Here is a 43,780-nt window from a genome sequence, read left to right on the forward strand (position 1 = left end):
GGCGAACCTTTCTAAGAATCAGAAACAACCACGGCCACAAAATAGCGGAGCTAAGTACAGGCCAGAAATACTGACCAAAGAACTGCGCGTCGTTGAGGTAATATTCAATTAGGAAAACAATAATTCGCTCAACCGCAACTAAAGCAGCCATTAATAAAGACTGCTGTAATAGCGAGAAGTTTCGTATTCTTTGGTAATGACGGGCTGCGCTGTAGCTAACTAGAGCATACGCGCCGGCGTGAATCCCAAAGCTTGAACCGATAAGAATGTCGACACTGATACCCAGTATAAACGCGATGCCAATGCTCACGCGATGAGGAAGCGCAATCACCCAATAAAGCAAAACCAATAACGGCCAGTCGGGTCGAATGGCTGCCGCCCAAAACGACATGGGCATGGTGGCTAGAACGAGCGCCACCACAAAGGTCATAAAAATCACAAAGCGCTGGCCCATAGAGCTGCTAGTTTCTATCATTCGCCTGCAGTCTCCTCTGTTTCTGGGTTGGTCCCTTCAGACTCAGGCGCACCCTCTAAGCGCTCACGATACTCTTGTATCGGATTAAATACCGGTTGTTGCTCACCGCCGGCTTGCCATACAAGTAATAACATCCGGATACGGTCTAAGTGTGCAATAGGCCTTGCGGAAACGCGTGCAAAAGGTAAAGAGTCGTCTCGGTCGATGGTAACAATTCGAGCTACTGGATAACCTTCCGGGAATACCCCACCAAGACCAGATGACAGCAACAAATCACCTTCAGCCAAGTCGCTTGAATGCGGCACGTGCATAACATCAAGCTCGCTGGTTTCACCGATACCCTGTACCACAACACGTATACCGCTGCGCGCGCTTCGGGTAGGTAGCGCGTGGTTTTGATCGGAAATCAGTAAAATACGTGCGGTAGACACGCCGACGCTAATCACTTGCCCCACTACACCTTGATCGTCGAGTACGGGCTGTCCGATAAACACTCCGTGCGCACTACCTTTGTTCACCACAACTTGATGAGAAAAGTTATTCGAGTCGACCGCGATAACTTCCGCCACCATGCGTAAACTGTCTTCTCGAGCTTCCGAGGCTAATAAATTGCGTAGTCGTTCATTTTCGCGCACTAAAAATTGATAGCGTTGCATTTGCCCTTGCATCTCGAGCATATCCAGCTTCAACGTTTCATTTTCTTGACGCAGATTTTTGCGGCTTTGTAGGTTTTGGTCGAGGCGTGAGAGCAGCTGTTCAGGTACAACCGCCAAATACTGAATGGGGCTAATAATCGAGTTTAAAACAGCCCGTGTTGGCTCCATTACGGAAAGACGGTGGTCTAAAACTAAAAGCAAAAACGCTAGCAACAGGGCTAGCGTTAATCTGAACCTTAGGGAAACCGTTCGAATAAATAAAGGAGTCACAGGTCGCTCTTTTAATCTTCGCTAAACAGGTCACCGCCGTGTTGGTCGATAAGTTCTAGAGCTTTACCACCACCGCGAGCCACACAGGTTAATGGGTCGTCTGCAACGATGACCGGAATACCTGTTTTTTCCATGAGTAAGCGGTCTAGGTCACGCAATAACGCGCCACCACCGGTAAGTACCATACCGCGCTCTGAAATGTCTGAAGCCAATTCAGGAGGTGATTGCTCGAGAGCAACACGAACTGCACTTACGATACCAGCCAGTGGTTCTTTAAGTGCTTCTAAAATTTCATTGCTGGTGAGTGTGAACGAGCGAGGTACACCTTCAGCAAGGTTACGGCCGCGCACTTCAATTTCACGTAATTCGTCGCTGGCATACGCAGTACCAATTTCTTGCTTAATGCGTTCTGCTGTAGCGTCACCAATAAGTGAGCCGAACTTACGACGAACATAACTAATAATTGCTTCGTCAAACTTGTCGCCACCAATGCGAACTGAAGAAGAGTAAACCACGCCGTTCAAAGAGATAATAGCGACTTCAGTTGTACCACCACCGATGTCGACAACCATTGAACCTGTTGGCTCAGAAACCGGCAAGTCGGCACCAATAGCTGCTGCCATTGGCTCTTCGATAAGTACTACGCGACGAGCGCCAGCACCCAACGCAGACTCACGAATAGCACGGCGTTCAACCTGAGTAGCACCATAAGGTACACATACAAGTACCATTGGGCTTGGTCTTAAGAAGTTGTTGTCATGAACCTTTTTAATGAAGGTTTGGAGCATTTTTTCGGTAACGTGGAAATCTGCAATTACACCGTCTTTCATTGGACGAATTGCTTTAATGTTACCTGGCGTACGACCTAGCATCAGCTTCGCTTCATGGCCGACAGCCGCAACACTCTTGGTTCCCCCAGTGCGATCTTGACGAATCGCTACTACTGACGGCTCGTTCAACACGATGCCTTTATCTTTAACGTAGATAAGGGTGTTGGCTGTACCTAAATCGATAGATAGGTCATTTGAAAACAAGCCGCGCAACTTCTTGAACATACTGAAGGGATCCCATAATTATTCTGATCGGAAAAACCCGCTAACTTTAGCAAGGTGCGGGTTTGTGAGCAAGCGCGTTTACGGAGTTCTTATAACTCTCATACCCACGTAGTTACCGCGAAAATCAGCTGGCATTTCCAACCTTGCCGCAGCTCTCGCTAAACTTGCTGCAAAATTGAACGCTCCGCCTTTCAATACAGGCGCTCCTGAACGTTCGTCAGCAGTCCATTCCCAAACATTACCTACGGTATCGTAAATACCCCAGCTGTTTGCAGGAAATGAGCCCACCGGAGACGGTTTAACATTGGCAAACTGGCCACCACAGGTACGGCAATTTGCACGGCCTACGCCAATGCTGTTACCCCACCAATAGTTAGTATCGGTGCTTGCTTTTGCTGAATATTCCCATTGCGCTTCAGTTGGCAAACGATATTCATTACCGGTAGTGCTGCTTAACCACGCTACATACTCAAGCGCGTCGTTGTAACTTACACACACAACAGGTGCGTTACCGTTTTGTTCGAACCCTGGATTACGCCAATTACGATCTGCGCTCCATTCGCTGCGGCCTTCGCCATTAATTGCTGCACAACCGCGAGCCATTTCAGCTTCGGTGACATATTCTGTTGCCGCAACGAAATCACGGAACTGTTCAACAGTGACTGGGAAAACACCCATACCGAACATTTCGCCAATCAGTACAGAGCGCACAGGCTGTTCGTTGGCACGGCCTTCACCGGTTTGGTCGCCTACCTGAGCACGGCCTGCTGGCACGATAACTAGGTCTGGACCTTTAGCTTCACCATAAAGCGCATCTTGGATGCGCTCGCCGGTAGTAAACACGTTGTTAGAGCGTGCTAATTCAAATCTTAATGTTTTGGCTTCCCGTAAGCTTACGCGTTGAGAGTCTCCCTCAAAACCATGCTTGCTTACTACGATGTCATGTTCCCCCGCTGGTAGCATGAGTTGCAGCGGAGTGGAGCCGTAACTGACACCATTAATAAAAACCTCGTCGTCGTACACATTTGAACGTACGGTTAACTGGTACAACACGCCATCATCACCAGCGGCTGCTTCAGCATTTTCAGCGGTGCGGTTAGTACCGTCGCTGCAATAACGAGAATCGATTTGTAAAAGTGTGCATGCTTGGTTGCCGTTTAGCTGACCTTCAAGCTCTACGCGTAGGTTAACGCTGTATTCGCCCTGACCGCTAAAGCCAGAGTTCACCACGCGAGCACCTAAAACACGCACGCTTGCGCCACTAGCTTCACGGTTTTGTACCGCAATTTCAGACTCTGAAAGGCTAGCAAACAAGTTGTTGGTAAACTCACGAGAAGCGCGTTGTCTAGCTAATTGCTTGCCACGCTCTTCACATGCTTGAATGGTGTCGGTACGAGCACACGTTAACGACTGCTGCGCGTCGATGCTTCCAACGCGGTTAAATTCGTTACGGATTCTTTCAACACGAGCGAACTCTAATTGCTCTTCATAGCTTTCCAAGCGGTTCACTAAAGCGTGACGGCTCATGCTGTTCTGTTGAATTTCTTCCTGCTTCTGAGACAAGCTTGTCACCTGCTCGCGAATACGATTCAGGTTTTGTTGATGTGCATCAACAGCTTCTTGATAAGCCGCAACAGCGCTAGAGATGTCTGTATTTGGGTCGGTTACCACGAGCTGATAGCGCTCGTTCATTTCCGCTAAAGCGACGCGTCGCGCTTGCTCTAACTCTTCACTCCGCGTACGCAGGGCTTCAAGTTGAGTTCGCATTTCACGCTCTTCATTGCGCAAAGCTTGTTCTTGTTGTTCTGAGCTCTGATATTGCGCTTGTAAGCGTTCTATCTGAGACTGAATTTCGTTCACTGAGGCTTCGTCTGCGTTCGCCGCCGAAACCCAGGCTAGTGTTGTTACCACTGCCAGTGCCAATCGAGCCATTCGCATCATCATTATTTTCCGGTCATTTTCTGAATTAATTCAGTACAGTGTATGCCTATGCTATTTGTTGAAGGCAAAAAGCGCAAGCATGATAAACACGCAACATGAATATAACGCCTATTCTACGTCAACACACCCCTGAACGTATATAGCCTTGTGACTGTATACATACGTACCGTGTACTGCCTCCAGACGCAAATTCCCATTGTATCGAGCTAGAGCCACACGCCTCTATTGAACTTTCGTGTGCCAAAGACACCGGACATCCAAGCCCGTTAAATAAGAAGCCGCTGGTCGGCCCCGAAGTTACAGTAAAAGACACAGCACTTAGGTCAATTGCACCTTCGGATACTGCTACAACGTCGCAAATACTCGTATTCGAAGACGCTGTGCGTTGAATACTAGCTCCAGTTAAAACACCATAGCACCGAAACGCCGTGTCTTGCATAGCTCGCTGTTGTTGCAGGCGCAGCATGCTTAAAGCTTGGGCATGCACCGTTGCAACATTGGTTGAGCCGTCTCCGGTAAAAAAGCGAGGCGCAACAGAAACCGTCAGTATTCCAATAATGACGACCACAATAATAAGTTCTATTAATGTAAATCCGCTGCTTATTCGGCGTTTCATACGCTTCTTATTTAATGTAAAAGTTCATTAGGAATAATGACAATAAACCTGCCAATGTACAAGGGCGTTCAACTTGCTTGTAAATATTGCACAATTCATAGCTATAAATATGAAAAATCGCACAAAAAATGTATGCTTAGAAGTACATTAGCGCTTTCTCTAGAGGGTTTATGGTTCCGCGCCAGCAACAAGGATTTACGCTTGTCGAAATTATTGTGGGCATTGTTACACTTGGAATTGCATTAACAATTCTAAGCACGTTGCTATTTCCGCAGGCAAAACGAGGTGCCGAACCCATTCTGCAGATGCGAGCGTCGGAATTAGGCATCGCATTAATGAGCGAAATTCGCAGCCAAAGCTTTGACGAAAATAGTGACCGCTCTGGCGGTGGTTTACGTTGCGGTGAAACGGGTGCGCCAGCATGTACACTACCCGCCAACTTAGGCGACGACGGCGAGGACCGCGCAAGCTTTAACGATGTAGACGACTACCATCAGCTGCAAGTGGTTATTCCTAATATAACCAATACACTGAATGAAGACTTAAGCTCTCGCTATCCGGGTTTTAGTTATGCCATTGATGTCTGTTACAGCAATAATGTAGGCGTTTGCCAGGCAGGAGTTACCAATTTCAAGCGCACCCAAGTCACCATTACTACGCCATTAGGCCAAGATTTCGACTTTACCGGTATACGAGGTAACTTTTAATGCGCAGCGGTAAAGGCTTTACCTTAATCGAACTGATCGTCGTTATTGTTCTATTGGGAATAGTCGGCACTTTTACCTTTAGTTATTTAGGTTTTGGAGCACGTATTTTTTCCGACAGTGTTGAGCGCGAGCAATTACTGAGTCAAAGCCGGTTTGCGGTTGAAAGGCTAAGCCGTGAATTAAAAAACGCACTACCTCGTAGCATCCGAGTAAGTGCTACCGACAACCAACGCTGTATTGAATTCGTTCCTATATTAGCCGCAAGCAGCTATGTTCAAATTCCACTTCCGGGCCCAACAAGTAGTGACGACTTCGTAGGTGTAACTCCTTCCGTGCCCTCGAACGTTAGTTTAGTTGGCGGCAGCTTGTATGTTTATGCCACTACGTTAAACCACATCTACGGCAATTCTTCTCGTAAGAAAAACATAGATACGCTTTCTGCAGACACGCCAAACGCAGGGCTAACCACATTTAACTATTCGGACAGCCCAACACATTTTCCTACAGAAAGTCCTGCGCGACGTTATTTCGTCACCAGTACGCCAGTAAGTTGGTGCATGCAAGGTACGCGTCCTAACCAGCAACTTGTTCGCTTTAGTGGTTATGGTTTCAATATTAACCAACCGTCGTTAGCAACGTTACTGGGTTCTGTTTCTGGGGAAGTTATGGCTGCGCAGCTCGACAACGACCTGAGCCAAAGTGCGCAGTACCCTTTCCAAGTTTTCGAAGCGACTTTGCAACGCAACAGTTTGGTACAGTTCGACTTTCGGTTCGCTCGTGACAGTGGCAACGAACCTTTAAGAATTCAACACGAGGTGCATGTTCCTAATGTTCCATAGCAATCATGGCAAACAACAAGGCAGCGCATTGGTCGTCGCAATATTTATTATTGTGGTGCTTTCTGTTGTGGGCATTGCATTAACACGCGTTATCAACGATGCGGCTCAAGGGGTTGTAGCAGAAGTTTATGGAGCTCGGGCTTACCATGCAGCAGCAAGCGGTATAGAGGTTTTTATGGCAGACGAGTTGTTTCCGCCCAACGACGACACACCAAACTGCGTCGCGCAAAGCTATACTTTCAACATAGACGGACTGGACAACTGCGAAGCCAATGTAACTTGCTCTGAATTTCCTCTGCCTGGTGACTTTTCAGGAACACACTTCCAAGTAGAAAGCGTCGGAGTATGTGATATCGGTGACAGCAGGTATTCCAGACAGTTAGCAATAGAAGCAAACATTAATGACTGAATTTAAACGCTCACGTTCATATCAAAAATGGCTCCATTTAGCCCTTGTGGTTATGGCGCTGTGTGCGTTTAAAGTAAATGCGGCAACATACACCTTACCTGGAATACCTAGCAGCTCTCCGTGGAACAATTGTTCGGTTGCTGGCACAGTGATTACCTGCACAGGAAATTTGATTTTTGGCAACAACGACACTTTATTAGTATCGCAAGAAACAACCTTAAACATATCTGGCGACTTAAGTTTTGGAAATAATTTCGAAGTTAACCCTGGCGGCAATGCCGAAAACCTTCATATTTTCGTAAGTGGGAATTTGAATCCGACCAATAACGCTATTATAAACGCTGACTTAACCATTGCGGGCTCCGTGAATGCAGGAAACAATGGAGCCTTAACCGGTAACTTAGTGATTTCGGGGAACCTAAATCTTGGGAACAACAGTTCGATTGAGGGTAATGTAACCGTAAGTGGCACATTGCAAACGGGAGAGAACGTAACCTTTTGCTCAGAGACCACACAAGATTCATGCTCAATCACAGCGACCAATATCAATTTCGGTCAAAATAATGAGATTTATGCCGACGGTATTGAAGCGGAAAACATCAATATAAACGGCAACAATACAGTCATTAATAGTGATATTGAAGCTACTGGTACAATAAACAACAACGGTACAATTAATGGCAATGTTAACGCTGATGGCACGGTAAATAACAACGGCGAAATTAACGGCTATGTTAACGCACCCGAAGTCAATGGCGGGGACGACGTTAACGGACCTGTTTGCGATATTAACGACAACGACGGCCCCTGCGGTGGCGGAGGTGGAGGTATTGACCATTTCCGTATTATTCAATCTGGTTCCGCAAGTGCCTGCGTAGCCGAGAGCGTCACCATCCAAGCGTGTACCAATGCTAACTGCACCAACCTATACAGTGACGCGGTCAGTGGAGAGTTAGAAGCCGACGGACAAACCGCCAATAATATTATTGCCTGGTCTATCGCAGCAGGTGCAGGCCAAACCTCCGTATCTATTTTTATGCCGTTTAACGGCAACCTGGGTAGCAGCAACCAAACCGCTATTCTACGTACCCGAAACGAAACAGAGGCTCCTGGCGCGATCAACCAGTGTGATGTCGCGGGTACGGTGAATAGCACAACATCTTGTGAAGTGAGCGTGAGTCGAGCTGGCTTCGTAGTAAACCTTGCCGACGGAGTCGCAGGCGCCAGCGAGACCACCAACACGATTCAAGCCGTTGGCGTGAATACAAGTAACCAATGCACGCCTTTATTTGAAAACGTAAGCCGCAATGTCACGTTAACGCAGAGCTACAGTAACCCAAGCTCTGGAACTCAATTCATTAATGTTGGAGGAACCGATTTAAGCACGCCTCAGGCTTTTAATTTAAGTTTCAATGCTTCGGGTATCGCCACACTTCCGACTATGACCTATCCAGACGCGGGGCTTATGTCTTTGAATGCGAGCTACACGGGTAATTCGACTAACGGAGACGCAGGAACTGTAGTCGTTGGGGATGGGGAGTTTATATCTCGCCCCGCTAGCTACGCATTTACTAATTTAAGTTGTGAAAACACATATACTGGAACTGATTCGGTTGGCGGCTTTGAGGTTTTCTGCGCTGCCGGTCAATCGTTTGATTATCAAATAGAGGCGCGCAATAGTCTAGGCAACCTAACACCTAATTTTGGTAACGAAGTTACACCTACAACCGCATTACTTACTGCGAATTTAGTTGCTCCTACAGGTGCAGGAACTATTACCGGCAATCTCAGTGAAACTAACGCCACATTCTCAAACGGCATAGCATCCGTTACATCAAGCTATAGCGAAGTTGGTGTGATGTCGATCTCCGCCAGCACGGCAAGCTACCTAACGGGTTCTGGAGTTGCTTCCACATCGAATGATATCGGTCGCTTCATTCCATCATATTTCAGTCACACCATTAGCACCGCCGAGCTTGCAGGCTCCATGACCGACGTAGCGACGTCAGTACACTACTTAGGCCAACCTATGATCTTTAGTACGGCGCCAGAAGCTATTTTGGTGCCTCGCGCCGAAGACGGGCAGCAGATATTTAATTATTTCTTCAGCCCCTTTATGCGCTATGTGGCACCGACCGATGAAATAGCAGATAGCGACCTTGCTGTGAATGTGCTGGATGCAAATTACGCAACGCAAACAGCAAGTGTCGACACGGCTGGAACCTTTAACACCGATGCCGTGCCGGCCAACAGTGAATTGAGAGTCTTCTTAGAAAATACAGAGTTGTTGTTCGACAAAACGCCTGAGCTAACGTCGCCAATAACTGACACCGAGCTTGAGTTAAACCTTACCTTTCAGGCTGCGTGGTTAACCGACGCAGACAACGTATGTGTGAAAACGGCTCCTGCGGACAGCTGCCAAAACGTGGAATTTAACAACATTCTATATCCAGAGCAGCGTTACGCACGCCTTCGTCTTGAAAACCTTTCTGGTCCAGAAAGCGAACCATTAGATATTCTAGCGTACGTGGAGTACTACAATGGCACTAGCTTTGTAGCGCACAACCCTGACGATCAAACCATATTAGGGATAGCGGATTTCTCAGTATTTAACGTTGATCCGGCTATCACGGTTTCAGCGACCGCTTCACCGATGACCGAAAGCTTTATCAACGGTGAGTTGCCTAGTGGAAATTTCGCTTGGATAAATGACGCACCCAGTGCCAGCGGAAGCTTCGAATTCACGTACGAATTGCTTGCACTACCTTGGTTACGTTACGACTGGAATAATGACGACACACTTGTAGACCCAACAGCTCAAGCTGGTTTTGGGCAATACCGCGGTAATGACCGTGTTATTTATTGGTTAGAAAGGGGCTGGTAAAGCTCCTGAATAAAAAAACGGGCCTTTTGGGCCCGTTTTTTATTAAGCACTTTATTCAGTTAAGCTGAAAAGCGTCGTACCAACGAATTAAGCTGGTTAATCGTTTCTTCCAAACGTTTCGCACTATCTAGGGTTGCACTCACGTTTTCAGAAGCTGCTCGAGAGTCGTCCGAAATATCAGTCACTTGCTGGTTAATATGCTCGGCAACATTAGACTGCTCTTCAACTGCCGCAGCCATATTTTGGTTACCTTCCGCAATTCCATGCACTGCAACTCGAATCTCTGAAAGAGCTTTCTCCGTGTCAGTCACCATGGCCACACCTTCCTCGGCAACTCTTCTGCCTTCCTCAGAAATATGCACGGCGTCTTCCGCTTTAGTTCTAAATTCACCGATAATTTTGTGAATTTTGTCGGTGCTGTCACGAGTCTTCGAAGCTAGAGCTCGAACCTCGTCAGCCACCACGCTAAACCCGCGACCATGCTCTCCTGCTCGCGCTGCTTCAATAGCTGCATTCAGTGCAAGCAAGTTCGTTTGATCTGCAATCTGAGTAATGATGTCTGCCGCTTGGCCGATCGTGTCAGTCGACTCGGCAAGCTCATTCACGGTGTGCGCAATTGATCCCACCGTGTCACTTAAGCGATTAATCGCTTCCAAAGCTTTTTGCGCGGTGTCTGCACTGGTATTTACGTTCGATGAAGCTTCATTTGAACGCTGCGCGTTTATCTCGACGTTATCCGCAACTTCTTGGATAGACGTGGTCATTTCATTAATGGCAGATGCCGCTGTTTGCGTAGCCTGCGACTGACGTTCAATAAGCTGATTGCTTGCTTCTGCTTGCTCTCGCGACTCAGTGACACGCGCATATAACGTCTCCGTCGCATCTTGAATACGCGTAAGCGCCGTTCGCCCGCGCGACGACTCACTACGAATCATGAGTTCAACAACCGCTTTTGCACCCACAGCTTCAGAGTATGTACGAGCCACATACGGGTTATTGAAACCCTCTGGCATGAGCTTCTCGATATCACTCCAAGTTTGCTCATTTTTGATGATACTCGCAATCAGTGCCAGTATACCCAAACCTCCAATAAGACCTGCTGCACCAGCACCCCAGACAAAACCACCAATCACCGTACCTACCAAAGTAGGAACCCAAACATGCATGAGCTCCTTCGCGTAATAGGTAATCTCTTGAGTGCGGCTTAACGGGCGCTTTCCTTCACGTATACGTTTATAAATCTTATCGGCTAATCGCTTTTGATACTCTTCAGGCACTACACGTACGGACTCGTAGCCGACAATTTTATCTTGCTCGAAAATAGGCGTTACATAGGCGCTAACCCAATAATGATCGCCGTTCTTTCTGCGGTTTTTAACGATACCCATCCATGGCTTGCCCGACTTCAACGTTGCCCACATGTTTTCATAAACCGCGGGTGGCATATCTGGATGGCGCACTAAATTGTGGGGAGAGTCCATCAATTCATCGTCAGTGAAACCACTCACCTGCTGAAACGCGCTATTGAAATACTTAATTGCACCGCGCGTGTCGGTAGACGAAATTAAACGCTGATGGGACGGAAACTTATATTCCTTTTGAGTAACCGGTTGGTTGTTTCTCATGCGCTAGCCTTCTTAAAATTAATATCTATGTATGTTTACAAGGTGCTTGAGCTTATAGTTATTATAGTAGCGCCTTTTCTTCACAAGCTTAGTCTAGTTATCGGTAATGTTTAAAATTCCTCTATAATTATTTCAATGAATAATTTTATGTTCATCTGGCTCCATCGATATTCACTTCACCTTGCACGTCACTTACGGAAACATCTCCACTTCCTTTTTCCATTACGGTCACCGACCCAGCCACAGAGTATGCAGAGACATCTCCAGATCCCAAGCTTTCTACGAGCAAATTACCCATCAAGTTACGAATGGTAAAATCACCTGAACCTATGTCCTCAATTAACACATCGCCCCCTGCCTCACGAACGATCATATCTCCCGAGCCAATGTCGGACATCGTAATAGCACCTACACTTCTAAGTTCTACATCTCCTGACCCTAATTCGCCGGTAATCATTCCGTTGATGTAGTTTGCCTCTAGGTTCCCACTCCCAACCTCAAACCGAAGCGCTCGAACATGTTCAAACCTGGCAAACCCAGACCCTAAGTCAATTTCAACACCCCACGACTTGGGTATGCTGCCCTCGATTCTAAAATAGCTATATTGATTACCCTGACCTATCAACCAACGAAAAAAGCCGCCGCGCTGAATGGAACTGTCGGTCATACTCACTCGTAACCTGTCGCCTCGTTTGTCGGTATCGAATACCATTTGATCAAGCACATCAGGATTGGAGGCGCATTTGCGAACGGTAAGGGTAGCAATGTCATCATTTGTGCCCGTCAGGTTAACTTCATCAGCACCCACGTTTAAAACTAGCCAAGCTATTTCCGAGTCTGAAAACTCAATTTCCTCAACATCGGAGTGTAAGCAAGTGCTTATTGCGTATGCTTGGTGACTCCAAGAGAAAACAAATATCAATGATAAAACCCCGATCAAATGCTTCACGCTGAGTACTCCGTTTCAAATGCTCACTAAAGTTAAATCTTGCAACAATTTGTTCTGTCGCATAGATAGTACTTTTCAGTTAACTTCTATTATGATGATGAGTAATTAATAAAATTAGTTAGTATTCAGCAAAATACAAGGACAAAACATGCGTCTACTCGGAAATATACTTTGGCTCCTTCTCGGTGGTTGGGCTTTATTCTTAGCTTATACCTTAGCTGCTATTATCTTTTTCCCGATTTTTCTACCCATTTTTAGAATCGCTCTATTTGCACTATGGCCTTTTGGTCAGAACGTGATCAGTAAAAGTGAATTAGAAGCCTACAAGCGGTTAACGGACACGGAACATGTTTCGAGCAAAGTGCATACGTTCGGCCGAGGCGTGGGTACTGTTCTAAATATTCTTTGGATTCCGGTGGGCTTAATTCTGGCGATCTTGCACTTCTTTGCATCGATTATGAACTTGGTGTTTTTCTGGCTTATTGTCACGATTCCGAATATTCCCGCGCATTGGAAACTGATGGGCGTGGCTATTTTCCCATTCAACAAGGTTATAGTTCCAAGTGAAATTGCAGAGGAAGTGCGGATTAAGCTGAAAAAAGGAAAGCTTGGGATTAAATGATAGTTTGGGCTTAATGGGTTTGTTCTTGTTGGGTGGTTACGTATCAATGGCTATCCGATGACCGTTGCGAGAATCTGTTTGTACGGACCGCCGTGCGGTCTCCAAGATGATGACTAAGAATACATCCATGTAGCATCCCTCCGGTTCGGCATCCATGCCTCACGTAAAAACCTGAGCGAGCAATGCTCGCTCCGCGCGGTTTTCACCCTCCAACACTTTGTGATCAGGGACATCAAAATCCGCTTTCATGAACCACGCTTTGGGGTAGTGTAGCCATTAATCCACATGTAGAGAGTCACTGCATTAGAAGAACACATCGAGTGCTCTTCTAATGCCTAAAGCCAAGCCTCTGGTTTGAAATTGGATTGAATCACCCTACCTTCGTCCGCAAACTTTCCTTATAAATTTGAGTCTCTCAGGTTTCAAGCTTTCGGCCCAAGGAGTAGCCATAAAATAAAGCCTGCGAAAGGTAGCAAGATAATCAACACAATCCATAACACTTTAGAACCAGTTCCAGCTCCACTCTGTGCCGTTTTCACAATCGCGTAAACATCTAGAATTAGCAGTATTAATCCAAATAAACCTGTAAGTTCAAACATACGCTTGTTCCTTGAGTTAATTGAAGATTTTTCAAATTAAGCATAGAACAAATTCAGCAGAACGCATGGTTGAAGATTTTAGCTTGTTAGATTTGTGCGTGCTGGGTGGTTACGTATCAATGACTATCCGATGAGTGTTATTGCTACGTGACTAGCGACAAGTACAAAACGCCAAAATCCAGGACCACGGTGCAGACCGCACAGCGATCCTTACGAAAACTATTTCAGCTTTGATTTTCAGGCAATAAAAAAGGGGCCGAAGCCCCTCTTTTTATTTCTAATCACTTAACAACCAGTGCTGACAACTTCAACCGAAGGTGGCGTCGAAGCATCGGCAGCTTCTGTATAAATTAAATAGCATTCAGTGTCTGGAGATACCGTTGCTGTGACAGAAACGTCTGATGGATATATTAACAAATCATCAGTTGTTACAGCACCAACATCCGCAGTTGCAACTACTGAACCCCAGTCTGAATCATCAGCTAACGCTTCCATAATTCCCGTAGCAGTAGCTGCCGGATATCCAAACACGATATCTACCGCTGGATTAGATAAAGAGACCGACGCAGTTTCTGATTCTCCAGCAACCAAAGCTCGCGCATATGTAATCTCCATTGCTCCCTTAACACTCGATTCTAACCCACCAAGAGTCGCAGCACGCGCATCTGAACCAAAATCAAAAAACCTAGGAGCTGCTGTTACTGCCAGGATACCCAAAATCACAATTACGATGATCAATTCGATCAAAGTAAAACCTTTTTGCTGTGTCATATTACTCACCTTTTACAAGCGTTTTAGTATTTAAAGCCCCTGGCTAGCCGTCCTGGCTGAGTCTCCCCTAAAAAACCCGGGTCCATTCGAGAAATCGAAATTAATTACGATTCAAATTTACGTTTACACTACCCGTACGCGGGTTATACACAAAGTTATTACCCACAGTTAAGTAGTCGTCACCCGACGGTGCTGCTGTCAGGCCTTTTACAGTACTAGCTTGATAATAAACACAAATGTCGTTTGTGCCGTTATTCTCAGCCGTTACATAAAATCTTACTCGCTCTACTTCTGAAAAGTCAGAAGCAGCTGTTGGTGCGCCTTGTAAAATAGCGCCAAACAATGTTCTACAGTCATCAGCAGTCATGTTTTCGTCGTGAGCAGCTGGGTTACCATTACCACTCACAGGGTAACCACGGTTACCGTCTACATTCACTTCAACCAAGTCCATGACTACAACAGCGCCAGCGCCTGTAGTTGCATTCGTGCCGCTAGGTCTGCCGTCCAATTCCCACTGGCCGCGTACAATACCCACAGCACTGACTAAGCCACCCGCAACACCTTCAATAGAGGCGTCTTCTGCGTCAGGAGCAATGTTAATAAAACGAGGAAGCGCCGAAGCGGCTAATAGTCCTAAGATCACTACAACAATAATAAGCTCTATAAGCGTGAAACCCGCTTGTTTATTTGCTCGGCTCGTTTGTTTTTGTTGCTCTAATTCCGAGGCCATTGTAGCTTCTCCATTATGTTTAAATCCTATCATAACTTGAACTCGATCAAGCTATATAGATTGTTATATTACGCGCTTCTCTTTTATTGCGCAAACCCTTTTATTACGAGGGTTTTGTTACATTTTGATGCTTCTCAACGCGACCACAAACCAGTCAACATTTGATTATGCTTTAACCACCCGACCATTCTCGGGATAAAACGTAAATTTAAGAACATCGCGAAAATAAAATTCGCACACATCGAGTTCACGGTCGCCGTCGTAGTGATAGCGAATATCGAGTTCTTCTTCGAGCGGTTCGGTACGTGCCAACAAGTACCACAACTCAGCACATCCTTCTGCTCGCGAGGCTCTCGCTAGCGGCCAGCCATCTTTCGACATCAGCACTCTTACCGAGCCGCTAATGGGTTCAACGGGTCGTCCATGCCTATCCCAGTCAGCGTACAACAACCCAACTTCAGCGGGTCTCCCCGTGCGCATCCATTCTACTCGCGCCAGCATTAAATGCTCTTCAAAACGCTTGGTGGCCATTTCAAACTCTGCGGCTTTCCAGTCAACGTCGTCTTTAAACAGGTTATATAAAAAAACGCTGGCGAAAATAGCAACTAAAATTCCGGACACTATCCAAACTAACAGCGTGCGTTGACTAGCACGACCACTCGAAGCTTGATCAAACTTGGGTATACGCATCGACTACAATCCTCCCGCTGCTTCCATCATTCCCCACATAGGTAGGAAAATACCCATCGCTAGCACACCTACAATAATGGCCACAAAGCCCACAAGCATTGGTTCGATCTTCGCTAGTAAGTTCTTCAAGTCGTAATCGACCTCACGCTCATAATACTCGGCGGCTTCTAATAGCAAATCGTCTAAGTTACCGGTTTCTTCACCCACCGATATCATTTGCAGAACCAACAAGCTAAACAAACCACTGCTTTTACTCACTCGCGACAATGCTTCACCGCGCTCTACACCTTTTCGCATGTCTACAATTCGTTCTGCCATATATTGGTTGTCGACCGCGTCGGCTACTAAATTCAAGGCTTGCGTAAGTGGAACACCTGCGTTCAGCATTACACTGAAACTTCTACAAAAACGTGCTAACAAAGAACGTTCCAACACGTTGCCAATAGCTGGGACTTTCAATTTCCACTTGTCCCAACGTCGTTGAAACTGTTTTGATTGAAGCTGATAACGCAAGCCAAACCAACCCGCTATACCGGCAAGAATAATGAGCCACCAATACTGCTGAAACACACTCGAACTACCCAGCAGTATTTTTGTGATTAACGGCAACTCTGCATTCATACTTTGGAACATGCGTGCAAATTGCGGAATAACAAACAAGTTAAGCAAGAATATGGCTACCACCAACGTAGCTAATACAAAGCTAGGGTAGCGCGTTGCTTGTTTCAGGCGCTTCCTGGTTTCTTGCTCATTTTCTAAATAATAAGATAACTGAGAAAAGCTCTCTTCTAGCTGTCCCGTGTTTTCTCCCACATGAACAACAGCAATGACCAATCGAGGAAAACACTCTGGATGGTCGGCCATAGAAGCAGAAAGGCTTCGACCTTTCTCTAGCTGCGTAGCGATATCTTTTAACGCACTTTGTAGTTTCTTGTTACTGGCGTTTTCAGCAAGCCCCTCAATAGCGCGCAACATAGAAATACCCGCTTTGGTCAGCGAGTACATCTGGCGAATAAACATAACTAAGTCAGGAAGCGGTAGAGGTCGGGAAAAAATAACTTTCACAATACGCTTAAAGTCAAACCCGTCCGAAACCTTACCTTCTGAAATAGAAAGAGGAACAATACCTTTGCGAATCAATTGGTCGGCAACCGTACTTGCGCTCGAGGCGTTGACTACGCCTTTCACGGTTTTACCTTGTCGGTCGCGACCTTGATAAGCAAAATCAGGCATCGTGCTCACCATTATTATTTTCTAATTGCTGCTCTAACAATGCTTCTGCCGCAGCCATCTCAGATTCATCTAAATATGGAAGCCCGGCAATCAGAGTCATCACTTCCTCTAGCGTGGTTATACCTTGTGCAGCAAATTCGAGCGCCGTATCCACCAGCGACTTAAACGATTCATTCGCTTTAACCGCTTCCGAAAATGCGTACGTGTCGCTTTGTCTTAACGCCTGAACCATCGGGTCATCAATTTCTAATAACTCGAAAACACCCACACGACCACGGTATCCGGTGTAATTACAACGCTGACACCCTTTTCCTTTTTTCCATTGTGGATTTTCTGGAATACGTTTGACACTCGCACGCATAAGCGCCTGTTCATGTGCATCTGGCTCATAGTCTTGAACACAATGGGGACACACTCTACGCAATAGCCGCTGCGCTAACACCGCGCGTAATGCACTAGCTACTAAGTAAGGTGCTGCGCCCATATCAATTAAACGCATGGCACTGGTTACGGCGTCGTTAGTGTGCAACGTAGACAACACTAGGTGACCAGTAATAGAGCCCCGCAGACCAATTTCTACGGTTTCTTGGTCACGCATCTCCCCCACCATGATAATGTCGGGGTCTTGCCGAAGAGTGGTACGCAACACGCGCCCAAAACTGAGGCCAATTTTAGAATTCACCTGCACCTGGGAGATTCGCGGCAGCCTGTATTCAACGGGGTCTTCTACCGTAATGATTTTCTTCGCAGGTTGGTTGAGCTCACTTAGTGCAGCGTAAAGCGTGGTGGTTTTACCCGAACCTGTAGGCCCGGTAACCAGGATCATGCCGTATGGTCTACTCAGGTGATAGCGCACTTTCTTGATAATATCCGCCGGCATACCCGTTTCTTCAAGCTTCAATAACCCTGAAGACTGGTCGAGCAAACGCATGACACACGCTTCGCCATATTGAACTGGCATGGTCGACAAACGCACATCAATACGGTGATTCTTCACCTGCATTTGAAAGCGACCATCTTGCGGAAGTCGCTTTTCGGAAATGTCCAAGCCCGCCATAAGCTTCAACTTCAACACCAAAGCACCCGCGATATTCTTCTCATCAAGAATGTTTTCTTGTAATTGCCCGTCGACGCGCTGTCTTATTCTTAACCCATGCTCGTCTGGTTCAAGGTGAATATCGGAAGCTCTAATTTGAACCGCATCGGCAAAAATCGACTGCAATAATCTTGCTACGGTGACATCGCCCTCGTCAGAAGAGTCAGAGAGCGCACCTAAGTCGAATTCTTCAACTTCACCGCTTTCTTCTTGTAGTTGCTGCGCAAACTGCTCAATCTCTTGAGTTCTGCGGTATAAATTATCGAAACTTTCAAGCAACTGTTCTTCTTTCACTACCGCAAGATTCACATTTCTCGGCGCTAAAATAGCGCTAATAGCATCAATAGCGGTTAAATCGGCAGGATCGCTCATACCAATAAGCGCTGTATTGTCGTCTGCCTCAATAACTAGTGCCCGATGCCTCCGCGCCTGAACTTCTGGCAGCAAGCGGGCCACATTCGGGTCTAGTCTACGCTCTGTTACGTCTACCAGAGGTACATTCAACTGATGCGCAAGAAACTGAAGTAATCTGTCGTCGGTGACAAAGTTTAAGTCTGTGAGTACATACCCTAGCTTACGCCCCGAAGACTTCTGCTCATTCAACGCTTGTTCAAGTTGTGCTTCAGTGATTACGTTTTCATGAACCAGTAAGTCACCGAGTCGCATTTTTAAACGTGGACGTGCCATTATTGAAGCGCCTCCAGTCGTTGTTGAATGTAATCTCGGCTTACTTGCGCCAAGGTTGGGTCGGAAAGTGCAGAACGGTAGGCTTGTTTCGCTTGTTCTATTTGATCTAAAGCATCATAAGACAACGCCAAGCCTAGCCACCAAGTTCCTTGATCGGTGCGCCAATTCAGCAAAGTTTCGTACGTACCTATAGCTAACTCGTAATCTTGTAGTTGCTCGGCGAGTACGCCACGTAAACTTAATAGATCGGCATGTTGCGGAAAACGAGCAGGCACGTCTCGCAATAATTCTAACGCCACTTGTTCCTGCCCGGAGCGCTCTAAAATTCGAGCTTGCAGCAGTAACAGGCGAGGTTGATTCGGAAAGCGTTCTAAACCTCGCTCTAACACTAATAATGCGTCGCTCAGAAACCCACGACTGAAGTAATAAATGGCCAGCTCTTCACGCGCGTCGTGAAACTCTGGAGCAAGCAACAATGCGTCTTGCAATCGTGCTGCACCTTGTCTCTGCTGCCCTTCGGACAACAACTGTAAACCCTGGTTGTAATAACGTTGAGCTATTTCACGCGGCGATGCTGTGCTGTTAGATATTTGCATATCACCTTGCGGCTTTTCTGAAGCTTCTTGCTCAGAAGCAGGCGATTCCTGAACTTCAACATCGGCGATATCGATTTGCGGTTGAGTCTCCGCTTGCGGACTATTCTGCGAAGCTGTTTCAGGCTCGCTTTGAGCCGCTTCTTGGTTGATTGCCATTGGCACTGGCTGCGCGTGGTTTGCAGAGGTTGTTCTAGCCGGCGTAACCGCCGCAGGTTGCGCTTGTCGCTCTGATTGTTGCGGCTGGCTTTCGGTCATTTGCGGCTGTTCAGAGGTTGTCTGCTCTGGCTTAAACATCCACAAAACAAGCAAAACAATAACCACACTTGAAGCAACACCTACCAGCGCGTAAAACCAAGATGAACGTGGCCTATTACTGGGCACATATTTTGACGACACATGCCCCGCTTGCTTGTGTTCACTGCCACGTTGGTCGATATCTTTGAGCATCTGATTGATAAGGCTCATAGCGCAAACCACCCTAACAACCATGCTGCGCCAAGCACAACACTACTTCCCAGTACCGCACCTACTACGCCCCAGATCCATGGCGCCATGCCAATCGCTGCTGCGTCTTCGGTATCTGTAATTGCGGCTTTTACATCTTTAGCAATCAGGTGATGACGACCAGCACCAAAAGCTGACAAGAGCGCCTTATGAGCAAGCACATTAGCCAACCGCGGTACCCCTCGGCTCGCTTTATAAATCCAATGTGCCGTTTTATTCGTGAACATCGGTGGGCCTTTGTAACCCGCTATTTGCAGTCTATGGTGCAGGTAAGTCGCAAGCTCTGTTTCGTCTAGTGTTCTTAGCGTATACGAGAAAGTAATGCGTTGTCTTAACTGGCGAAGCTCGCGAGTAGCTAGACGCTCGTCTAATTCGGGCTGCCCCATTAAAACCAAGTGCACTAATTTTCTCGACTCGGTTTCTAAATTGGAAAATAAACGTAGTGCTTCTAAACTTTCTTGCGGTAAGGCTTGTGCTTCGTCGAGCAAAATAACTACGCTGCGGCCCGACTGATTAATTCGTAATAGCTCACGCTCAATAGCCTGCGTAAGTTTGTGCTGATCTAAGTTGTCTGCGTTTTCAATATTAAGCTCTGAAGCAATAGCTTGCCGAAGCTCAGCAGGACTCAAGTACGGGTTCGGAATATAGGCAGTAACGAAGTGATCGGGAATGTCGTTCAATAATTTACGACACAACAGTGTTTTACCGGTACCTACTTCACCGGTAACTTTAATAAAACCTTCCCCTGTTTTCAGTGCTGTAGAAAGCACCTCCAAAGCTTCATGGTGAACTTGTAAGTCACAATAGAAACTTGTGTTAGGGGTGAGCGTAAAAGGTAGCTCTCTGAGTCCAAAGTGGTACAAATACATCTTTTATTCCGCGTCGTACCAACGGCGCAGCAATTCACGCGAGCGCTCTAATTCGGTGTCCCATGTTTCCGCACCAACGATGGTAGGGCGAAGCATAATCACTAGTTCTTTTTTCACTTCACGCTGACGACGGTTACTAAATAGCTCTCCCACTAAAGGAATACTCCCTAACACCGGCACACTAGAAACATCTTCGGTATAACTGGTTTGCATTAAACCACCAATGACAACCACCTCACCGTCGCGAGCTCTGATAATTGTGTCTGATTCCCGAATATTGCTGCGCGCTAGCGGTAGGACGAAACTCTCGTCGTTCAGGGAAATAATTTTTTCTTGTTCAGTGGTTTCCGTGACTGAAGGGTGAACATGCAGCGTAATGTCACCGTTGTCTCCTATTTGCGGTGTTACGTCGAGCGCAATACCCGAGAAAAATGGAGTTAGCTGAATGTTTGGCGACGACGTTGTGGCGTTACCCGTAATGGTTGTCGTGGAAACGTCAGTCACAAAGTACTCGTCTTCACCGACTTTAATAATCGACTTTTGGTTATTCGTTGCGGTAACTCTAGGACTAGAGAGCACTTGAACTTGACCTTGGTTCGACAACAATTGCACCATGCCGGCAAAGTCACTGTTGCTAAACGTAATACCTAACACGCCGCCTAAGCTGCCACTTTCAATGCTTGAGCCGCTGAATGAAGCGCCAAAACCTGAGCTTGCTGAAGTAATCCGAGACCAGTCTACGCCTTGTTGATACTGGTCATTCAACGTAACCTCTACAATACGCGCTTCGAGAACAACCTGGCGCTGTAAGCTTTGTTCTGCAGACTGTAAAAAGTCTTTCGCGGCACGAATTTCAGCAGGGTACGCGCGAATTGTCGCAAGTCCGGCTTGAGGAGAAACCACAACAGAACGGCCGCCACCGTCGCCAACGATTCCCGTAAGAATGTCTTCTAATTCGCTCCAAAAATCAGTTTCGTTAGACGTTGAAATAGAACTTCCACTCTGCCCCGTGCCAATTTGGCTCGAATTACTGCGATTGCTTTGACTTCCTTGATTCCCCAACAAGTCCGACCCAGTATAATTACTATTCGACTGACTATTACTGTTCTGGTTTAAGCGATTATTACCCGCTTGATCTGCCACTCCACCAGAAGTAATTTGTGTTTGGCTTAAGCCTAAGCGACGCAAAGACAGGTAATTCAGCGCCACGGTTTCTGTTCTTAATCCCGCAGGAAAAACTCTATAAATACGGCCTTGTTGGCGAATGTCGTAACCGAAAATGTCTTGAACAACGTCTAACGTTTCTTGCATGGTCACGTCGCGCAAGTTCAGCGTAATACCGCCGCGGACATCGGGGTGAACCACTACGCTGTATGGTGACTCAGCGGTAAGCTGGGCGAAAAAGTCGCGCGCTGCCATGTCTCGCGCTTGAATAGAAAAGCGCGGCTCTTCTAGCAACTGACGTACAGAATTAGACTGTAAATCACCACCCTGACGTAACTGAGCACGCACCTCGTCGGGTACGTTTCGTTGCTCTGCTCTTTGCGCCGTTGTAGGGTTGTTCGACAGGGCTTCATTAGCTTGCTCAGACAATTCTTCTGGCGGCGTCCCCATGCAACCAGACAGAGCCATTACAAGACCTCCTAACAATAAGGTCTTGCCCATATAGAACTGCATCAGGCTCACTGTCTTTTTCATGACGATTCCTTGCTTATACTCAACTGCCCTTGCTCAAAAACGGTCAAGCGCATAATTTCTTCTTCTCGCTGTAGCGTAACTTCATTGGCACCGATGTCTGTAACAGCCCACTCGCCTACGCGATCACCTACTCGGTAAATCTCATTATTAATGGTCGCTGTTGCCGCACTCTCAACATACCAGATGCTTTGCAAAGTTAAACGCAGGCTTCTCATACTCTCTACGAGAGAGCCCTGCTCGATCGTTGTCCCCTGGAGGAACGCATCGGGTGGACGAGTTGGATCAACCATTTTCTCTTCCGCCATGGCATGCGCATTAAAAAGCCCGACCAAAGACAACAAAAACACCATGCTACTGCGCATTTTCGCCTCCCTCGTCACTTTCTGCCGCCACTGTGCCATAACTCAGCGTATATAAATTAAGAGTTACCCTAGCTTGTGGGTACTGTATTACTTGATAATCTAAAGACTTCCAATAAAAACTTAAAGGCAATTCATTCAAGTTCGTTAGGTAATTATGAATTCCTTCAAAATCACCCTCGAGAACAACTTCTACAGGGTGACGATACACTTCCATAGCCGCCTGCTCAGTTGCTTGTTCCGAATCTTGAGTCGTTGTTAACGGTGCCGCCGGCTTTGCGTCGAAGTAGGTCAGCTCTAACGACTCTGTTGATATTAAAAGCGACTGAATCCAAGTTAACAGTTCACTAGGCTGCACAAATTCGGCCTGCGCCTCAAGACTTTGTGTTAGACGAGCATTCTGTCGTTGTAATTGCTCAATACGCTGCTCGGCACTTCGATTCAAATCAACATTCGCACGCGCCGTAAGCTCTGGTATTCCAGCTTCAAGGGCGGTGGTAGTAGTACGAACATTGTCTAGCTCGGTTTTAACTTGCGCCCGCTTTTCTAATGCTGGTTCTATCATAACCAAAAAGCCTATCCAGCCAATGATCCCGATCAATAAAACACCAAGAATCCACTGTTCTCTGATTGAGCGGCTGTCAAAACCATCTTTTAACCGTGCCCAAATTCTCATTGCTGTGAACCTCGAGCTTGTCTGGTTCCAGAACTTGCAACTTCTCTAGGGCTAGAGACTATGGCGAAATTCAATGCACGTTCACTGTCTCGCTGTAATTCAACAACTGAGAATCGATATGGACTAAGCGTATCTACTTCCTTAAATCGCTCCATCCAATTTGGAATTGCTGCCGGTTGCACGGTTTTTCCGTATATTTCTAATCCACTTTGGTCAGCATAGATTCGCGTTAACCAAATGCCTTCAATATGCACTCGAGACAGATCACCCAATACTTGGCTAAAGTCGATATTGCTCAACCTGTTCGTTGTGTCAAAACGTTGTAGCAACCTTGTTTTCGCAGTTACTTCTCGCTCTAACACACGTTCGCTTCTCACTAACTCAGGTGCTACCCGGGCGTTACTTACGCGCGCGTTTAATGTAGCTACTTCATTTTGTAACTCGGTTAGCTCAGCCTGTTGTTTGTTCACTTTGCTCTGCAACGATGCAGTCGACACTTTAATCATAATCAGCGCTGTGACCAAAAACACTACAACCAAACTTGCGGCAATACTTACTTTGTTTGCCGATATAAGCTTTATTTCAGGTTTTAAAGACGCTTGGTAGAGGTTAACGCGATACTTCATGCCGCTGCCTCCGCGTCAGAGTCTGCTGCTATGAGCCACAGTAAGCCACTTAATACTGCGAGGTCACTAAAGTCACCCGCGCGAAGCTCTTTCGCCCAGTCCGGGTATTGCAAGACACTACTCTGCATACCCAGTTGCGCGCCCACCATATCGACAATTTGCGGGGCTTGCGGATGATTGGTGGCTAAAACCACTTGCGTGAGCGGCGCTTGCCTAAGTTGGCTTGTATAGAAGTCGAGTGAGCGCTGTATTTCCAAGGCCAGCTGTTCGACCTCGTCCATGTTTTCGGGAGACATTTTCCCGATCTGGGTAATACGCGTTAACTCTCTGTTCAACACTAACCTTTGCTGCGCAATAATATGTAGTTCGTTACTTTCATGCTGGGTTTGAGAAAGTGCCAAAATACGCTCATCAGGGGCAAACCAATACGTAAAGGCGACGTCTGCATTTACAATACCCTGAACATCAAACTTCTGTTCGTGAATAATGTCGAGTAGAGGCTGTAAAAACGAACGGCTAGCCGCGATAGCCACAATTTTGTTTTCGCTACCGGCCTGAATAGGCAAGTCGCAGTAGTCGACAACCATGTCTGCGGCGTCGATATTCACCAAATCTTTCAAGGTCCATTGTAATGCGGCGGGAATGTCATCTTCAGCAACATCGGGCTTGTCGACACTCACTTGCTCAACGTATGCAGAGCTTAAAACGATCTGCAACGGCTGTTGTTTGAAGTCGAATTTGTCGTAACGCTTGAGTAATTTAGCTAATGCTTTGGCATGGTTGTCGTTAGCAACTTCAATTTCGTCATTAACAACAAGCTCCCACGCTTTACTATTCCAGGAAAGAACTGACGAAGAGGCTATGCCATCCTTTTTCTTAGATTTCAGGATAGCTAAATGAAGTGCTTTTTTCTGCACGCTAACAGCATATACATATTGCTGCTGATTTCTTTGCGGCCATTTAAACACGTTAAAACTCATGCTCCCTTCGGCGAATTACTGGCGTCCTACCAGTACTTCAATTTTATTATAATTATGCTCGCGAAAGATATCCCCCGCGAATTCTACAACACCGTGTGTTTGCGCTTATTTCACATGACCTTCGCCAGGGTAAAATAATAATTGACCATAGGAATTTTATCCATTTGTCTATTTTAACGGCAATCGTGTTAAAAGTCTTGTAATTTCGATATAACAAAGAGGGTATTTTAAGGGGTGAAAAAAGTGCACGCCCCGGCGTGAAATTCACAGCGCGGAGCGTGGCAGGGGTTCCTGCGGGGGCAGGAATTCTTTTCAAATGGTTTAACTAGCTATCGGATGTTACCAGCAGAGCTTGAACTTAATTTTCACATTTCCATTGCAGCTGCTCGTTTGCCCAATAAGGAACAAAAGGTTCGCTACCGATTTGAACGCTTGCAGGTACTGTCCAAGTGCTACGTTTCAATGTGATCTTGTCTTCATTCACGGGTAAACCATAAAACTCTGCACCAAAACGGCTCGCGAAGTTTTCTAACTTATCTAATGCGTCCATACGGCTAAAGAACTCAGCGTATAACTCAATAGCAGCAGGAGCCGAATAACAACCTGCACAACCACATGCGGCTTCCTTTTTATGACGAGCATGTGGTGCAGAGTCTGTACCTAAAAAGAATTTCGGACTACCGCTAACTGCAACAGCTTGTAAGGCTTCTTGGTGTGTTCTGCGCTTCAATACCGGTAAGCAAAAGTTATGCGGCCTTACGCCACCCACTAATAAGTCGTTACGGTTCATTAATAGGTGCTGCGGAGTAATCGTTGCACCCACGCCAGCGTGAGACTCTTTCACAAAGTCGGCTGCATCTTTTGTAGTAATGTGCTCAAGTACCAGTTTTAAACGTGGGTGCTTGTTTACAATCCCAACTAAGTGGCGATCAATAAATTCTTTTTCACGATCAAAGATATCGATTTCAGACTCCGTGACTTCGCCGTGGACGAGCAATGGAACGCCCTCTTCTTCCATGGCCTCAAAAACAGGTCCCATGTCTGCTACCGAAGTTACACCTGCGTCTGAATTTGTAGTTGCTCCTGCTGGGTAGAGCTTAAAGCCAATAACATCAGGATTCGCCGCTGCTTGGCGAATATCATTCACTGACGTCGTTTGCGTGAGGTAAAGTGCCATCAACGGCTGGAATGTATGGCCCTGAGGAAGAGCGGCCATAATGCGCTGCCGATATTCCATAGCCGCAGCAACCGTAGTTACCGGCGGAACCAGATTAGGCATAATGACAGCACGATTGAACACCTTCGCAGAAGCTGGAACTGTACCGGCTAATAGGTCATCGTCTCGTAAATGAAGGTGCCAGTCGTCGGGGCGAATAATACTCAAAGTATCCATGTACAGTCCTCAGTCGATAAATGTGCGAGGAATTATACTGGAAACCGGTTACTTTGACATCGCCTCAGACCAATGTTGTCTGCAGCAGGATATATAACGGTCGTTACCACCAATGGCAATTTGCTCACCGGCTTTTACAGCATTGCCATTTTCGTCGACTCTCAACGACATCGTAGCTTTACGACCACAGTGACAAATCGTTTTCATTTCAGCCAGTTTGTCAGCCACAGCCAACAGCACAGCACTACCGGCAAATGCTTTACCAAAGGCATCGGTGCGAATGCCGTAACACATTACAGGAATGTTCTGCTCGTCGACCACACGGGTAAGTTGCCACACTTGTTGTTCGGTAAGAAACTGAGCTTCGTCGATAAGTACACAGTCTATAGCAGGCCGGGCTTTACGTGTTTGCTGCCATTTTTGCTCGATGCTCTGAATTAGTTCAGCTAAGTTTTCATTTTCGGTAAACGGCATGGCTTCACGCCCAATACCCAAGCGAGACTGAATTTTTCCAACACCTGCTCGGTTATCTAAGTTCGGTGTAAGTAATAAAACTTTCTGCCCTCTTTCTTCGTAATTGTGGGCAACTTGTAGCAAAGAAGTACTTTTCCCTGCATTCATTGCAGAGTATGTAAAATAAAGTGAAGCCATTGTTGGTCCGTTATAAAGCGTGGTGAGATTATTTTTATTTTAGCTATTTGCCCGATTACTTTACCGAAGCCGACTCATGAAGACAATTTCCAAACCGAGCAATTCAGTATATTTTCAGATATAATATTCGGTTAAATTCACGCCACGGAGACGCTTATGCCATTTAGCCCGAAAGCCTCAGATTCACCCGCCAAGTTTTCTCTCGACTTTATTCGCGAAATGCCAAAAGCCGACTTGCATTTGCACTTAGACGGCAGCTTACGTATTGAGTCACTTATTGAGATGGCTAAAGCAGGTAAAATCGAGCTTCCTTCTTATACCGTAGACGGTTTGTACGACAAGGTTTTCAAGTCGCACTATGCGAACCTAGGTGAATACCTGAACGGTTTCCAATACACCTGTGCCGTACTACGTGATTTAGAGAATATGGAACGTGCGTCTTACGAATTGGCAATGGACAACCTAGAGGAAGGCGTAAACTACATTGAAGTTCGTTTCGCCCCGCAACTGCTGATGGACCCAGCCAATGGCATTGGCTTCGACGAAGTTATGCATGCTGTGAACAACGGTTTAGCCCGAGCGAAAAGTGAGTATAACCAGCGCCCAGACGTAGGGTTAAGTGAAGGGTTAAAGCCTCCATTTGAATACGGCATCATTAACTGCGCAATGCGTATGTTTGGTAAGAAAGGGTTTTCTCCGTATTACACGCAACTATTTAACTTAATGCGCGACCACGATGATATGGCAGTGATCAAAGCTGCTGCTATGGAAATGATACGCGCCAGTATTCGTATGCGTGACGAAGAAGGTCTACCTATCGTAGGGTTAGACATAGCCGGACAAGAAAATGGTTACCCTGCCAAAAAATTCAAGGAAGTATACGAGTATGCACACCAGAACTTTTTACTCAAAACCGTACATGCCGGCGAAGCCTATGGTGCAGAAAGTATTTTCGAAGCGCTTACTAAGTGCTACGCAGATCGTTTAGGCCACGGCTATTCTTTGTTCTCACCTGACATGATTGAAGACGCCAGCATTAAAGACAAGAAAGCGTATAGCGAACACTTAGCGTCTTATATTGCTGATAGAAGAATTGCGGTAGAAGTTTGCTTAACCAGCAACTTACAAACTAACCCTGCTATTGGTGACATTAAGAACCATAACTTCAAGCACATGCTAGAGAACCGCCTGGCTACCGTGATATGTACTGACAACCGTTTGGTATCGAGAACCACTGTCAGTGACGAGTATAAACTAGCACTCGATAACTTCCCGGTACCCGTAAAACGTTTAAAAGATATGGTTGCTTATGGGTTTAAAAAGAATTTCTTCCCAGGCAGCTATATTGAAAAGCGTGCGTACGCGAAGCATACGTTGAATTACTTTGACACGATTGCGCACAAGTACGGATTAATTTAACGAAAAAACAAAAAAGAGCTAGGAATTTACCTAGCTCTCGTTCTCTTTTCTTTCTCGTTTATTTTCATACATTTTCTTGTCTGCTGTTTTTAGCAGATCATCAAGGCTTTTACCCTCTTCACTATAGGTAGCAGTGCCTATACTCGCGCCTACATAAAGCTTCTTTCCGTTGTGCTCAATGGTGGTCTCCACAATGGCTGTACGAATCTTCTCAACCACAAAATCTAAATCTTTAAAGCTACGCATTCGAGTAAGAAGCAGTAAAAACTCATCGCCTCCAATTCGAGCTGCCACATCTGTACTTGAGATCGACTTACGCAGCGTGTCAGCGACAGCAATTAGCATATCGTCACCAACTTTATGCCCATACAGGTCATTAATTTGCTTAAAACCGTCTAAATCTATATACAAAATGGCAAACTGAATTCTTTCTTTTGCGTTCTTGGACATCAAAAGCTCTGTGAATTGGTCCAAATATCTTAAATTTGTCAATCCGGTGAGTTTATCCTCGCGTGCGTGTTTACGCGCCAAATTCAAGGCCCAGTCGGTGTATCCAAGTATAGCTAGGATAGCGAACAATAGAGATATACCCAGAATACGAACAAGGTGTTCCCGGTACCAGGCGATGCGCTCAGAAAAAGCCGTCAGCTTCTCATAAGCTAGGATCCAGTTGCCATTGGGTAAATTAACAACTAACTCGGGGTTACCCCCTTCGAATATCGATTCTTCCCCGTAAAATATATCTCCATCTCGACCACGCCCGTGTCTGCCCCGTAACGCAAACCGAACACCTTGATCGGCTAACTCCGTCAGGCCTGCTTCATCAAACAAGATATCTGTATTGATAACTACACTTGCTCCTCCCCAATAACGATCAGGGTTGTTGACCTCGAAAATAGGAACTCGTGCTATCAAGGCTGTACCACCTTGCACTAAGTTTACGGGTCCTGAAACCACCATTTCCTTAGATTCCATCGCTTGGCGAACAGATGCGTACTGAATTGGGTTAGTTCGAAAATCAAAGCCAATGGCTTCCTCATTGCCCTCTAGGGGATAGACATAGCGAATAATATTGTCAGGGGCCAGACCGATATTACGAATAGCGTCCGCCCGCTCATACAAAGCTCTTGCTATAGGTTCCCATTCCTCTGAGTCAGAATTCGGATTCGCAGATATATAAGTTGCTAAGGACTCAGACAAGTAGATGTCATGAAAAATAATGGATTCTAGTTGCGCTCTTGCGAGCTGAAATTTCAGCGAGCGTTCAGCTCTTTCTTCTGAAAGGAGTTGGTCGCGGTATGCAGATTGTGCATATTCAATGCCTACAATGCTTAAAAGCATCAAAGGAACAGCTAAGTATATTGTTATGCTTTTTTTCATTGGATCCTTTGTTCGCAAATGCGACCGACTGTACAGGACAGTGATATTTTACAGCTCTTAAACCATAGAGTTCAGAGGTAATAGCTTAAATACGACGATTGTCATAGAATCGAGCAGTTAACCATAAAAAAAGTACAAAATAAATGAATGCATATCAGGCTCTTGAGCACCAGAGAAAACTTCTTTTTGTGACATTATGGTTGGTTATTACGCTCTCATTAGTCATAGGATCAATCAATGTTGTCTCTTTTCAAGCGAACACCATAGCATCTTTTAATTTCACTTCAGCTGTACTGGGATTGGTGATTCTTCTATATTTCAAACGGACCCAAAATCTTAATGTTGCTTCATGGTCGGTCATTCTGGCCGTAATTTTTAATCTCTTTATGTTTATCTTTATTGCAAAAGGACAAGCATATTCATTAATTTGGTTTACGGTCTTAGCGCCGCTCAGCTTTTTCTTACTCGGGAAAACTGCAGCTTCTTGGGTATCCGCAATCGCTTTTGTTTTAGCATTAATTTATGTGGGATTTTCACTTCCTAACTCGAACCCACACCCACTTAAAGTTGGCGCATTACTTAACGTCGCAGAAGTATTTGTAGTGCTGTGGTTCCTATTTAGGTATTACGAACGCGCTAGGCAAGACGCGTATCAAGCACTCGAAAAGGTGTCCATTACCGACCGTCTAACCGGTTTACATAACCGCGGTCGATTGGAAGATTTACTGGACTACCACTTACAACTTGCAAAGCGGGATTCATCGCCTCTATCTATTGTGCTAGCAGACATAGATTACTTTAAAAACGTTAACGATGAGTTTGGTCATCTGGAAGGAGACAGAGTTCTTAAACAAGCTGCGAAAGATTTAAGGTCGGGAATACGGGAGACAGATATCATTGGTCGCTGGGGCGGAGAAGAATTTTTACTAGTGTGTCCCGACACTGCTTCCACAGGTGCAGCGACATTAGCTGAGAAATTACGAGACCAAGTTGCTAAACGCGTACAAACTCTCGACGGTAAATCAGTAACGCTTAGCTTTGGAGTGGTTACGGCGCATCCCAACGACACACCTACTCAGCTTATTTCAAGAGCAGACAAAGCCCTTTACCAAGCGAAAGAGCGCGGCCGTAACCTCGTCATCACAAACTAATATTATTTGAGCAGCTCGTTCAAGTTACCCATCTGCACTCTTAACTCTTCGATGGTTTGGTCGAGCTGGCCGAAGCTTAAAACAGCTTCTTCCATTTGCGTTACGTTGGCGTCTGAACTTGCCGAAACTTCTTCTACAGTGGTCGAAATTTCACCCATTAAACTAGCGTTACGAGAAACTACATGTTCAATTTTCGAAGTCGCCTCTTGGGTTCTTTTCGCAAGCGTTCTCACCTCGTCTGCAACTACGGCAAACCCTCGACCTGATTCACCCGCTCGCGCAGCTTCTATCGCAGCATTAAGTGCCAATAAATTCGTTTGCTCTGCAATTGCGTTAATCGTGGTTACAATGGTTACAATATCTTTAGACTGTTCGTTGAGCTGCGAAGACAATTCACCCACAGTTCGAATCATGCCCGAAAGTTCTTCTCCCGAGGCTCGGGTAGAAGACAATTTTTGTTTGGACGTTGAAGACTGAGAGTTTGCATGGTCACATTGGGTATTCACGCGATCGCTAATGTCTCTGACCGCAACGACTCGATGTGTTACATCGGAAGCCACTTTAATAATACGATTGACTACGCCATCACGGTTATAAATTGGATTATATGTAGCCTCTAACCAAATATCGTTGCCGCGTTTATCTCTTCTGTGAAACCGCCCATCAAAATACTCACCGCGTTGAAGCTTGGTCCAAAAGTCTGGGTTTTCCTTATAAAACGACTCGTCACAAAACATTTTATGATGTTTACCCACAACCTCACTTTCTTCATAACCAACAAGAGATAAAAAGTTCTCGTTAGCACTGACAATAACGCCTTCAGGGGTAAATTCTATAACGCCCATCGACCTGTTCAGTGCATCGGTCAGAGCTTCTAGCTCTCGTAATCTGTGTCTACTCTCTGTAATGTCTGAAGCAATTTTCATGACCTTTACGACTTCGTTATTACTATTCGTTACCGGAAAATAGGTCGCACTTAACCACACGAGGTCGCCGTTTTTCTTAACGCGACGAATATTGCCTGAGCTGGCATGTCCCTCCGCCAGCATACGCCAGTGTTTTTTATAGTCTTCAGAATTAGAATATTTGTCCTCACAGAGGATACGATGATGTTTCCCAATCAAATCGGAAGGGCTGTACCCGGTAACATCTGCAAAGAGCTGGTTTACTTGTTCTATTACACCTTGGGGAGTGAACTCGATATAAGGAACGTGTTGTCTAATCGACTTTAAATAATCAATAGAAACTTCGTTTGCAGAGGAAGGAGCAGGTTTATCATTTTCTTTTTTTAGAAAACCAAACATAGTCATGTCCAAGCTATTTTCATATAACTTTAAAATTAGACTAAAAACGAAAGGTTATCCACGCTTAGTGTACTGAATTATCAACATAAAAAAGCCCCGCAAATGCGAGGCTTATCTAGTTTATGTGATATTCCATTCTGATTAAAATGGAATATCGTCATCAAAGTCGTTGTTTGGCATTGGAGCAGGTTGCGGAGCTGGTTGCTGCTGCGGCTGAGCCGGCTGGCCATAACCACCTTGTCCCCCCTGATTACCTTGCGACTGTTGCTGAGGCTGACCGTAACCACCGCCTTGCTGTTGTTGCTGTGGTTGGCCGTATCCGCCTTGGTTTTGCTGAGGCTGCTGAGCAGGCTTCTGCTGTTGCTGCCAGTTATTAGAACCTTGGCTTTGGCCTCCAAAGTCACCGCGACTGTCTAGCATTTGTAGGTCGTTACAAACAATTTCAGTGGTGTAACGGTCTTGCCCGTCTTGGCCCTGCCACTTACGCGTTTGCAAACGGCCTTCGATATAAACCTTAGAACCCTTTTTCAGGTACTCACCTGCAATTTCAGCCACACGGCGATAACAAACCACACGGTGCCATTCGGTATTTTCACGCTGCTCACCAGTTTGTTTGTCTTTCCAAGTTTCGCTCGTTGCGACACTTAGGTTGGCCATGGCTTGACTATTTTGCGTGTAACGGACTTCTGGATCTGAACCTAAGTTACCGATCAAAATAACCTTGTTGATACCACGACTCGCCATAATCCTCTCCTATTTTACTGAACTCCTGACAGCAATGTTTTCACTGCTTCAGGCTTATATAATTTGGGGTCAACTTTTAAATAAGCTGTTTGCTCTGTATGCACTACGGAGGCTTCCTCTACACCCTGTAACTGAGTTAGCTGTTCGGCCATTAAATTAGCCTGCTGGCCCGACATTTCTGGTAACGACAATGTAACTCGAGTGGTAGGTTTTTCCGCTTTCATGCCTGTTGTTACGAGTAACCAACATAGTAGCAGCACAATGCAAAAAATCATAACTGCATTGTGCCCTCCCCAAGCAGAAATTGCACCACCCAATGTACCACCTAAAAAAGCTCCGAAAAATTGAAAGGTGGTGTAAATTCCACTCGCAGATCCTTTGCTACCCGCAGGTGCGTGCTGACTTAGTTGGGCGGGTAATGTAGCTTCCAAATAATTAAAGCCTACAAAAAATAGCGTTACGCCTAGCATTAGCGCTGGTAATTGCTGAGAAAAAGACGCAATAACTGCAAAACCAATCAATAAAAATAATGCCCCTACTCGAATCCCCAAAACCGTTTTCTGACGACGTATCACCCACAGCATGAAAGGAATCATAACTGCAAACGACACCAGGACTGTGACTAAGTATGCTAATCCATGCCACGAAGCGTTTAGTCCAGCTTCTATTAAGTTTATGGGAAAGCTTACAAACCATGCGGTTAACACTAAATGAAGCACACCGACCCCAGACTGAAGTCTAAGTAGTTGTGTATTTTTTAAGAGCTGCTTCATTTCGTCAGGCACAGCAATCACTTCTCTTGAGCCTGCTGCTTGTTGTGGCGCTTGTATAAATTGCACCACAAATAAAGCCGCTAATGCGCTCAAGATTGCTGTAACCCAAAATATCCCGGAAATGCCAATATATTCAGCCAGAACGGGGGCGGCGACCAACGCCACCACAAAACTTAAGCCAATGCCCATACCAATTGTGGCCATGACCTTGGGCCGTTGTTCCGGCCGAGCCACGTCTGCAGCAAGTGCCAGAATTGCGCCAGCTATAGCACCTGCACCCTGTAAAACACGCCCAACAATAACCCATCCGAGCGTAGGCGCAGCTGCGGCAACCACGCTGCCGATTGTAAACAGAAGCAAGCCCGCAACGATGACCGGTTTACGGCCTATTCTGTCGGAAAGCATTCCCATCGGAATTTGCAGAAACGCTTGAGTAAGACCATATGCACCAATGGCAATACCGACCAACATTGGCGAATAGTCAGGATAGTTTTGACCGAATATGGCTAACACGGGCATGATCAAAAACAGGCCAAGCATACGCAGGCCGAATATAGACGCGAGCGATACCGCATGGCGCTTTTCTGTTTGATTCATGGTGTCGGTTGAAGCCAAAACTGCAATTCCGTTACGCGGGGTAAAAATGGAACGCAAGTTTACCAGAACCGCGAGCAATTCGACACACTGAAACATAACCTCGCTGTTGCACTTTTCTTTAATGCTTTACGTACTTCAAAATGCGGTTGTCGCTGTGCGATAATGGTCGATTATTCTTCACACGAGGAAAGCTGGTTACATGGATAAAATTGATATCCGCGGTGCAAGAACACACAATTTAAAGAATATTCATCTTGAAATTCCGCGAGACAAACTAGTTGTTATTACAGGGCTTTCAGGTTCGGGTAAGTCTTCACTTGCGTTTGACACGTTGTACGCAGAGGGGCAGCGGCGATATGTAGAGTCTTTGTCGGCTTATGCTCGTCAATTCCTGAGCTTAATGGAAAAGCCGGACGTGGACAGCATTGAGGGTTTGTCGCCAGCGATATCTATTGAACAGAAGTCGACTTCTCATAACCCGCGCTCCACCGTGGGTACAATTACAGAAATATACGACTATTTGCGACTGATGTTTGCTCGCGTCGGCGAGCCACGCTGCCCTAAACACCATGAACCGCTAGCCGCGCAAACTATTTCCCAAATGGTAGACCAAGTTTTAACACTACCCGAAAACAGCAAGATTATGCTGTTAGCGCCAGTGGTGAGAAGCCGCAAAGGTGAACACCAAAAAACATTAGAAAACCTTTCAGCACAAGGTTTCTTGCGCGCTCGTATCGACGGTAACGTATGCGACTTAAGTGACCCACCTGAACTTGAACTCCATAAAAAGCACGACATTGATGTAGTAGTCGATCGCTTGAAAGTTCGTGAAGGTATTGAACAACGCCTTGCTGAGAGTTTCGAAACAGCATTGGAGCTCAGTGGTGGTACTGCGATGGTGGTTTCTATGGAAGAAAACACCTTTGAAGACCTACTATTCTCTGCCAACTTTGCATGCCCGCAATGTGGCTATAGCATGCAGGCACTCGAACCTCGAATGTTTTCTTTCAACAACCCAGCGGGAGCATGCCCTACCTGTGACGGTTTGGGGGTTGAACAATATTTTGATCCTGAAAAAGTAGTCACCAACGCCGAACTAAGTTTAACCGGTGGCGCCATACGCGGTTGGGACAAGAGAAATTTCTACTATTACCAGATGCTTCGCTCGTTGGCGAAACACTATGAATTTGACCTCAATACACCGTTCCAGAACTTGCCGGAAGAAGTCCGTGAAAAGGTACTCTTCGGAAGCGGATCAGAGGAAATCAAATTTACCTATGTGAACGACCGAGGCGATACGGTTGCGCGCAAACATAGTTTCGAGGGTATTGTGCCCAATATGCAGCGTCGCTACCGTGAAACTGACTCTAACGCGGTACGTGAAGATCTGTCGAAGTATATTGCCACCAAACCTTGCCGTTCATGCGAGGGGACTAGGCTACGTGAAGAAGCGCGTAATGTATTTGTACAAGAGACTACTTTGCCAGAAGTTGTTGAGCGATCAATTGCCGACTCACTGGCTTTCTTTAACGCCCTCGAACTTACGGGTCAGCGCGCAAAAATCGCGGAAAAAATATTAAAAGAAATTAATGACCGACTGCGCTTTTTGGTGAACGTTGGTTTGAACTACCTGACACTTAACCGTAGTGCGGAAACGCTGTCTGGCGGTGAAGCACAGCGTATACGATTGGCAAGCCAAATCGGTGCCGGCCTAGTCGGAGTTATGTATGTGCTGGACGAGCCGTCGATTGGATTACACCAACGCGATAATGAACGACTTTTAAACACGCTTACCCACCTACGTGACTTAGGCAACACGGTGCTCGTTGTAGAACACGACGAAGACGCCATACGTGCAGCCGACCACGTGATTGACATTGGCCCGGGTGCTGGAGTGCACGGTGGTGAGATCATCGCGCAAGGTACCATGGATGACATCTTAGCAAGTGAGCGTTCACTTACAGGACAATACCTTTCAGGCAAGCTCAACATTGACGTACCGAAACAACGTGTGAAAGCTGGTAAAGACTGGCTAGAACTTGATGGTGCTCGGGGAAATAACCTCAAGAATGTTAACCTGCGTGTGCCGATTGGTCTTATGACCTGTATTACGGGTGTTTCGGGGTCAGGAAAATCGACGCTCATTAACGACACACTTTGGCCATTAGCGCATAAAGAACTCAATGGAGCAACGTCGGACACGGTTGCGCCGCACGATGAAATACGTGGCTTAGAACACCTCGACAAAGTCGTTGATATTGACCAAAGCCCTATTGGTAGAACACCGCGCTCTAACCCCGCTACTTACACGGGAATTTTCACCCCAATTCGGGAATTGTTCGCGGGTGTCCCGGAAGCAAGAGCTCGAGGTTACAAACCTGGCCGCTTCAGCTTTAACGTGAAAGGTGGGCGCTGTGAAGCATGCCAAGGCGACGGTGTAATTAAAGTTGAAATGCACTTCTTACCCGACGTGTACGTGCCTTGCGACATTTGTAAAGGTAAGCGCTACAACCGAGAAACTCTGGAAGTTCGTTACAAAGGTAAAACCATAGACGAAGTGCTAGAAATGACGGTTGAAGACGCACGAGAATTCTTCGATGCTGTACCTGCTATAGCGCGAAAACTGCAAACACTCATGGACGTAGGCTTGTCGTATATTCGCTTAGGCCAGTCGGCAACGACCTTGTCTGGGGGTGAAGCGCAGCGCGTTAAACTTTCGCGGGAGCTGTCCAAACGGGATACGGGCAAAACCCTGTATATCCTGGACGAACCAACCACCGGCCTGCACTTCCATGACATCCAGCAGTTACTTGCAGTGATTCATCGTTTGCGTGACCATGGCAATACGATCGTTGTCATTGAGCATAACTTGGATGTGATTAAAACCGCAGACTGGATTGTTGATTTAGGTCCAGAAGGCGGCAGCGGCGGCGGGGAAATCCTCATTGCAGGAACACCGGAAGAGGTGAGCCAAAGCGAAACCTCTCATACCGCAAAATTCCTTGCGCCAATGTTATAAAGGTAATGCTTTAAGCGAAAAGGGTTAATAGGAGAAGAATGGAAGGTACAGTTGTTCACCCTAAACGTACGCAAGCACTGCTTGAGAAAATTCTCGAGAATGCTCGTGCGTTGCCGAACGACGGTAAACTAGCAGACTACATTCCGGCATTGGCGGCAGTGAACCCAGAGCATTTAGGATTAGCTGTAGTCGAAATTAACGGCGATGTTCATACAGCCGGCGACGCGTACGTACCTTTCTCAATTCAAAGTATTTCCAAGATATTTAGCTTGATTCAAGCCATGCAGCGATTAGGTGACGACTTATGGCAACGTGTCCGCATGGAGCCTTCTGGGCAAGCGTTTAACTCGATTGTACAGCTGGAATGGGAGCATGGTATTCCGCGCAATCCGTTTATTAATGCAGGCGCGCTTGTAGTTGCCGATGTGCTCACGCGCCATTACTCAGCAAGCAGAGCCGCTTTCATTCAATTTATCAGAAACCTAGCGCAGAACGACAGCGTTATTGCGGACGAGGAAGTTTGGCACTCCGAGCTAGAGCATGGCAACCGCAATGCAGCAATGGCGTATTTGATGAAAAGCTTCAGCAATATTGAAGCGGAAGTTCCAGACGTTCTCGACCACTATTTCTATCAATGCGCTGTGAGTATGAACTGCGTTGACTTAGCCACTAGTCTTTCATTTCTGGCAAACCGTGGGGTTCACCCATGCACTAACGAAACTATTTGCGATCACCGCTCAACTCACCGTATTAACGCGCTGCTATCTACCAGTGGTATGTATGATCAGTCTGGTGAGTTCGCTTTTACCGTGGGCTTACCGGCCAAAAGCGGAGTAGGCGGTGGATTAGTTGCAATAGTTCCAGACTACGGCGTGATTTGTGCTTGGAGTCCCAAGTTAAATGCGTTCGGCAACCCTCACAAAGGCGTATACATGGTGACGCAGCTCGCTGAAGAACTTGGCTTAAGCGTTTATAGCTAACAGTTTTCTAAACAGCGCGGTGAATATAAGTAGGAATGAGAAATACCGAAGTCGCTGTACACCATTGGTAAACGTCCTGAATGATGAAGTTCATCAAATAGTGCTCTAATACGTGCATGGTTGTGCGCGATTCTCTCACTCAAAATCAAGTGTGTAGTGTAGCTATGGTCAATCTCGGGATTAGGTGACAAACCGTTGATATCAAGATGCTCTCGCAATGCCAGCCAATGTACGTATTCGTCGGTAAGTACCGCAAGGTCAATTCTACGGTTCGTTAGCATGGTAATTAGAGACGCTTGCGAGTCGGTACTATACACGTTGTAGTCAAGCTCGAGCACGTCGCGAGCAGTGCTAAAACCTGCGAATCGGTAGTGATAACCTAACACCCCACCCACTTTTAATGAGCCATCTACAGTGAAGCCAATCTCGCCACTATCGAGTCGCGACCTTAGTCCATACAAGCGTTCCGTACCTTTATTCAGCACAGGCCCCGCCACTACATTAGGATATCTACTCCATCCCCAGCTCAGCGATTCGAACATCATTAAGTCGCAACAACCGTTTTCACTAAGCGAATCATATCGTTCCGAGGGGCGCACTTCATGAATCACAAATCGAAAGTCGTCTTGTATTTCATTCAGAGCGTCGACGACTACGGAGACCATATGTTGGTCTGAACGAGGCGAGTAGTATGGGGGGAATTCGTAAGCTGCAACGCGAATAACTTGAGGCTCAGATTCTTGTGCGTAAACGCTAGCGCTACACAGCGCGCTGCACAGTACCACAAGCAAAAACACAAACCTCAATTTCGCCATTTAAGCTCCAATGAACTCAAGACTATTTAACTTAGGGTAGGCAACCCTATTAAGCTGCCTACCTTTTCTTTGGTTTTCTACCTGGCTCTAGTTTCCTGGCATCGTATAGTATGTTTCCGCACCCGGACCTACAGGGAAGCCGAGCACAAATACAAAGATAAAGAACAAGGTCATCCAACCTACGAAGAACACCATGCTGTAAGGTAGCATAATCGATATCAGAGTGCCGATACCTAAGTTCTTCTGGTAACGCGCTGCTACAGCCAATATTAGACCAAAATAACTCATCATTGGAGTAATTATATTCGTTACCGAGTCACCAATACGATACGCCGCTTGAATCAACTCTGGTGCATAACCAATTAGCATCAGCATCGGTACGAATATAGGAGCTGTTACCGCCCACTGCGCAGACGCAGAACCAATCATCAGGTTCACGAATGCACACATCATAATGAACAAAATGAATACCATAGGCCCAGTAAGGTTTATCGACTGCAAGAAATTTGCGCCATTTACGGCCAGAATCGTACCAAAGTTAGTCCAGCCAAAGAACGCAACAAACTGAGCGGCAAAGAAAACCAATACAATGTATAAGCCCATAGAACTCATGGTTTTCGCCATCGCGTCAATGACGTCCCGGTCGTTACGCATTACTTTAGTTACATAACCGTACACAAAGCCTGGAATAGCAAAGGTAATAAATATAAATACCACGATCCCGTTCAAGAACGGTGATTTCGCAATTTCACCTGTTTCTTGATTTCGTAATACACCGTTTTCAGGGATGATGGTGATCGCCAATAACGCCAGTAACGCAACAAAAGTGAGGCCTGCGAAGATAAGACCTTTCTTCTCTGTCTTAGACAGCTTTTCCATTTTAACGTTCGGGTCGATTTCTGCGTCTGGATCGATATCGTCCGGATTGTATTTACCGAGCTTCGGTTCAACAATTTTCTCGGTAACAAAAGCACCAAGAATAGCAATCAGGAAAGTACTCGCAAACATGAAGTACCAGTTCATTTCCGCGCCAACCACATAATCTGGGTCAATAAGTTGCGCCGCTGAAGTGGTGAAGCCGGCAAGAAGCGGGTCTACCGTACCAATGAACAAGTTAGCACTATAGCCTGCAGAAACCCCCGCAAATGCTGCAGCCAAACCCGCTAGCGGGTGACGGCCCAGTGAATGGAAGATCATCGCCGCTAATGGTACTAGCACCACATAACCAAGCTCAGACGCTGTGTTAGAAATAACACCAGTGAATACTACAGTAACGGTAACCATACGCGGAGAAGCACGCATAACCATGCCTCTAAGCAGTGCTTCTAGCAGGCCACTACGTTCGGCAATACCCACACCAAGAATGGCCACTAGCACCACGCCCAAAGGCGGGAAGTTCGTAAAGTTAGTGACTAGATTAGAAACGATATAGCGTAAGCCATCACCACTTAACAGGTTGTTTACGGCAATCATTTCGCCTTCGCTACCTGGGCGAGGATCAGCTACAGCAAGACCGAAATAGCTCGCGATACCACTCGCTAAGATGACAAAAACACTAAAAAGCGCAAATAAAGTAATTGGATGCGGTAGCAAATTGCCAAGCCACTCAACACCGTCAAGAAACCTAGTAAACCAACCTCTACGTCCCATTAGGTCGTTATTCTGCGTATTGTCTGCAGACATAAATCGCTCCTTTGGTCGCGCTCTTCTGGCGCGTTCTCGTTACAACAAAACAAATCAAGCGCACCATTCTATATGAAAGCGGTGACTCTTGGTAGCAGACCGTTATAATGAGATGTTAACTATGCGAAACTTAAGCTTAATCAATAAAAAGAAGAATCCAAATAAGGAGCTGTACTATGGCGCTGCATGTAATCGACCATCCTCTGGTTCAGCACAAACTCGGGTTGCTCCGCGAACACGACATCAGCATCAAGAATTTCCGCGAATTAGCGAATGAGTTGGGCAACCTTCTCACTTACGAAGCTACCAAAGACATGCCGTTAGAAACTAAAGAAATCAAAGGCTGGAGCGGCAACCCTATCCAAGTAAAAACGTTAAAGGGTAAAAAGGTAACCGTAGTGCCTATTCTGAGAGCTGGCATGGGCATGCTCGACGGAGTATTGACGCTTATTCCTGGTGCAAGAGTTAGTGTTGTGGGTTTATACCGTGATGAAGAAACCTTACAGCCAGTTTCTTATTTTGAAAAATTCGCAGGTAGCATAGAAGAACGGGTAGCGTTGGTGATAGATCCGATGCTAGCTACGGGAGGCTCCATGATCGCAACCCTCGATATGCTGAAAGAAAGAGGCTGCCGAGATATTAGGGTGTTAGTGCTTGTCGCCGCGCCAGAGGGTGTGAAAAAGGTTAGTGAAGCACACCCCGATGTGGATATTTATACCGCCAGCTTAGATTCACACTTGAATGAGCATGGTTACATTATTCCTGGCCTAGGCGATGCCGGCGACAAAATATTTGGTACACGATGAAAAGAATAACAATTCGCAAGTTACATAAATGGATTGCGTGGATATTATCCATACAGGTTGCACTTTGGGGCATAAGTGGCGCCTACATGGTGTGGATGAAGCTTAGCTATATCCATGGCGGCCATTTAGCCGAAAACGCCGAAATTACGACCGGAACCATTAATCAGCAAGCATTTCGCACGATTACGGAACGTTACCCCAACGCTGAATACATAAAATGGGTTAACCGAGGCTTGGTAGACGCTCCCGAAGGAGCAATCGAAGTGAAAACAAGAGACGAGCTTATACTCTTCTCTTCAGAGTCTTTATTCCCCATTCAGCCAAGCCGCGAAGACATTGAGCGCATCGCGAGCCGTGTTTATACAGCCTCCAGCGAAGCATCGATTCGTAGCATTACCTTCCTTCATCAAAGCGGTCCAGGCGAACTATCTTCTTCACATTTGCCGGTATGGCAAGTTGAGTTTGACGACTGGGTAAATACGACGTTGTATTTTAAAGCTGAAACAGCTGAGTTGGTGACAAGACGCTTCAGCTTTTGGCGCGCGTTCGACTTCTTTTGGATGCTCCACATTATGGATTATAAAACCCGAGCTAATATTCAAACTCCGTGGCTAGTTTTCCTCACCCTACTCTCTATCGGGTTTATTGGCACTGGAACGGTTTTAACGGTCCGCCGTTTAAAGCCTCGTAAGCGCAGAGTGGTGGGTGCACGATGAAACGTAAAACGCTATTTATGCTCCATAAGTGGACTGCTGTGGTTGTCGGAGCTCAGTTTCTCATTTGGTCTATTACAGGGCTTTACTTCTCCTTAACAGGTCATGAATGGCTTAATGCTGAACAAAACCGAATGCATCCTAATAATACAGCAGTGCTTAGTGCCCCCGAATGGTATCCAGACCACGAAGAAATTGAGTCGGCAACACTTCAGCGCGTAGCTAACCAACTTGTTTGGAATATAGTCACCACAACAGGGTCTAACTGGCTCAGCGCAGAAACAGGGGACACATGGACGGCTAACGCCCAAGTTGCTCGCGTTATTGCCGAGCAAAGCTATCATGGTGCGCTCAGTGCAACTGATGTTCACTTTTATCCAAATGGTATCGATGTGCTTATTAATGAAGAGCTTAGCGACCTAGGTGACGGTGTCTATGAAGTGATCTTCGACGACACGTTGGAAACCACAGTCTATGTCGCTGAAAAAAATGGTGAGGTCATAACGCATAGAAATAAGTGGTCAACGCTGAATGACTGGGCATTTAGGCTTCACTTCATGGACTATAACGGTGGCAAAAACTTTAATAACCCTCTGACTTGGACCTTCTCTGCTGCTTTTCTATGGTTCATTACCACAGGCATTTGGCTACTGTTAGTAAGCATCAGGTTCAAACGTAAATAACAAAATGGGGTCAGAGCACTAAGTGCTCTGACCCCGTCTTCAATATCGCTCTAAGCCATAGGCTTTGGGGGTTTCAGAGAAATTCTAAGAGGCTCCGTGCAATCCCCCTGTTGAAGCTGAGTTTACCTCTTAATCTATTGTTTATAAGAACCTTTTCCTAAAAAACAAATGGGGTCAGAGCACCTAGTGCTCTGACCCCATCTTCTTTTGCGTACAAAAAAGCCCGCACGAAGCGGGCTTTCAATTCAGCTTGCTAGCTCTAGATTAGTCTACAATCTTAGATACTACGCCAGCACCTACTGTACGGCCTCCGGCCTTTCGCAGGCTCAAGGCGCTCACCTGCTAAAAAGGGTCCACCGGACCCTTTTCTTAACGCGTTCGCCCTTCCCGCAAACCGTGAAGCTGGCCTCCAAATACAAAAAAGCCCGCACGAAGCGGGCTTTTCAATTCAGCTTGCTAGCTCTAGATTAGTCTACAATCTTAGATACTACGCCAGCACCTACTGTA

The 43,780-nt window shown here is 46.3% G+C and carries 39 protein-coding genes and 2 pseudogenes (1 of these 41 cut by a window edge); 12 read left to right on the forward strand and 29 right to left on the reverse strand.

Features of this window, described 5'->3' with window-relative positions; genetic code table 11:
- From mreD to EYQ95_RS27155, 5 genes are all read right to left on the reverse strand, one after another.
- Nucleotides 1-475, reverse strand: the 5' portion of a protein-coding gene (gene mreD / locus EYQ95_RS07375) for a rod shape-determining protein MreD (RefSeq protein WP_207916264.1). The gene continues 20 nt to the left of window position 1, outside the view; only the first 475 of its 495 coding nucleotides appear in the window; its start codon is at nucleotides 473-475; its stop codon lies off the left edge, out of view.
- Complete coding sequence (mreC, locus tag EYQ95_RS07380) at nucleotides 472-1,401, reverse strand: rod shape-determining protein MreC (protein WP_111915253.1); 930 nt, start codon at nucleotides 1,399-1,401, stop codon at nucleotides 472-474. Before mreC ends, mreD begins: the two co-directional genes overlap by 4 nt.
- An 11-nt stretch (nucleotides 1,402-1,412) precedes the next feature.
- Entirely contained in the window at nucleotides 1,413-2,456 is a 1,044-nt protein-coding gene (locus EYQ95_RS07385) for a rod shape-determining protein (protein WP_111915254.1), read from the reverse strand.
- 78 nt (nucleotides 2,457-2,534) lie between these two features.
- A complete protein-coding gene (locus EYQ95_RS07390) occupies nucleotides 2,535-4,316 on the reverse strand; it encodes an SUMF1/EgtB/PvdO family nonheme iron enzyme (RefSeq protein ID WP_207916266.1) in 1,782 nt (593 codons plus the stop codon).
- Nucleotides 4,317-4,515: 199 nt separating this feature from the next.
- The gene (locus EYQ95_RS27155; protein WP_111915255.1) at nucleotides 4,516-5,013 is read right to left on the reverse strand and encodes a prepilin-type N-terminal cleavage/methylation domain-containing protein; all 498 of its coding nucleotides are present in this window, start codon (nucleotides 5,011-5,013) and stop codon (nucleotides 4,516-4,518) included.
- 170 nt (nucleotides 5,014-5,183) lie between these two features.
- On the opposite strand from EYQ95_RS27155, the gene EYQ95_RS07400 reads away from it, so the two are divergent.
- The 4 genes from EYQ95_RS07400 to EYQ95_RS07415 are packed head-to-tail and all read left to right on the forward strand — an operon-like array spanning nucleotide 5,184 to nucleotide 9,852.
- Nucleotides 5,184-5,720: a type II secretion system protein gene (locus EYQ95_RS07400; RefSeq protein WP_111915256.1), complete on the forward strand. Its 537-nt coding sequence runs from the start codon at nucleotides 5,184-5,186 to the stop codon at nucleotides 5,718-5,720.
- The gene (locus tag EYQ95_RS07405; protein WP_111915257.1) at nucleotides 5,720-6,559 is read left to right on the forward strand and encodes a PilW family protein; all 840 of its coding nucleotides are present in this window, start codon (nucleotides 5,720-5,722) and stop codon (nucleotides 6,557-6,559) included. Before EYQ95_RS07400 ends, EYQ95_RS07405 begins: the two co-directional genes overlap by 1 nt.
- On the forward strand, nucleotides 6,549-6,968 hold the full coding sequence (locus EYQ95_RS07410; protein ID WP_111915258.1) for a pilus assembly PilX N-terminal domain-containing protein: 420 nt from the start codon (nucleotides 6,549-6,551) through the stop codon (nucleotides 6,966-6,968). Before EYQ95_RS07405 ends, EYQ95_RS07410 begins: the two co-directional genes overlap by 11 nt.
- Nucleotides 6,961-9,852 (forward strand): polymer-forming cytoskeletal protein, encoded by a 2,892-nt coding sequence (locus tag EYQ95_RS07415; protein WP_111915259.1) that lies wholly within the window; start codon nucleotides 6,961-6,963, stop codon nucleotides 9,850-9,852. Before EYQ95_RS07410 ends, EYQ95_RS07415 begins: the two co-directional genes overlap by 8 nt.
- Before the next feature lie 59 nt (nucleotides 9,853-9,911).
- Here the strand turns inward: EYQ95_RS07415 and EYQ95_RS07420 are convergent, their stop codons facing one another.
- Together EYQ95_RS07420 and EYQ95_RS07425 are read right to left on the reverse strand one after the other, a co-directional pair.
- Nucleotides 9,912-11,477: a PAS domain-containing methyl-accepting chemotaxis protein gene (locus EYQ95_RS07420; RefSeq protein ID WP_111915260.1), complete on the reverse strand. Its 1,566-nt coding sequence runs from the start codon at nucleotides 11,475-11,477 to the stop codon at nucleotides 9,912-9,914.
- 151 nt (nucleotides 11,478-11,628) lie between these two features.
- A complete protein-coding gene (locus EYQ95_RS07425; protein ID WP_111915261.1) occupies nucleotides 11,629-12,426 on the reverse strand; it encodes a hypothetical protein in 798 nt (265 codons plus the stop codon).
- A 148-nt stretch (nucleotides 12,427-12,574) separates the two neighbouring features.
- Between EYQ95_RS07425 and EYQ95_RS07430 the strand changes: the two genes are divergently transcribed.
- On the forward strand, nucleotides 12,575-13,048 hold the full coding sequence (locus EYQ95_RS07430; protein ID WP_111915262.1) for a YccF domain-containing protein: 474 nt from the start codon (nucleotides 12,575-12,577) through the stop codon (nucleotides 13,046-13,048).
- Nucleotides 13,049-13,470: 422 nt separating this feature from the next.
- Here EYQ95_RS07430 and EYQ95_RS07435 read toward each other — a convergent pair whose 3' ends face one another.
- The 15 genes from EYQ95_RS07435 to EYQ95_RS07505 all read right to left on the reverse strand — a co-directional run bounded on the left by EYQ95_RS07435 (nucleotide 13,471) and on the right by EYQ95_RS07505 (nucleotide 27,206).
- A complete protein-coding gene (locus tag EYQ95_RS07435) occupies nucleotides 13,471-13,647 on the reverse strand; it encodes a PLD nuclease N-terminal domain-containing protein (RefSeq protein ID WP_111915263.1) in 177 nt (58 codons plus the stop codon).
- 285 nt (nucleotides 13,648-13,932) lie between these two features.
- Nucleotides 13,933-14,418, reverse strand: a complete 486-nt coding sequence (locus tag EYQ95_RS27020) for a prepilin-type N-terminal cleavage/methylation domain-containing protein (protein WP_111915264.1) — start codon at nucleotides 14,416-14,418, stop codon at nucleotides 13,933-13,935.
- A 100-nt stretch (nucleotides 14,419-14,518) separates the two neighbouring features.
- Nucleotides 14,519-15,181, reverse strand: coding sequence for a type II secretion system protein (locus tag EYQ95_RS07445; protein WP_243699875.1), 663 nt, complete (start codon nucleotides 15,179-15,181; stop codon nucleotides 14,519-14,521).
- Nucleotides 15,182-15,313: 132 nt separating this feature from the next.
- Entirely contained in the window at nucleotides 15,314-15,838 is a 525-nt protein-coding gene (locus EYQ95_RS07450; protein ID WP_111915266.1) for a hypothetical protein, read from the reverse strand.
- A 3-nt stretch (nucleotides 15,839-15,841) separates the two neighbouring features.
- Nucleotides 15,842-17,071 (reverse strand): type II secretion system F family protein, encoded by a 1,230-nt coding sequence (locus EYQ95_RS07455; protein WP_111915267.1) that lies wholly within the window; start codon nucleotides 17,069-17,071, stop codon nucleotides 15,842-15,844.
- Nucleotides 17,064-18,854, reverse strand: a complete 1,791-nt coding sequence (locus EYQ95_RS07460; protein WP_111915268.1) for a GspE/PulE family protein — start codon at nucleotides 18,852-18,854, stop codon at nucleotides 17,064-17,066. The genes EYQ95_RS07455 and EYQ95_RS07460 overlap by 8 nt, the downstream gene beginning before the upstream one ends.
- The gene (locus EYQ95_RS07465) at nucleotides 18,854-19,915 is read right to left on the reverse strand and encodes a lipopolysaccharide assembly protein LapB (protein ID WP_165831962.1); all 1,062 of its coding nucleotides are present in this window, start codon (nucleotides 19,913-19,915) and stop codon (nucleotides 18,854-18,856) included. Before EYQ95_RS07465 ends, EYQ95_RS07460 begins: the two co-directional genes overlap by 1 nt.
- A complete protein-coding gene (locus EYQ95_RS07470) occupies nucleotides 19,912-20,823 on the reverse strand; it encodes an ExeA family protein (protein ID WP_111915270.1) in 912 nt (303 codons plus the stop codon). The genes EYQ95_RS07465 and EYQ95_RS07470 overlap by 4 nt, the downstream gene beginning before the upstream one ends.
- A 3-nt stretch (nucleotides 20,824-20,826) precedes the next feature.
- Nucleotides 20,827-22,455 carry a pilus (MSHA type) biogenesis protein MshL gene (gene mshL, locus EYQ95_RS07475; RefSeq protein WP_207916268.1) on the reverse strand — a complete coding sequence of 543 codons (1,629 nt, stop codon included), beginning with the start codon at nucleotides 22,453-22,455 and terminating at the stop codon, nucleotides 20,827-20,829.
- A 62-nt stretch (nucleotides 22,456-22,517) separates the two neighbouring features.
- Nucleotides 22,518-22,883: a hypothetical protein gene (locus EYQ95_RS07480; RefSeq protein ID WP_111915271.1), complete on the reverse strand. Its 366-nt coding sequence runs from the start codon at nucleotides 22,881-22,883 to the stop codon at nucleotides 22,518-22,520.
- Nucleotides 22,873-23,556 (reverse strand): type II secretion system protein GspM, encoded by a 684-nt coding sequence (gene gspM / locus EYQ95_RS07485; RefSeq protein WP_111915272.1) that lies wholly within the window; start codon nucleotides 23,554-23,556, stop codon nucleotides 22,873-22,875. Before gspM ends, EYQ95_RS07480 begins: the two co-directional genes overlap by 11 nt.
- Nucleotides 23,553-24,182, reverse strand: a complete 630-nt coding sequence (locus tag EYQ95_RS07490) for a PilN domain-containing protein (RefSeq protein ID WP_111915273.1) — start codon at nucleotides 24,180-24,182, stop codon at nucleotides 23,553-23,555. The genes gspM and EYQ95_RS07490 overlap by 4 nt, the downstream gene beginning before the upstream one ends.
- Nucleotides 24,179-25,162, reverse strand: coding sequence for a hypothetical protein (locus tag EYQ95_RS07495; RefSeq protein ID WP_111915274.1), 984 nt, complete (start codon nucleotides 25,160-25,162; stop codon nucleotides 24,179-24,181). Before EYQ95_RS07495 ends, EYQ95_RS07490 begins: the two co-directional genes overlap by 4 nt.
- Before the next feature lie 358 nt (nucleotides 25,163-25,520).
- On the reverse strand, nucleotides 25,521-26,555 hold the full coding sequence (gene pyrC / locus EYQ95_RS07500) for a dihydroorotase (RefSeq protein WP_111915275.1): 1,035 nt from the start codon (nucleotides 26,553-26,555) through the stop codon (nucleotides 25,521-25,523).
- Nucleotides 26,556-26,603: 48 nt separating this feature from the next.
- Nucleotides 26,604-27,206 carry a thymidine kinase gene (locus EYQ95_RS07505; protein WP_111915276.1) on the reverse strand — a complete coding sequence of 201 codons (603 nt, stop codon included), beginning with the start codon at nucleotides 27,204-27,206 and terminating at the stop codon, nucleotides 26,604-26,606.
- Between the two features lie 156 nt (nucleotides 27,207-27,362).
- Here EYQ95_RS07505 and EYQ95_RS07510 point away from each other — a divergent pair, with 156 nt between their 5' ends.
- The gene (locus EYQ95_RS07510; protein ID WP_111915277.1) at nucleotides 27,363-28,625 is read left to right on the forward strand and encodes an adenosine deaminase family protein; all 1,263 of its coding nucleotides are present in this window, start codon (nucleotides 27,363-27,365) and stop codon (nucleotides 28,623-28,625) included.
- Between the two features lie 30 nt (nucleotides 28,626-28,655).
- On the opposite strand, the gene EYQ95_RS07515 is transcribed toward EYQ95_RS07510, so the two are convergent.
- On the reverse strand, nucleotides 28,656-30,005 hold the full coding sequence (locus EYQ95_RS07515) for a diguanylate cyclase domain-containing protein (RefSeq protein WP_111915278.1): 1,350 nt from the start codon (nucleotides 30,003-30,005) through the stop codon (nucleotides 28,656-28,658).
- A 143-nt stretch (nucleotides 30,006-30,148) separates the two neighbouring features.
- Between EYQ95_RS07515 and EYQ95_RS07520 the strand changes: the two genes are divergently transcribed.
- Complete coding sequence (locus tag EYQ95_RS07520; protein WP_111915279.1) at nucleotides 30,149-31,156, forward strand: GGDEF domain-containing protein; 1,008 nt, start codon at nucleotides 30,149-30,151, stop codon at nucleotides 31,154-31,156.
- Between the two features lie 2 nt (nucleotides 31,157-31,158).
- Here EYQ95_RS07520 and EYQ95_RS27215 read toward each other — a convergent pair whose 3' ends face one another.
- The 4 genes and pseudogenes from EYQ95_RS27215 to EYQ95_RS07535 form a co-directional block, all read right to left on the reverse strand.
- Nucleotides 31,159-31,569: a methyl-accepting chemotaxis protein gene (locus EYQ95_RS27215; RefSeq protein ID WP_370443885.1), complete on the reverse strand. Its 411-nt coding sequence runs from the start codon at nucleotides 31,567-31,569 to the stop codon at nucleotides 31,159-31,161.
- A 126-nt stretch (nucleotides 31,570-31,695) separates the two neighbouring features.
- A pseudogene (locus tag EYQ95_RS27220) lies at nucleotides 31,696-32,466 on the reverse strand (PAS domain-containing protein); the annotation flags it as partial.
- A gap of 135 nt (nucleotides 32,467-32,601) precedes the next feature.
- Nucleotides 32,602-33,204 carry a single-stranded DNA-binding protein gene (ssb, locus tag EYQ95_RS07530; protein ID WP_111915281.1) on the reverse strand — a complete coding sequence of 201 codons (603 nt, stop codon included), beginning with the start codon at nucleotides 33,202-33,204 and terminating at the stop codon, nucleotides 32,602-32,604.
- A 14-nt stretch (nucleotides 33,205-33,218) separates the two neighbouring features.
- Nucleotides 33,219-34,592: an MFS transporter gene (locus EYQ95_RS07535; protein WP_207916270.1), complete on the reverse strand. Its 1,374-nt coding sequence runs from the start codon at nucleotides 34,590-34,592 to the stop codon at nucleotides 33,219-33,221.
- 181 nt (nucleotides 34,593-34,773) lie between these two features.
- Between EYQ95_RS07535 and uvrA the strand changes: the two are divergent.
- Both uvrA and glsB read left to right on the forward strand, forming a co-directional pair.
- Nucleotides 34,774-37,590: pseudogene (uvrA, locus tag EYQ95_RS07540) on the forward strand (excinuclease ABC subunit UvrA); the annotation flags it as partial.
- Nucleotides 37,591-37,631: 41 nt separating this feature from the next.
- Complete coding sequence (gene glsB / locus EYQ95_RS07545; protein WP_111915283.1) at nucleotides 37,632-38,573, forward strand: glutaminase B; 942 nt, start codon at nucleotides 37,632-37,634, stop codon at nucleotides 38,571-38,573.
- Here the strand turns inward: glsB and EYQ95_RS07550 are convergent.
- Both EYQ95_RS07550 and EYQ95_RS07555 read right to left on the reverse strand, forming a co-directional pair.
- Nucleotides 38,570-39,238, reverse strand: coding sequence for a hypothetical protein (locus tag EYQ95_RS07550; protein WP_165924696.1), 669 nt, complete (start codon nucleotides 39,236-39,238; stop codon nucleotides 38,570-38,572). The genes glsB and EYQ95_RS07550 overlap by 4 nt on opposite strands.
- Nucleotides 39,239-39,475: 237 nt before the next feature.
- Nucleotides 39,476-41,071 carry an AbgT family transporter gene (locus EYQ95_RS07555; protein WP_111915285.1) on the reverse strand — a complete coding sequence of 532 codons (1,596 nt, stop codon included), beginning with the start codon at nucleotides 41,069-41,071 and terminating at the stop codon, nucleotides 39,476-39,478.
- A 176-nt stretch (nucleotides 41,072-41,247) separates the two neighbouring features.
- On the opposite strand from EYQ95_RS07555, the gene upp reads away from it, so the two are divergent.
- Genes upp through EYQ95_RS07570 form a run of 3 tightly spaced genes read left to right on the forward strand, consistent with a single transcriptional unit; the run spans nucleotide 41,248 to nucleotide 43,273 of the window.
- On the forward strand, nucleotides 41,248-41,877 hold the full coding sequence (gene upp, locus EYQ95_RS07560) for a uracil phosphoribosyltransferase (protein ID WP_111915286.1): 630 nt from the start codon (nucleotides 41,248-41,250) through the stop codon (nucleotides 41,875-41,877).
- Entirely contained in the window at nucleotides 41,874-42,593 is a 720-nt protein-coding gene (locus EYQ95_RS07565) for a hypothetical protein (RefSeq protein ID WP_111915287.1), read from the forward strand. The genes upp and EYQ95_RS07565 overlap by 4 nt, the downstream gene beginning before the upstream one ends.
- Nucleotides 42,590-43,273, forward strand: coding sequence for a PepSY domain-containing protein (locus EYQ95_RS07570; RefSeq protein ID WP_111915288.1), 684 nt, complete (start codon nucleotides 42,590-42,592; stop codon nucleotides 43,271-43,273). The genes EYQ95_RS07565 and EYQ95_RS07570 overlap by 4 nt, the downstream gene beginning before the upstream one ends.
- The last annotated feature ends 507 nt before the right edge of the window (nucleotides 43,274-43,780 follow it).

Source organism: Lysobacter sp. N42, assembly GCF_004344885.1.

What these genes read in the sequence shown, in the direction of transcription:
- EYQ95_RS07385 (WP_111915254.1), bottom strand. Translation starts at nt 2,456, where the DNA reads ATGTTCAAGAAGTTGCGCGGCTTGTTTTCAAATGACCTATCTATCGAT.
- EYQ95_RS27155 (WP_111915255.1), bottom strand. Translation starts at nt 5,013, where the DNA reads ATGAAACGCCGAATAAGCAGCGGATTTACATTAATAGAACTTATTATT.
- EYQ95_RS07400 (WP_111915256.1), top strand. Translation starts at nt 5,184, where the DNA reads ATGGTTCCGCGCCAGCAACAAGGATTTACGCTTGTCGAAATTATTGTG.
- EYQ95_RS07405 (WP_111915257.1), top strand. Translation starts at nt 5,720, where the DNA reads ATGCGCAGCGGTAAAGGCTTTACCTTAATCGAACTGATCGTCGTTATT.
- EYQ95_RS07410 (WP_111915258.1), top strand. Translation starts at nt 6,549, where the DNA reads ATGTTCCATAGCAATCATGGCAAACAACAAGGCAGCGCATTGGTCGTC.
- EYQ95_RS07415 (WP_111915259.1), top strand. Translation starts at nt 6,961, where the DNA reads ATGACTGAATTTAAACGCTCACGTTCATATCAAAAATGGCTCCATTTA.
- EYQ95_RS07420 (WP_111915260.1), bottom strand. Translation starts at nt 11,477, where the DNA reads ATGAGAAACAACCAACCGGTTACTCAAAAGGAATATAAGTTTCCGTCC.
- EYQ95_RS07430 (WP_111915262.1), top strand. Translation starts at nt 12,575, where the DNA reads ATGCGTCTACTCGGAAATATACTTTGGCTCCTTCTCGGTGGTTGGGCT.
- EYQ95_RS07435 (WP_111915263.1), bottom strand. Translation starts at nt 13,647, where the DNA reads ATGTTTGAACTTACAGGTTTATTTGGATTAATACTGCTAATTCTAGAT.
- EYQ95_RS27020 (WP_111915264.1), bottom strand. Translation starts at nt 14,418, where the DNA reads ATGACACAGCAAAAAGGTTTTACTTTGATCGAATTGATCATCGTAATT.
- EYQ95_RS07445 (WP_243699875.1), bottom strand. Translation starts at nt 15,181, where the DNA reads ATGATAGGATTTAAACATAATGGAGAAGCTACAATGGCCTCGGAATTA.
- EYQ95_RS07450 (WP_111915266.1), bottom strand. Translation starts at nt 15,838, where the DNA reads ATGCGTATACCCAAGTTTGATCAAGCTTCGAGTGGTCGTGCTAGTCAA.
- EYQ95_RS07455 (WP_111915267.1), bottom strand. Translation starts at nt 17,071, where the DNA reads ATGCCTGATTTTGCTTATCAAGGTCGCGACCGACAAGGTAAAACCGTG.
- EYQ95_RS07460 (WP_111915268.1), bottom strand. Translation starts at nt 18,854, where the DNA reads ATGGCACGTCCACGTTTAAAAATGCGACTCGGTGACTTACTGGTTCAT.
- EYQ95_RS07465 (WP_165831962.1), bottom strand. Translation starts at nt 19,915, where the DNA reads ATGAGCCTTATCAATCAGATGCTCAAAGATATCGACCAACGTGGCAGT.
- EYQ95_RS07470 (WP_111915270.1), bottom strand. Translation starts at nt 20,823, where the DNA reads ATGTATTTGTACCACTTTGGACTCAGAGAGCTACCTTTTACGCTCACC.
- mshL (WP_207916268.1), bottom strand. Translation starts at nt 22,455, where the DNA reads ATGGCTCTGTCTGGTTGCATGGGGACGCCGCCAGAAGAATTGTCTGAG.
- EYQ95_RS07480 (WP_111915271.1), bottom strand. Translation starts at nt 22,883, where the DNA reads ATGCGCAGTAGCATGGTGTTTTTGTTGTCTTTGGTCGGGCTTTTTAAT.
- gspM (WP_111915272.1), bottom strand. Translation starts at nt 23,556, where the DNA reads ATGAGAATTTGGGCACGGTTAAAAGATGGTTTTGACAGCCGCTCAATC.
- EYQ95_RS07490 (WP_111915273.1), bottom strand. Translation starts at nt 24,182, where the DNA reads ATGAAGTATCGCGTTAACCTCTACCAAGCGTCTTTAAAACCTGAAATA.
- EYQ95_RS07495 (WP_111915274.1), bottom strand. Translation starts at nt 25,162, where the DNA reads ATGAGTTTTAACGTGTTTAAATGGCCGCAAAGAAATCAGCAGCAATAT.
- pyrC (WP_111915275.1), bottom strand. Translation starts at nt 26,555, where the DNA reads ATGGATACTTTGAGTATTATTCGCCCCGACGACTGGCACCTTCATTTA.
- EYQ95_RS07505 (WP_111915276.1), bottom strand. Translation starts at nt 27,206, where the DNA reads ATGGCTTCACTTTATTTTACATACTCTGCAATGAATGCAGGGAAAAGT.
- EYQ95_RS07510 (WP_111915277.1), top strand. Translation starts at nt 27,363, where the DNA reads ATGCCATTTAGCCCGAAAGCCTCAGATTCACCCGCCAAGTTTTCTCTC.
- EYQ95_RS07515 (WP_111915278.1), bottom strand. Translation starts at nt 30,005, where the DNA reads ATGAAAAAAAGCATAACAATATACTTAGCTGTTCCTTTGATGCTTTTA.
- EYQ95_RS07520 (WP_111915279.1), top strand. Translation starts at nt 30,149, where the DNA reads ATGAATGCATATCAGGCTCTTGAGCACCAGAGAAAACTTCTTTTTGTG.
- EYQ95_RS27215 (WP_370443885.1), bottom strand. Translation starts at nt 31,569, where the DNA reads ATGATTCGAACTGTGGGTGAATTGTCTTCGCAGCTCAACGAACAGTCT.
- ssb (WP_111915281.1), bottom strand. Translation starts at nt 33,204, where the DNA reads ATGGCGAGTCGTGGTATCAACAAGGTTATTTTGATCGGTAACTTAGGT.
- glsB (WP_111915283.1), top strand. Translation starts at nt 37,632, where the DNA reads ATGGAAGGTACAGTTGTTCACCCTAAACGTACGCAAGCACTGCTTGAG.
- EYQ95_RS07550 (WP_165924696.1), bottom strand. Translation starts at nt 39,238, where the DNA reads ATGGTCTCCGTAGTCGTCGACGCTCTGAATGAAATACAAGACGACTTT.
- EYQ95_RS07555 (WP_111915285.1), bottom strand. Translation starts at nt 41,071, where the DNA reads ATGTCTGCAGACAATACGCAGAATAACGACCTAATGGGACGTAGAGGT.
- upp (WP_111915286.1), top strand. Translation starts at nt 41,248, where the DNA reads ATGGCGCTGCATGTAATCGACCATCCTCTGGTTCAGCACAAACTCGGG.
- EYQ95_RS07565 (WP_111915287.1), top strand. Translation starts at nt 41,874, where the DNA reads ATGAAAAGAATAACAATTCGCAAGTTACATAAATGGATTGCGTGGATA.
- EYQ95_RS07570 (WP_111915288.1), top strand. Translation starts at nt 42,590, where the DNA reads ATGAAACGTAAAACGCTATTTATGCTCCATAAGTGGACTGCTGTGGTT.